Origin of the sequence: Paenibacillus oceani, from assembly GCF_014705615.1 — a bacterium.
Classification (GTDB): Bacteria; Bacillota; Bacilli; order Paenibacillales; family NBRC-103111; genus Paenibacillus_AB; species Paenibacillus_AB oceani.
In genome coordinates, this window is the sequence record NZ_JACXJA010000029.1 from 57,672 (window position 1) to 115,342 (window position 57,671).

Annotated in this window: 54 protein-coding genes and 1 riboswitch (2 of these 55 cut by a window edge); of the genes, 32 read left to right on the forward strand and 22 right to left on the reverse strand. The window is 55.4% G+C overall.

The annotated features are described in order from the left end of the window. Positions 1-499 carry the 3' end of a copper amine oxidase N-terminal domain-containing protein gene (locus tag IDH45_RS20675; RefSeq protein ID WP_190930036.1) on the forward strand. It extends 1,103 nt beyond the left edge of the window, so only the last 499 of its 1,602 coding nucleotides appear in the window; its start codon lies off the left edge, out of view; the stop codon is at positions 497-499. Positions 500-601: 102 nt separating this feature from the next. Here IDH45_RS20675 and thiD read toward each other — a convergent pair whose 3' ends face one another. Genes thiD through IDH45_RS20705 form a run of 6 tightly spaced genes read right to left on the reverse strand, consistent with a single transcriptional unit; the run spans position 602 to position 5,287 of the window. Then, positions 602-1,408: a bifunctional hydroxymethylpyrimidine kinase/phosphomethylpyrimidine kinase gene (gene thiD, locus IDH45_RS20680; RefSeq protein ID WP_190930037.1), complete on the reverse strand. Its 807-nt coding sequence runs from the start codon at positions 1,406-1,408 to the stop codon at positions 602-604. 38 nt (positions 1,409-1,446) lie between these two features. Then, positions 1,447-2,559: a glycine oxidase ThiO gene (thiO, locus tag IDH45_RS20685; RefSeq protein WP_190930038.1), complete on the reverse strand. Its 1,113-nt coding sequence runs from the start codon at positions 2,557-2,559 to the stop codon at positions 1,447-1,449. 29 nt (positions 2,560-2,588) lie between these two features. Next, positions 2,589-3,374, reverse strand: coding sequence for a thiazole synthase (locus IDH45_RS20690; RefSeq protein ID WP_190930039.1), 786 nt, complete (start codon positions 3,372-3,374; stop codon positions 2,589-2,591). A 7-nt stretch (positions 3,375-3,381) separates the two neighbouring features. Further along, positions 3,382-3,582 carry a sulfur carrier protein ThiS gene (gene thiS / locus IDH45_RS20695; protein ID WP_190930040.1) on the reverse strand — a complete coding sequence of 67 codons (201 nt, stop codon included), beginning with the start codon at positions 3,580-3,582 and terminating at the stop codon, positions 3,382-3,384. A gap of 18 nt (positions 3,583-3,600) precedes the next feature. Continuing rightward, complete coding sequence (gene thiE / locus IDH45_RS20700) at positions 3,601-4,236, reverse strand: thiamine phosphate synthase (RefSeq protein ID WP_190930041.1); 636 nt, start codon at positions 4,234-4,236, stop codon at positions 3,601-3,603. Positions 4,237-4,261: 25 nt separating this feature from the next. Then, positions 4,262-5,287, reverse strand: a complete 1,026-nt coding sequence (locus IDH45_RS20705) for a ThiF family adenylyltransferase (RefSeq protein WP_190930042.1) — start codon at positions 5,285-5,287, stop codon at positions 4,262-4,264. A gap of 192 nt (positions 5,288-5,479) precedes the next feature. Further along, positions 5,480-5,588: riboswitch (TPP riboswitch) on the reverse strand. Between the two features lie 167 nt (positions 5,589-5,755). On the opposite strand from IDH45_RS20705, the gene IDH45_RS20710 reads away from it, so the two are divergent. The 4 genes from IDH45_RS20710 to IDH45_RS20725 all read left to right on the forward strand — a co-directional run bounded on the left by IDH45_RS20710 (position 5,756) and on the right by IDH45_RS20725 (position 12,053). Beyond that, positions 5,756-6,079 (forward strand): metal-sensitive transcriptional regulator, encoded by a 324-nt coding sequence (locus tag IDH45_RS20710; protein WP_190930102.1) that lies wholly within the window; start codon positions 5,756-5,758, stop codon positions 6,077-6,079. Between the two features lie 167 nt (positions 6,080-6,246). After that, positions 6,247-8,046: an NHL repeat-containing protein gene (locus IDH45_RS20715; RefSeq protein ID WP_190930043.1), complete on the forward strand. Its 1,800-nt coding sequence runs from the start codon at positions 6,247-6,249 to the stop codon at positions 8,044-8,046. Between the two features lie 716 nt (positions 8,047-8,762). Beyond that, positions 8,763-9,812: a type I glyceraldehyde-3-phosphate dehydrogenase gene (locus IDH45_RS20720; protein ID WP_190930044.1), complete on the forward strand. Its 1,050-nt coding sequence runs from the start codon at positions 8,763-8,765 to the stop codon at positions 9,810-9,812. A gap of 618 nt (positions 9,813-10,430) precedes the next feature. Continuing rightward, a complete protein-coding gene (locus IDH45_RS20725) occupies positions 10,431-12,053 on the forward strand; it encodes a type 2 periplasmic-binding domain-containing protein (protein WP_190930045.1) in 1,623 nt (540 codons plus the stop codon). A gap of 147 nt (positions 12,054-12,200) precedes the next feature. Here the strand turns inward: IDH45_RS20725 and IDH45_RS20730 are convergent, their stop codons facing one another. Beyond that, positions 12,201-14,963: a DUF4838 domain-containing protein gene (locus tag IDH45_RS20730; RefSeq protein ID WP_190930046.1), complete on the reverse strand. Its 2,763-nt coding sequence runs from the start codon at positions 14,961-14,963 to the stop codon at positions 12,201-12,203. A gap of 382 nt (positions 14,964-15,345) precedes the next feature. On the opposite strand from IDH45_RS20730, the gene IDH45_RS20735 reads away from it, so the two are divergent. Beyond that, on the forward strand, positions 15,346-16,635 hold the full coding sequence (locus IDH45_RS20735) for a neutral/alkaline non-lysosomal ceramidase N-terminal domain-containing protein (protein WP_190930047.1): 1,290 nt from the start codon (positions 15,346-15,348) through the stop codon (positions 16,633-16,635). Between the two features lie 207 nt (positions 16,636-16,842). Beyond that, on the forward strand, positions 16,843-17,673 hold the full coding sequence (locus IDH45_RS20740) for an alpha/beta hydrolase (RefSeq protein ID WP_190930048.1): 831 nt from the start codon (positions 16,843-16,845) through the stop codon (positions 17,671-17,673). Positions 17,674-17,732: 59 nt separating this feature from the next. On the opposite strand, the gene IDH45_RS20745 is transcribed toward IDH45_RS20740, so the two are convergent. Beyond that, positions 17,733-18,236, reverse strand: a complete 504-nt coding sequence (locus IDH45_RS20745) for an Hsp20/alpha crystallin family protein (RefSeq protein WP_190930049.1) — start codon at positions 18,234-18,236, stop codon at positions 17,733-17,735. Positions 18,237-18,610: 374 nt separating this feature from the next. Between IDH45_RS20745 and IDH45_RS20750 the strand changes: the two genes are divergently transcribed. The 5 genes from IDH45_RS20750 (at position 18,611) to IDH45_RS20770 (ending at position 24,439) form a co-directional block, all read left to right on the forward strand. Then, a complete protein-coding gene (locus tag IDH45_RS20750) occupies positions 18,611-18,775 on the forward strand; it encodes a GapA-binding peptide SR1P (RefSeq protein WP_190930050.1) in 165 nt (54 codons plus the stop codon). Then, the gene (ppdK, locus tag IDH45_RS20755; RefSeq protein WP_190930051.1) at positions 18,768-21,491 is read left to right on the forward strand and encodes a pyruvate, phosphate dikinase; all 2,724 of its coding nucleotides are present in this window, start codon (positions 18,768-18,770) and stop codon (positions 21,489-21,491) included. The genes IDH45_RS20750 and ppdK overlap by 8 nt, the downstream gene beginning before the upstream one ends. Before the next feature lie 150 nt (positions 21,492-21,641). Beyond that, positions 21,642-22,283 carry a helix-turn-helix transcriptional regulator gene (locus IDH45_RS20760; RefSeq protein ID WP_223836834.1) on the forward strand — a complete coding sequence of 214 codons (642 nt, stop codon included), beginning with the start codon at positions 21,642-21,644 and terminating at the stop codon, positions 22,281-22,283. Between the two features lie 18 nt (positions 22,284-22,301). Beyond that, on the forward strand, positions 22,302-23,105 hold the full coding sequence (locus tag IDH45_RS20765) for a pyruvate, water dikinase regulatory protein (protein WP_190930052.1): 804 nt from the start codon (positions 22,302-22,304) through the stop codon (positions 23,103-23,105). Between the two features lie 275 nt (positions 23,106-23,380). Beyond that, positions 23,381-24,439 (forward strand): Gfo/Idh/MocA family protein, encoded by a 1,059-nt coding sequence (locus IDH45_RS20770; RefSeq protein ID WP_190930053.1) that lies wholly within the window; start codon positions 23,381-23,383, stop codon positions 24,437-24,439. A 232-nt stretch (positions 24,440-24,671) separates the two neighbouring features. Here the strand turns inward: IDH45_RS20770 and IDH45_RS20775 are convergent, their stop codons facing one another. The 3 genes from IDH45_RS20775 to IDH45_RS20785 all read right to left on the reverse strand — a co-directional run bounded on the left by IDH45_RS20775 (position 24,672) and on the right by IDH45_RS20785 (position 27,667). Next, complete coding sequence (locus tag IDH45_RS20775) at positions 24,672-25,493, reverse strand: ABC transporter ATP-binding protein (RefSeq protein ID WP_190930054.1); 822 nt, start codon at positions 25,491-25,493, stop codon at positions 24,672-24,674. 129 nt (positions 25,494-25,622) lie between these two features. Then, positions 25,623-26,660 carry a FecCD family ABC transporter permease gene (locus IDH45_RS20780; protein ID WP_190930055.1) on the reverse strand — a complete coding sequence of 346 codons (1,038 nt, stop codon included), beginning with the start codon at positions 26,658-26,660 and terminating at the stop codon, positions 25,623-25,625. Further along, on the reverse strand, positions 26,657-27,667 hold the full coding sequence (locus IDH45_RS20785) for a FecCD family ABC transporter permease (protein ID WP_190930056.1): 1,011 nt from the start codon (positions 27,665-27,667) through the stop codon (positions 26,657-26,659). The genes IDH45_RS20780 and IDH45_RS20785 overlap by 4 nt, the downstream gene beginning before the upstream one ends. Before the next feature lie 257 nt (positions 27,668-27,924). On the opposite strand from IDH45_RS20785, the gene IDH45_RS20790 reads away from it, so the two are divergent. The 7 genes from IDH45_RS20790 (at position 27,925) to IDH45_RS20820 (ending at position 34,867) form a co-directional block, all read left to right on the forward strand. Next, positions 27,925-28,911 (forward strand): ABC transporter substrate-binding protein, encoded by a 987-nt coding sequence (locus IDH45_RS20790; protein WP_190930057.1) that lies wholly within the window; start codon positions 27,925-27,927, stop codon positions 28,909-28,911. 193 nt (positions 28,912-29,104) lie between these two features. Beyond that, a complete protein-coding gene (gene yidD / locus IDH45_RS20795; RefSeq protein ID WP_190930104.1) occupies positions 29,105-29,344 on the forward strand; it encodes a membrane protein insertion efficiency factor YidD in 240 nt (79 codons plus the stop codon). A gap of 151 nt (positions 29,345-29,495) precedes the next feature. After that, positions 29,496-29,801, forward strand: a complete 306-nt coding sequence (locus tag IDH45_RS20800) for a hypothetical protein (protein ID WP_190930058.1) — start codon at positions 29,496-29,498, stop codon at positions 29,799-29,801. Between the two features lie 394 nt (positions 29,802-30,195). Further along, positions 30,196-32,109, forward strand: coding sequence for a right-handed parallel beta-helix repeat-containing protein (locus IDH45_RS20805; protein ID WP_190930059.1), 1,914 nt, complete (start codon positions 30,196-30,198; stop codon positions 32,107-32,109). An 81-nt stretch (positions 32,110-32,190) separates the two neighbouring features. Beyond that, the gene (locus IDH45_RS20810) at positions 32,191-33,471 is read left to right on the forward strand and encodes an ABC transporter substrate-binding protein (RefSeq protein WP_190930060.1); all 1,281 of its coding nucleotides are present in this window, start codon (positions 32,191-32,193) and stop codon (positions 33,469-33,471) included. Between the two features lie 75 nt (positions 33,472-33,546). Then, positions 33,547-34,635 (forward strand): DUF4838 domain-containing protein, encoded by a 1,089-nt coding sequence (locus tag IDH45_RS20815; RefSeq protein WP_190930061.1) that lies wholly within the window; start codon positions 33,547-33,549, stop codon positions 34,633-34,635. Next, positions 34,619-34,867 carry a hypothetical protein gene (locus tag IDH45_RS20820; RefSeq protein ID WP_190930062.1) on the forward strand — a complete coding sequence of 83 codons (249 nt, stop codon included), beginning with the start codon at positions 34,619-34,621 and terminating at the stop codon, positions 34,865-34,867. The genes IDH45_RS20815 and IDH45_RS20820 overlap by 17 nt, the downstream gene beginning before the upstream one ends. Before the next feature lie 154 nt (positions 34,868-35,021). Here IDH45_RS20820 and IDH45_RS20825 read toward each other — a convergent pair whose 3' ends face one another. Beyond that, entirely contained in the window at positions 35,022-36,068 is a 1,047-nt protein-coding gene (locus IDH45_RS20825) for a LacI family DNA-binding transcriptional regulator (RefSeq protein ID WP_190930063.1), read from the reverse strand. Positions 36,069-36,213: 145 nt separating this feature from the next. Here IDH45_RS20825 and IDH45_RS20830 point away from each other — a divergent pair, with 145 nt between their 5' ends. The 7 genes from IDH45_RS20830 (at position 36,214) to IDH45_RS20860 (ending at position 44,673) form a co-directional block, all read left to right on the forward strand. Continuing rightward, positions 36,214-37,767 carry an FAD-dependent oxidoreductase gene (locus IDH45_RS20830; RefSeq protein ID WP_190930064.1) on the forward strand — a complete coding sequence of 518 codons (1,554 nt, stop codon included), beginning with the start codon at positions 36,214-36,216 and terminating at the stop codon, positions 37,765-37,767. A 47-nt stretch (positions 37,768-37,814) separates the two neighbouring features. After that, positions 37,815-38,699: a helix-turn-helix domain-containing protein gene (locus IDH45_RS20835; RefSeq protein ID WP_190930065.1), complete on the forward strand. Its 885-nt coding sequence runs from the start codon at positions 37,815-37,817 to the stop codon at positions 38,697-38,699. 384 nt (positions 38,700-39,083) lie between these two features. Next, complete coding sequence (gene metG / locus IDH45_RS20840; RefSeq protein WP_190930066.1) at positions 39,084-41,093, forward strand: methionine--tRNA ligase; 2,010 nt, start codon at positions 39,084-39,086, stop codon at positions 41,091-41,093. Positions 41,094-41,302: 209 nt separating this feature from the next. After that, positions 41,303-42,277, forward strand: coding sequence for a metal ABC transporter substrate-binding protein (locus IDH45_RS20845; protein ID WP_190930067.1), 975 nt, complete (start codon positions 41,303-41,305; stop codon positions 42,275-42,277). A 35-nt stretch (positions 42,278-42,312) separates the two neighbouring features. Beyond that, positions 42,313-43,122 carry a metal ABC transporter ATP-binding protein gene (locus tag IDH45_RS20850; RefSeq protein WP_190930068.1) on the forward strand — a complete coding sequence of 270 codons (810 nt, stop codon included), beginning with the start codon at positions 42,313-42,315 and terminating at the stop codon, positions 43,120-43,122. A gap of 3 nt (positions 43,123-43,125) precedes the next feature. Continuing rightward, complete coding sequence (locus IDH45_RS20855; protein WP_190930069.1) at positions 43,126-43,932, forward strand: metal ABC transporter permease; 807 nt, start codon at positions 43,126-43,128, stop codon at positions 43,930-43,932. A gap of 27 nt (positions 43,933-43,959) precedes the next feature. Then, the gene (locus tag IDH45_RS20860; protein WP_190930070.1) at positions 43,960-44,673 is read left to right on the forward strand and encodes a cytochrome c biogenesis CcdA family protein; all 714 of its coding nucleotides are present in this window, start codon (positions 43,960-43,962) and stop codon (positions 44,671-44,673) included. Between the two features lie 91 nt (positions 44,674-44,764). Here IDH45_RS20860 and IDH45_RS20865 read toward each other — a convergent pair whose 3' ends face one another. The 4 genes from IDH45_RS20865 to splB all read right to left on the reverse strand — a co-directional run bounded on the left by IDH45_RS20865 (position 44,765) and on the right by splB (position 48,624). Next, entirely contained in the window at positions 44,765-45,376 is a 612-nt protein-coding gene (locus IDH45_RS20865) for a DedA family protein (protein ID WP_190930071.1), read from the reverse strand. Next, positions 45,373-45,954, reverse strand: coding sequence for a class I SAM-dependent methyltransferase (locus tag IDH45_RS20870; RefSeq protein ID WP_190930072.1), 582 nt, complete (start codon positions 45,952-45,954; stop codon positions 45,373-45,375). Before IDH45_RS20870 ends, IDH45_RS20865 begins: the two co-directional genes overlap by 4 nt. A gap of 28 nt (positions 45,955-45,982) precedes the next feature. Beyond that, positions 45,983-46,636 (reverse strand): phosphatase PAP2 family protein, encoded by a 654-nt coding sequence (locus IDH45_RS20875; protein ID WP_190930073.1) that lies wholly within the window; start codon positions 46,634-46,636, stop codon positions 45,983-45,985. A gap of 932 nt (positions 46,637-47,568) precedes the next feature. Beyond that, positions 47,569-48,624: a spore photoproduct lyase gene (gene splB / locus IDH45_RS20880; RefSeq protein ID WP_190930105.1), complete on the reverse strand. Its 1,056-nt coding sequence runs from the start codon at positions 48,622-48,624 to the stop codon at positions 47,569-47,571. Between the two features lie 190 nt (positions 48,625-48,814). Here splB and mntR point away from each other — a divergent pair, with 190 nt between their 5' ends. Both mntR and IDH45_RS20890 read left to right on the forward strand, forming a co-directional pair. After that, a complete protein-coding gene (gene mntR, locus IDH45_RS20885) occupies positions 48,815-49,237 on the forward strand; it encodes a transcriptional regulator MntR (RefSeq protein ID WP_190930074.1) in 423 nt (140 codons plus the stop codon). A gap of 207 nt (positions 49,238-49,444) precedes the next feature. After that, positions 49,445-50,434, forward strand: a complete 990-nt coding sequence (locus IDH45_RS20890; RefSeq protein WP_190930075.1) for a patatin-like phospholipase family protein — start codon at positions 49,445-49,447, stop codon at positions 50,432-50,434. 97 nt (positions 50,435-50,531) lie between these two features. Here the strand turns inward: IDH45_RS20890 and IDH45_RS20895 are convergent, their stop codons facing one another. Together IDH45_RS20895 and IDH45_RS20900 are read right to left on the reverse strand one after the other, a co-directional pair. After that, positions 50,532-50,831 carry an MraY family glycosyltransferase gene (locus tag IDH45_RS20895; RefSeq protein ID WP_190930076.1) on the reverse strand — a complete coding sequence of 100 codons (300 nt, stop codon included), beginning with the start codon at positions 50,829-50,831 and terminating at the stop codon, positions 50,532-50,534. Between the two features lie 31 nt (positions 50,832-50,862). Next, entirely contained in the window at positions 50,863-51,783 is a 921-nt protein-coding gene (locus tag IDH45_RS20900) for a DUF1385 domain-containing protein (RefSeq protein WP_397327098.1), read from the reverse strand. Positions 51,784-52,043: 260 nt separating this feature from the next. Here IDH45_RS20900 and IDH45_RS20905 point away from each other — a divergent pair, with 260 nt between their 5' ends. The 4 genes from IDH45_RS20905 (at position 52,044) to efp (ending at position 54,777) form a co-directional block, all read left to right on the forward strand. Continuing rightward, positions 52,044-52,544, forward strand: a complete 501-nt coding sequence (locus IDH45_RS20905; RefSeq protein ID WP_190930078.1) for a YqhR family membrane protein — start codon at positions 52,044-52,046, stop codon at positions 52,542-52,544. 93 nt (positions 52,545-52,637) lie between these two features. Further along, entirely contained in the window at positions 52,638-53,087 is a 450-nt protein-coding gene (aroQ, locus tag IDH45_RS20910; RefSeq protein ID WP_190930106.1) for a type II 3-dehydroquinate dehydratase, read from the forward strand. Further along, positions 53,081-54,154 (forward strand): M24 family metallopeptidase, encoded by a 1,074-nt coding sequence (locus IDH45_RS20915; RefSeq protein ID WP_317891248.1) that lies wholly within the window; start codon positions 53,081-53,083, stop codon positions 54,152-54,154. The genes aroQ and IDH45_RS20915 overlap by 7 nt, the downstream gene beginning before the upstream one ends. Positions 54,155-54,219: 65 nt before the next feature. Continuing rightward, on the forward strand, positions 54,220-54,777 hold the full coding sequence (gene efp / locus IDH45_RS20920) for an elongation factor P (RefSeq protein WP_190930080.1): 558 nt from the start codon (positions 54,220-54,222) through the stop codon (positions 54,775-54,777). A 122-nt stretch (positions 54,778-54,899) separates the two neighbouring features. Here efp and IDH45_RS20925 read toward each other — a convergent pair whose 3' ends face one another. From IDH45_RS20925 to IDH45_RS20940, 4 genes are all read right to left on the reverse strand, one after another. Further along, positions 54,900-56,258: an aspartate kinase gene (locus IDH45_RS20925; protein WP_190930081.1), complete on the reverse strand. Its 1,359-nt coding sequence runs from the start codon at positions 56,256-56,258 to the stop codon at positions 54,900-54,902. A gap of 77 nt (positions 56,259-56,335) precedes the next feature. Further along, the gene (locus IDH45_RS20930; RefSeq protein WP_190930082.1) at positions 56,336-56,800 is read right to left on the reverse strand and encodes a DUF441 domain-containing protein; all 465 of its coding nucleotides are present in this window, start codon (positions 56,798-56,800) and stop codon (positions 56,336-56,338) included. Positions 56,801-56,856: 56 nt separating this feature from the next. Continuing rightward, positions 56,857-57,564, reverse strand: a complete 708-nt coding sequence (locus IDH45_RS20935; protein ID WP_190930083.1) for a 2-phosphosulfolactate phosphatase — start codon at positions 57,562-57,564, stop codon at positions 56,857-56,859. Positions 57,565-57,592: 28 nt separating this feature from the next. Beyond that, on the reverse strand, positions 57,593-57,671 hold the end of the coding sequence (locus tag IDH45_RS20940) for a phosphosulfolactate synthase (protein ID WP_190930084.1). It continues 728 nt past the right edge of the window; the window shows 79 of its 807 coding nt (coding positions 729-807); its start codon lies off the right edge, out of view — the gene reads right to left on this strand; its stop codon occupies positions 57,593-57,595.

Sequence of the window (57,671 nt, forward strand, 5' to 3'; positions counted from 1 at the left end):
CAAACCGGTGAAGGCGGACGTTCTGGATGCCGGCAAGACGCCGTTCGTCATGGGAACAAGCCGCTCTCCGGCAGAATTGATGGAAGAGGTCGATCCGGAATCGCTGCTCGGCGAGCTGATCGCTCTCGAGATGAACAAGTATGAGCCGGCCACGGTATATATTCCATTGCAAATATCGGATGAATTCGGCCCATACGAGGCTTATTTGCACGAAGGCATCTCCTATATCGATTTGGAACTGCTGGCTGCCTACATGGGAGCGGACGTTTCCTATGAGGACGAAGCGATTACAGTGACCGGTATGTGGTTTACGACGATCGAGCTTGCCGCCGGCAGCTCGGAAGCGGTCGTGGATGACGAAGCGTACGAGATGGACGGTCCTGTCATCAAGCAAGGCGAGTCGTATTACGTTCCGCTTCGATTCATAGCCGAGCATCTGTACGGCGAGGTCGATTACGACGCTGAAAGCGGACTGATCGAGCTGGTGCTTCCGGAATAATTACACGTTAACAATAGGATAACGCACAAACAGACCGTCAGGGCATCGATTCCCGACGGTCTGTTTTGTTTTCAGCGGTACATTCGGAAACGCACAAGCCGCTTACTTCGCTGAACTCAGCCGGAGCGCCGCATGATGGGTCGGGCCGATGCCTTTGCCGATCTCCAGACCGGAGGCGATGGCGGCCGTGATGAACCGTTTGGCTTCGGAGACGGCGTCGGTTACCGCCAGCCCCTTGGCCAGTCCGGCCGCTATCGCCGAAGCGGTCGTGCAGCCGGTGCCGTGCGTATGCTTCGTGCGAATACGCGGCGAGCGGTACAGGATCGCCTCCGAGCCGTCGTACAACACGTCGACGGCTTCTTCTCCGTCAAGATGGCCGCCCTTCAGAAACACGTAACGCGGGCCCAGCTCATGAAGCCGCTTGGCCGCCTCGATCATCTGCTCGACGCTGCCGATCTCCTGCGAACCGAGGATCGCGCACGCTTCCGGCACGTTCGGCGTAAGAACCGTCGCGATCGGCAGAAGCTCGCGCCGCAGCGCTTCCACGGCTTCCTGCTGCAGCAGGGCCGCGCCGCCTTTGGCGATCATCACCGGGTCCAGGACGAGCGGATACGGCCCGTACCGGTTCAGCTTGTCCGCCACGAGCGAGATAATATTGGCCGAGAACAGCATCCCCGTCTTGACCGCATCCGTCCCGATATCGGAAAGGACCGAGTCGATCTGCTGGCCGATCGCTTCCAGCGGCAGCGGGTATACGCCTTGGACGCCGAGCGTATTTTGGGCGGTGATCGCGGTGATGGCGCTTGTTCCGAACACGCCAAGCTCCTGGAACGTCTTCAGATCGGCCTGGATGCCTGCGCCGCCTCCGGAGTCGGAGCCCGCGATCGTCATCGCCTTAGGGATAGTCATTCGGTTGCCTCCTCTAACGGACAAAGTTGGGGTCTAGCTTAAAAACGTTCGGGTGCGAATGCACCTAGCGGCAGACCGGTCGTCTCACGGCCTTCCATCAGGTCGGCGATCACATGAGCGGTAACCGGGCTGAGCAGGATGCCGTTGCGGTAATGGCCGGCGGCGAACAGTAGCGAATCGGAGCGGCTCGACGCTCCGAGCAGCGGAAAGCCGTCGTGGGTGGCGGGGCGAAGGCCGGCCCACTCATGGAAGGGCCGCATGCCGCCAAGAAACGGGAACAGCTTTCCGTTCCAGCTTTTCAGCCGGTCGATCCCCTTGCTCGTGACCGACGTCTCGAAGCCGGCTATATCTTCCGAAGCTCCGCAGACGAGCGAGCCGTTCCGTTTGCCGACCACATACCCTTGACTGCAAAAGACCATGTGCCGGACCGGCATATCCGGCGTCTCGTAAGCGCATATTTGCCCGCGGATCGGGTACACCGGGATGCGCATGTCAAGCGCCGCTTCCATCAGTCCCGCCCATGCGCCGCTGGCCACGACCAGCTTGTCGCTGCGGAACGTGCCGCCGGACAACGGGCAGCACACCTCGGCGCCGCCGCTCCAGCGCGTGACCTGGACTTCGCCGAGTCCGTCCCGGATCTCGACGCCGAGCTTCCGGCAAGCTTCTTCCAGCGCTTTCACGTACCCTGGAGCGTATACGTGCGATTCTCCGGGGTAATACAAGGCGCCCGCCGCCTCCGGGGCGATATGCGGCTCCAGCTCCCGCAGCCGCCGTCCGTCCAGCAGCTCGCTTGCCGCGCCGTAATCGTCCTGCCAGCTTTGGCGGGACCGCATGGCGAGTACGTCGGCTTCGTGGTAATGCACGTATAAGCTGCCGGTAGCGGAATATTCGAAGTCGAGGCCGGACACGTCCTTGACGGCCTGCTGCCAGTTCGGGTACAGGTTCAGGCTTTGCAGGCAAAGCTGGAAGAAAGGGTCCGGCTGCTCCGTATTTTCAGAGTAAGGGGCGAGCATCCCGGCTGCCGCTCCCGACGCTTGGCCGCCGCAGCGTCCCTGCTCCAGCACGGTGACGGGGAAGCCCCGGCGGCGCAATTCGAAGGCGCATGACAGACCGATCACGCCGCCGCCCAGCACCATTACATGTTGTGTCATTGCAAGACCAGCTTTCCGATATAGGGTTGTTAGTTAGGGGTAGAGATAAACTGCTCCAAGCCGCTGCTTGCCGAAGCGTAACGTTTCTTCGGAATCCGTCCGGCCAAGTACGAGAGGCGTCCGGCCTCGATCGCCAGCTTCATCGCCAGCGCCATCCGGACCGGGTCTTTCGCCTTGGCGACCGGCGTATTCATTAAGATTCCGTCCACGCCGAGCTCCATCGCCTGCACGACGTCCTGGGCCGAGCCGAGTCCGGCGTCCACGATGACCGGGACGCCGGACTCCTCGACGATCAGACCGATATTATACGGGTTCAGGATGCCGAGTCCGGTGCCGATCGGCGCTCCGCCGGGCATGACGGCTGCTGCGCCAGCCTCTTCGAGATGTTTGCACAGGATCGGGTCGTCCGATGTATAAGGAAGCACGACGAAACCTTCCGCGGCCAGGATCTCGGTTGCTTTTAACGTTTCGATCGGGTCGGGGAGCAGCGTTTTTTCGTTGGCGCTGATCTCGACCTTGATCCAGTTGCCGATGCCGGAAGCCCGGGCGAGCCTGGCGATCCGTACGGCTTCGTCAGCCGTGCGGGCTCCGGACGTATTCGGCAAATACGTGAACGATTTGCCTTCGAAATGTTGAAGGATCGCGTCATCGCCCGGCGCGTCCAGGTTGATGCGGCGGATGGCGAAGGTGAGTACCTGAGCTCCCGACTTTTCAATTGCGGCATTTTGCACGAACGGATTCGGATAACGGCCGGTGCCGAGAAAAAAACGCGAAGCCAGCTCCGTTCCGCCGATGAGAAGTGGATCTTGATGCATACCGGGTTCAGCCTCCTCCGACAAAATGTACGAGTTCGATTTTCATGCCCGGAGCCAGCCCGGCGGCGGTCCAGGTTTCCTTCGGTACGATCGCGCCGTCGATTTCGACGACGACCATCTTATGCTCCAGCCCGTAAGCACGCAGCAGGCCGATCACCGTTTCCCCGGCTTCTACTGTACGGGTTTGTCCGTTTACGATAACGTCCATAGTCTCCTCCGCTGACCGTCACTGCGGCGATGCCGCAGCTGAATTGATTTTATCCAGGAACGACCGGCAAGTGCCCTGAATGTCCGGGCTTCCTACGATCTCGCTGATCGCGCATATGCGGCGGGCTCCCGCCCCCAGCACCTGATCGACGTTGTGCAGCTTGATGCCCCCGATCGCCACGAACGGGATGGCGATTTCCGCTGCAACCTGCCGGACGTAAGAGGTAGTGACCGGAGCGACAACATCTTCCTTGCTCTTGGTCGGGAATATCGGTCCGACACCGATGTAATCCGCGCCGTCGCGCTCGGCCTGCCTCGCTTCCTCGATGGCGTGAGTGGATATGCCGATGATTTTGCCGCCGACGATCTTGCGGGCGTCCGCCAGCGGCAAATCGTCCTGCCCGAGATGAATGCCGTCGGCATCTACCGCGAGCGCGATATCGATATAATCGTTGACGATGAAGGTCACGCCGTAACGAAGCGTCAGCTCACGCAGCGCTTTGGCTTTCGCCAGCACCTCGCGGCGGGGGCTCTTTTTGTCCCGCAGCTGGATGATGTCGCATCCGCCCTTGATCGCTTCCTCCATCACTTCGATCATCGGCTTGCCCGGGTGGAATTCCTCTCCGGTGATGGCGTACAGCTTGAATGGTTTCATATCGCCTGCCTCCTTCTATAATCGATCAGAGCCCGATATAGCGGGCGTATAACGTTTTGGCTCGTACGGGGTCCTCGGTGCCTTGCACGAGCACGCGCCCGTCGGGAAACAGGACGAGGCGTTCGCCTTCCGGCAGCTCGGCCTTCAGCAGGAACGGGTTGGACTGGATTCGCGCGACGCGTTCCAGTTTTTCTTTCCAATAATCGAGATCGAAGCCGCTGCGGGCCCGGATCTGGATCGTCTCGCGGCCGCACAGCGAAGTCGCGTCATCGAGCCCAATCTCGTCAAGAGCAGGGTAGCGATGACCGCAACATACCGGGCAGTCCGACTTCGAAGAAGGGAGCTTCATCTCGTACGACTGATTGTGCCACGCGTCAAATGTGATCAGCGTGTTCCGGCGGGCAGCGGTATCGCCGACGAGATGCTTCAGCGCTTCGGTTGCCTGATACGAAGCGACGATATCGACGACGGGAGAGATGACCCCGATCATGTCGCATGTCTCCCCGGAGCTGTCTCCGGGCTCGATCAGGCACCGCAGGCAGCCGGTCTGTCCGGGGACGAAGATCGCGCTCATCCCCCGGGAGGCGACCGCGCCGCCGTATACGAACGGAATTTGGTTCTTGAAGCAGGCATCGTTTAATAAGTATCGGGTATGAAAGTTATCCGTCCCGTCCAGCACAAGGTCCATGCCTTCGATCAACTGATCGATATTGGCCGCGGTCGTATCGGCGACGATGGCTTCCAGCTTGACGCCGGAGTTGATCTTGGACAGTCTTTGCTTGGCCGCTATGGCTTTGGGAATGGAAGCCGCTGCATCTTCTTCGTCGTACAGCATTTGCCGCTGCAAATTACTCGCTTCGACGTAATCCCGGTCGACGAACCGGACGGTTCCGAGCCCCGAGCGGACCATATGGTTAGCCAGCACTGTACCGAGAGCGCCCATGCCTACGATCAGTACGGCACATTCGGAGAGTCGGCGTTGTCCGCCGGGGCCGATCGGTTTGAATAACATTTGCCGCGAATATCGGCTGGACGAATCGTTAGTGGTCATGATGGCGGGTGCGCCTCCTTGGAAATACATAAAAACGGATCTACCTCGGAAAGAACGCAGCTGAGCCTATTCCTGCCGCTCGCGGAGGCCGCGTCGGCCGCGGAAAAACGGGTCGCTAAGCCTTCCGCAACAGTAAAAAGGCCGCCTGCCAGGGCGGCCGCATATCGACGCTCGATTTGTTGAAAGAGTCAAGAATCGGTTGCGCCACTTCCCTACGCTGGTCTCGCTCCAGTTCAGGTTCAAAGGGTCCGAAGGTCGTATCTTCATCTCAGCCCAAGACTGGGCACCCCTAGTGATCTTGAAATATGAGGTTCATCTTTCACCTTACAACGATCGTGCCGGTTTGTCAACGGCGGCGGCATGCCGCGTTAGGGCACGTCCCGGCCGGTGCTTCCCGACTTGACTGCGCAACGGGGGGAGGCTACCATACGGATAAGGAGGTCGAATCCAGTGAAGGACGAATCGACATTGCAAGCCGAAGGCTCTGCATGCTGCAATACCGGCGGCGAGGAGGAACGCAAGAGCCACCATTCCGACAAATTAAAAAGCAATCTGATTACCCGGCTGAACCGGATCGAGGGACAAATCCGCGGTGTGAAGGGACTCATCGAGAAAGATACGTATTGCGACGACATCCTCAATCAGATCGCGGCGATTCAGGCAGCTCTGAACGGCGTCGGCAAACAGCTGCTGGAAGGTCATCTGAAGTCGTGTGTCGTGGAGCGAATCCGCGAGGGCGATCAGGATATCATTAACGAGCTGCTCGTCACGGTCAACAAGTTAATGAAATAACACAGCGGGACCGAATCCGGAAGCGGAAAGAACCAGGGTATGCGAACTGCCTGCTTTCCGCTTGCGGATTAATTTCATTTTATTAACAAAATTCTCATTGACTGCCCTACTACCCGAGCTATACTTTTATACAAGTCTTATACTTGTGGATAAGAGGAGTGATGGCGATGAGCCGGGAACAAGATCAGTTCGAATTAATCGGACGTCCTTGCCGCAATTTCAACATTCTTGCAACCGCAGTAATGACAGACCCGCTCGACGGACGGGAGAAGCTGGTGCTGTCCAACTTCGCGGCCGGACAGACCGGCAATCTGATCCTGATCGATACGCGCTCGATGGAAGCCGAGTCGATCGAACTTCCGGGGGATGAAGGAGCCTGGGGACTTGTTAACTGGCGCAATGAAAAGCTCGTGGTCGGGACGTGTCCGAACTATGCGTATATGCATGCCCTGGACTTGAAGACCCGGACTTGGGCGGAGCCGCTGCAGGCGGCAGACGAGAAATATTTCTGGGATATGGCGATCGGCTCCGACGGCAACGTATACGCGGGAACTTGGCCCGGCTGCTCCTTATACCGCTACGATCCGGCTCTGCATACGCTCGAGAAGCTCGGCAGGGCGTCGGACAACGGTAAAAATTTATACAGCCGCTACATTAACGGCAGCGCGCCCGGTTATATTTTGTTTACCGGAGGTTACGACGAGCCGTTTTTGAAAGCGTTTCATTTGGAGAGCGGGACGTTTCGCGATTTCGGAACGCCGGGATTTACCGTGCGCGAAGTAACCGACGAGTACATATGCACCGTACAAGGAGACCGCTTCGAATTTTATCATCCGCAAACGCTGGAGCCGCTCCCGGATACCGCAGGCTGGAAGGAAAAGCTGACTGTATTGGAAGCGGCGCTGCCGAACGGCAAAAGCTGCAGGGCGATCCCGCTGGCGGACGGGCGGTATGCGGGGGTGCGCGGTCAAGATCTGTTTATCGCGGACAGCCTGGACGAGGTGCCGGAACTGGTCCGCATTCCGACGGAGGCGCCGGCCACGCGCATCCATACGCTCGTATCGGACGAGGCGGGCGGGATATGGGGAGCGTGCGGCTTCGGCCAGACGATCTTCCATTACGATCCGTTGACCGGCTCCGCCTGGAACTCGTCCTCGGTATGTGATTCCGGCGGAGAAGTGTACGGGATGGTGTTTGTGGACGGTAAATTGTATTTGACGGCTTACGTCGGCGGAGATCACATCGTGTACGACCCGGCGAAGCCGTGGGATCAGCTGAACAACCGGAATCCGCAATCGCTTCGGGCGCTGAGACCGGATTATATCCGTCCGGAAGGACGAAGCGTGATCGGGCCGGACGGCGGGATCTGGACCGGGTGGTCGGCCAAATACGGCACGTATGCAGGGGCGCTGTCCAGAATCGACCCGGTTACGCTGGAGGTGGATTCCTGGAGCCATCCGATCGCAAACGATCAACAGGTGGCCGGAGTAGCCGCAGACGACCGGTATGTTTATTTTACGACGAACGGCGGTGCCAGCGGACTGCCCTATCGCGATGTGATCTGCCATTTCGGCGTATGGGAGCCTGGCAAAGGACTCGTGCACGAGACCCGGTTCGCCGCAGGCGAACGTCCCGGCTCCGCGATTGCGGCTATGTGCGCCAAAGTATTTGTCAAAGCGGGCAGCGCGATTCTCGTATTCGATCGGGCCCGGTTCCGATTCGAGCAATCGATCCCCGTCGAGGGGGGATGCAGCTGGATGACGGCCGCCGGTCCGGATTTGCTGGCCGCGTTTTGCGGCAGCAGGCTGCTCTTCATCGACCCGCACAGCGCTGTCGTTATCCGGACCGTCGAGCTGCCCGGCTCCGTCAGGGCGGCAACGTATACAGCGACATGCGATCTGGCGTTCGCCGTAGAAGAGGCTCTCTATCGCGTGCCGTCCGGATTTTTGCAGTCGGTTCGTTCTTGAGTGGAGCGACGATGGCTGGCCATGATTTGTTTACATTTCTGTATAGCGGTGCCCAATCTACCCCGTTTCCTTGGAGACGGGGTATTTGCCGTTTAGGGAGGTAAGTAAGATCAGATAGAACCGTGGTCATCATCGATCCACCAAGCACCGGGAGCAGCAGCGTGGTGTGCGCCGGAATCAATGCTCACCGATTATGTAGCGGAAGCGCGGTTTCCGTTATTCCCGTAACAGGCCTAATTGTTGGGCTATAACGGAAGTTTGGTTTCCGCTATTTCGGCTTATTAAGGTGAAATGGCCGGTTGCACTGGAAATAACGGAACAAATTGTTCCGCTAAACATCGATTTTCTGCTTCGCACAATAAATAACGGAAGTAAAACTTCCGATAAGAGGCGTCACAGACACCGTCTGGAGCCGTTTTTGCAGAGATATGCCTCAAATCGGCTGCACGACTGCGGATGCGAATGCGGATGGGGCGGCGGCTGGAGCAAAACAGCCGTATTCTTCGATGCATTCACCGGAATGTCGGCATACCCAATCATCGTCGGATGTTCTCTCCGGCTGCACGTTATAAGCGTTGTTCATCAGAAAGAGAGGGTTCAATATGCAATATTCTCAATAATTAGTATGTACTAATTAATAAATTACCTATTTAAAACGATATACTTTATGGTATAGTACGTATTATATAAATAACATTAGTAGGGGAGGAATCGGTATGACAGTGGGGATCGGAATTAACGGAATGGGAAGAATCGGGCGCCTGCTCGTCCGGCGGGCTTTTACGGAAGGGGAATTGAATATCCGGGCCATCAATGTGCTGCATCCGGCCGACTCGGTTGCGCATTTGCTCAAGTATGATTCCGTTCACGGCCGCTGGGATGCGGACATTCGTACGGAAGACGGCAATCTGGTGATCAATGGCCATACGGTGCGTCTTTTATCCGAGCGCGATCCGCAGCTTATTTCTTGGAACGACTGCGGGGTCGATCTGGTGCTGGATGCCACCGGCAAATTTAACGATGTCGCGGGGGCTGCGAAACATCTGGCGGGTGGGGCGCAAAACGTAATTGTTACCGCACCGGGTTCGGGACTCGATCTGACTGTCGTCATGGGAGTAAACGACCGCAGCTATGACCCGGACCGGCATAAGCTGATATCCGCCGCCTCCTGCACGACAAATTGCGTGGCGCCCGTGCTCCGGATCGTTGACGAATTGTTCGGCGTTAAACGTGCCTGGGTGACGACTGTTCATGCGTATACGAACGACCAGAATCATCTGGACAATCCGCACAAAGATTTGCGGCGCGCCCGTTCCTGTACGCAGTCGATCGTTCCGACGACGACGGGCATCGGCAAAGCGCTGGCCGGCGTATTGCCGCATCTGGCGCCGGTCGTTGAGGGCGTGTCGCTGCGCGTCCCGGTGCCGAACGTATCGTTGTGCGATATAACGCTGGATCTGGGAGAAGAGATAAGCACGGAGTACGCAACCGCCAGATTGCGTTCCGCTTGCATGAGTCCGCAATATTCCCGGTATGTAGGGTGGAGCGAGGAACCGCTGGTTTCCACCGATTACGTAGGGTGCGACAAATCGGCTACCATCGACGGATTATCGTTGTCTGCGGCCGGAAGGCAGCTCAAGCTGCTCGCCTGGTACGATAACGAATGGGGGTATGCATGCCGTGTAATCGACACAGCCAAGATGGTGGCGGATGCCGGGCTCAAACGGTTGAAGGAGAGGGAAGCTGCGGTTTTGGAAAATGTGTAGGTTAGCGCGTGCTCGTCCGTTCATTGGGCATGCGGTTATGGAGCCGCGGCCGATCCGTTGGTTGAATGAATTTATCATGTAACTGCATTACGTTACGTAGGTTATCCGCAGAGCGCCGGTTTCATACGATAAATAACGATTTACTGTCTGTCTACGGACGGAAGAAGATATTCCCTTATCCGCGCGATGAAGTTAGGATCGATCGATAACGGGTTGTTGCTTCTTCCGTCTTTTTTCGATAACAGAAATTTGTCCGCCGCTGCTCCGCTAGAGGTAGGAGATGTTAAGCTTTTTCCCATTAAAATGCGGATTTGGATGATGCGAAAGCTGACAACAACCTGACACGAGGCTGGGTGGAGGCACGGTATTGCATGTCGTTGGCGAAAAATCCAAACGGAAGTTGAAGCATATTTTTTTAGGCCCCCCTCTTCACAAACCGGTATTTTAGTTGTATTATGTACATGTATTATACAGATTCCAATGATGACGAAAGTACGAGTTGAAAGTCTGGGCCATTATTTTTTAAGCGGCTTGGAAGCGATTGCAGAAAGGGGTTTCACATTCGGCTTTACAAAGCATTGCACATTCACACTCGACATTACGGGAGGTCAACAGACATTGAAAAAACAACTTAGACAACTAGCGGCAATATCGATCGCGTCCGCACTTGTGCTGAGCGCTTGCGGCAAAACGGACAACAAACCGGCAGCCGATCCGGGTGCGACACCGGGGGGCGAGCAGAAGAAAGAAAAGCTTTCCTTGTACTGGATGACGGCGGCGCTGACAAACAACTCCAACTTGCCGTCCGGGGACAAAGACTTTATCAAGAAAACGATCGAAGAGAAGTTTAACGTTGAGCTGAAGCTTGATTATATGGCCATGGGCGAAGAATTCTCCAACAAGCTGAACCTGCTCCTGGCTGGCGGCAATGCTCCCGATATGTTCCATGCGGACGGCGCCAAATCGAACGGTTACATTATCGACGGTGCGGTTGCTGATTTGACCAAATATGTGACGCCGGAGAAGATGCCGAACTATTTTAAATGGATAACTCCGGAAGAATTAAAGCGCTATCAGGTTCAAAACGTATTTAAACGCGCTCCGGTTCCGTTCCCTAAAGATTATTACGGCGTCTACTATGTACGTAAAGACTGGATCGATGCGCTCAACAAAAAAGATCCGAACCTGAAGCTGAAAGTTCCGACCAACTACGACGAGATGATCGCCGTTATGAAGGCGTTCACATTCAACGATCCGGACGGTAACGGTAAAAACGATACGTACGGCTTCTCGACGGCGGGCAGCGGAACGACGATTCCGAACGACCTTCCGGAATGGTTCAAAAATGGCATGACCCCGGGTTTTTTTATCGACAAGGATAATAATTTCATCGATAGCGGAACGAACCTGAGAACAGCAAAAGTATTGGACGACATCCGCAAAACGCTTGATTTGAAAGTTATCGATCCGGACTGGTTCCTGAATAAGGGCGGCGATGTGACGAACAAAGTTCAGCAGGGCAAGGTCGGTATTTTCTTTAGCGGCGTCCGCGATATTGCATTCGACAACTCGAACAACAGCGTGCAGAAGAAAACCCAAGAGATTACGGGCAACAAAGACGCGAAGTTCGAAGCGTTCCATATCGCCGGCGACGTTCCGGTCTCGTATTCGCCGCTGCCGGGCGTTCCGTTCATGTTCAACGTAAAAACATCGGAAGCGAAAATTCAGCGTTCGATCGAGATTCTCGACTGGCTTGCGAGCCCGGAAGGGTGGCTGCTCGCTAACGTCGGTAAAGAAAATGTCCACTACAAAAAGAACGGCGGCAAAATCGAGCTGATTCCGGATGCGATCCAAAAAGACATTATCGCCAACGGTAACTTCACGGAAATTTGGGGCGGGGTATTCTCTTATAACGTGAAAAACCCGGCCGCAATCGGCCTTGAGATCATCGATCCGCGTGAAACGGATCATGACCGGGCGATTCTGGAAGTGTTCAAGAAACTCAAATTCTACACGCTCGGAACGAACGTCGCTCCTCCGACAGGTCTCGATATCGGCGCGTACCGCAAAGAAATGCGCGCACTGCAAGTGAAGCTGCTGTTCGAAGAGAAAGATTCGTCCAACTGGCCGAAATATCTCGACGAACTGTTGAACAAATATAAAGCGAAGGCGATCTTCGATTCATATGCCGAGCAAATAACGGCGGCACTCGGCAAAAAGGTTACGTTTAAATCCGACTGATAGGATTCGATTGGCAAGCGAACGGCTGCGGGACGAGGCAAGTGTCCCCGGCCGTTTTTTGCCGTTTCCGGGCGTGACGTACAAAGCAAAAGCTCCGCTAAAAGCGGAGCCTTGAATGATCCAGGATCAACTGATTTTTCAGACGGGTCAGGGCACTTCTTCGATCGAAACGTCGTCCAGCCAGGCGGGACCGTCGGTTTGCTGGTCCGACTTGAAATAGATCGACACGTAACGCGCCGTCGGAGCGGCCGTAAACGTTACTGTGTACGGCGTCCAGTCGGAAGACGGCAACGCGCCGGGGTGCCACGAATAACTGATGCTGCCGTTCGAAGCGTTGATCTGCCTGACACCGAGCGATACGTTGCCATTCGTCGAGTTGTTTTTGATCCAGCCTTTTACCTGATACTTCTGGCCCGGTACGACCGGAATCCATTTAGTAGCTCCGGTATAGATGACATGAAAGGCGTTTGCCGGTTCCGGGTTCAGCCGAATCGACCGGCTGCCGCCGTGCGCCGTGCCGGAGTCCCATACGCCTCCCGCCGTCTGCCAGCCGTCGGGGTACGGTCCGCCCGGGGCTATCGTCTCAAAGCCGGGATTGTACGCCGCAGGCGGCTTCTCCCGGACAGCGACGATACGGTCGACGTACAGGTTGTGAATGGCGCCGGAAGCGGCAGGCTGGAACCATAAATAGTGAACGGACAATTCGGGATTGAACTTATACACCCATGGCATCTCGATCGCGTGGTATTCACCGTCCGATACTTCGCCGAACGTTACGCCGACAGGCGCGGGCTGCGACGGATATAGGCCGAACCGGAAAGCTCCGGCTCCGGACGAGCCGCTGCCGGGGTCCACTCTCACATAGGCGTACAGCTTCCATCTGCCCTCGCGCGGGAGATTCGTGTGGTTCATCTGGATGCCCCAAGCCGTCGAGCTGCCGCTCAGACGGGCGGCAGCCTGATCGGACGCTTTCACATCCTGCACTACGGCCGCACCGGCATGCAGCCGGAAATCGTAATCTTGCAGCTCGATCCAATCCTCATCCGGCAAATTTTGCACGATATCCGGGATGGGGGACGAAGAACGCTCCACCTCCAACAGCTGATACAGCTGCGCAAGTTCGCCGTTTTCAATCCGAAAGCTCTGCATGTTTTGCGTGAGGCTTTTGAACCTTTGCAGTCTATTCGTGGTGTCGAGATTCCAGACGATATTGCGCTCGCCCGCTACTTGGGCAAATTCGGCGCGTCTGTGCAGGATGATCAGATCGACGCCGATTCGCATTCTCCGCACCCGATCCAGAAGGGCCGGATCTCCGGCAGCGGCGGCTTCCGCTTGCTCGAACAGTCCGTCCGCCTGGTGCATCGTATCGAAGGATAGATAGGGCGAAGAGATCGGTGTAGAGGTCGTCAGCGATGCGCCGCTATCCTCCAGCGACTGATGTATCGCCTCGATGTATTCACTGACAGACGAAGAAGCGGCGCCGTAGTAACCGTTTATAAATTCTTCGATTAATGCATTCACGTCCTCATCCGGGTTCCACAGCAATCTCGCTCCGACCCACGTGCGCAGCTCGTCGAACCCGACGCCGACCGGTCCGCGGGCGCCGCCGGTCTGTTGACCGAAATACCCTTTAACGGCAGGGGATAACGCGAGAAATTGGATCGTATCCGCCATGGCGTACAGATTCGGATAAGGCTGCAGGTAGCCGCCTCCGCTGAAGTTGGTCAAATAATCCCAAAAGACAAGTTGATCCGAAAGGGCAGCCCATTTTGCGATTTGTTGTCCGTCCCGTTCATTCCCGGCACCATCCAGCGATTTCCCGTGATCTTTGTCTATGGGGGCAAGCGTCACTACTACATTGTCCGGAAGTGTCAAGCCTGTCGGCGCGGGATAACTGAACTGATAAGCCAGCGTGCCGATGCGGGCATCGGGTATTTGCGTCTGGACCCGGCTCGCCACATCGCCCACCATATCCAGGATAGGAGCGGCCAGCGTGCCGCCGTGCGCGTCCGCAAACGATCGGCTCGCCGGATCGGGGACCCACGCCGCATCCTGCTGGCTGAAGCCGTAGGACGGGTCGAGTCCGTTCGCTTGCCGCTGTCCGATTCTCGATACTAAAGTTTGGGCGGCGATACGGCGCACCTCCTCGTCCATAGCCAGCAACTGTCCTCCAGAATGATAGACCGAATCCGTGACAAGCGCATGAAAATTATGAACCCCGGTCGGCACGTAATCGGACCAGCTGTTGAGACCGGCGGCGGATGGAGTCTGCGTGCGGTAATGCGACTTCCCGTTCAACAGATTGTGCGCCCGGAACTGCTCGTTATTGCCGTCGTTTACAAACATTTCACGGTATTGGAAACGTGGAATCTGCACGTCATAACCAACGGATACTTTCAATTTGGGCTTATCGGGAATGAACGTGTATGTCGGGGAAAACCACTTCACGCCGACATAGCGATCCAGAAAGTAATTGACACCGTTCATCGTCCCGCGCGAGCTGCTTCCGATAATTTGAATATAAGGTCCGGCTGATTGAATGATAAATCCGTCTTCTCCGAGCGGCTCGGCATGATTCCCCTGCAGCGCAAAGCTGTCCGCCGCGGGGTGTTGTCCCACGAGAAAGGCGGGGCCGATTGGGGTCCCGTCGCTGATCGTAAGATCGAACGGCGCTCCGGATACCTGTGTCAAATAATCCGCGAGCTCTTGCGCCGCATGCTTCACGATGGCGTCCGCCGACTCACTGACGTACACGCTGTACATCACATTGCCGTTATGGGCCAGCACCTTTTTTCCGTTGCCGTTCGTTTTGTTCAGCCAAGCGTTTCCTTCCGCCAATGCCAGGCTGTAAAAAAGGAACGACGCCGCAACTAGCATCAGTATACCTGCCGCAATCTTTCTCCTTGTCACCATGGTCACTCCCGTTCGAGACGAAATGATGGCCTTGCGACTTTCGGACTCCGCTCCAATCAACTTTCGTTTCACCTGATCGAAGAAAGCGAAGTTTCTTCAGTAGGGCTGCTCGGTCTTTGCTTTTGCTTCTGTTTTTGTTTAGCGCCTCCTTTCTTACTCCCGTAGATAGTAAAACAAGCCGTATATCGATCGTGCATCATCTACTATATAGAATCGAATGTAGGTGTGCCATTGCCGCGATGGACTTCCCCTTTGCCGATTCGGTCATGTCAGCAAAAAATGTCCAGCCGGTCTCCTCTGTTGGCATGCAGCAATACACCCGGCCTTATATTATAGAAATCGGGATTTAGGGAGCAGTTATTCAGAAAGGATGATCGGGATGATCGTAGAAGTCGGATGCGCCAAAGTGGATATTACGCCGGAGATGCCGGTGCCCCTCGCCGGTTTTGCCGTCAGAGGCAATGCGCCGTATGAAGGGATTCGAAGCCGGATTTATTTAAGAGCGGTTTATATGCGCCAGCCCGGGGAAGGCGGAGCTGTCCGCACGGCGCTTCTCGTATCGGCGGATTTGCTGTGGTGGGGCTCGGACCGGGTTCCCGGCTTGTTAGCAAAGCTTAAGGAAAGATGGGGACTCGAGAAGGAAACGGTCGTGCTGCACGGCACGCACAGCCATTCCGGCCCTCAGACCGGCTTCGGATTTCACCGTCTGCTCGGTGCGGCGGACGCCGGATATGTCGGGTATTTGGAGGATAAGCTGATGGAGGCGGTCGAAGCGGCTGCGGCGAACGTTGAACCGGTTACGATCGAGCGCGGAGCGGGCGAGTGCCGGATCGGCGTACAGCGGCGCCGTTATGCGGACGGCCAGGCGTTCGGCGGGGAATACCCGGACGGGCTGATGGACCCGGAGCTTTCCGTTATCCGTTTCCGGACACGGGCTGGCACGGATAAAGCCATAATCGTTCATTACGCCTGCCATCCGGTCACGGCGCATCAGAACTACGTATCTTCCGAGTTCACAGGGACAGCGGCGGAGGAGATGGAGAGACGTCTCGGGGACGGAGCGTTATGTCTCTACCTGCAGGGAGCTTGCGGGGATATCAATATATTCAAGTCAAGCGCTCCGGCGGCAATGACGGACGACTACGACCAGATCCGGTATTTCGGGATGAAGTTTGCGGACGCTGCAAGCGCGGTTCTGAACAGCCGGATGAGCGGGGTGAAGCCGGTTCTCCTGCAGGGATGTTCCTACAGCGTACCCTTACCGCTGAAGCCGCTCGAGTCCAAGGAGGAGCTGGAGGCGATTGCCGGGAAGCGACAGCAGCCATACGACGAATGGGCGGTTGAGATGCTGAGCCGGGGGGATACTAGGGCGACAGAACTCGTATTGGAAATGAACCGGCTCGACATTGCGGACGGATTCGCCATCCTCACGATGAATGCGGAAGTGGTCGTCGAGTACGGGTTGTATATTAAGGAAATATCGTCCGGCAGCGTATGGCCTGTCCCTTATTCGAACGGCATGATCGGGTATGTGCCGACGAGGGAACAGATCCGTTGCGGCGGATACGAGCCGTTGCAGTCGACTTATTATTTTTATATGCCCGGAAGGTTTGAGGAAAGCATTGAGGACACGCTGCGCGGCAAGCTTGACGAGATAGTCGGAGACTGAAACGCATCGGCGTATTTTATTGGTAATCGATTCGGTCCGGTTCGGTTCGGGAGCTTATCTTTCGAATGTTTTGCTTGACAGGTTCACAACCGGATGGTACGTTCTATAACATAGTAAACATATAGGAATTAAGAGAATTATACAAATATACAATAAAGCGGTAGACGAAGCGCAGTAGGGAACACCGCCAGAAGGAGACGATTTGCGATGGAACGGGCGATTACGATTCAATACGGTTCGATTGAGCTGAGGGCGACTTTGCACTACCCGGCTGCGGCCGGCGAGTCCAAGTGCTGCGAGGGCGGACAACGTCCGCTCATCGTCATCTGCCACGGCTTTATCGGCAGCAGAATCGGAGTCGACCGCCTGTTCGTGGGCGCTTCGCGCAAGTTCGCGGAGGCCGGCTATATGGTGCTCCGGTTCGATTATGCGGGATGCGGCGAAAGCACCGGCGAATACGGGGAGAACGGACTCGATTCGATGATCGATCAAACCCGCGTCGTCCTCGATTATGCGCTGGGCATCGATTATGTCGACGCGAACCGGGTCATTCTGCTCGGCCACAGTCTGGGAGGAGCGGCCGCCTTGCTTACGGCCGCTCTGGACCGGCGCGTCAAGACGCTGGTGATGTGGTCGGCAGTCGCTCATCCTTTCAACGATATATTGCGGATCGTCGGGCAGCAGTCGTATGACGACGCGGTCCGGTACGGATCGTCCGATCATATGGGCTACACGCTTCGTCCCGCCTTTTTCGAATCGTTGTCCGCCCAGCAGCCGTTCGCCCAAATCCGCAAATTTACCGGAGACGTCTTCCTGGCCCACGGTACATCCGACCAGACCATTCCGGCCGACTATTGCTCGTTATACCAGAAGCTGTTCTGGATGCGTTCGTACGGGCAATGCGATATGGAGCTGATCTTTCAGGCCGATCACACGTATTCGACCGGGGAAAGCAAGCGGGAGCTGTACGACAAGACGCTGCACTGGCTCACGTATAACGAAAAGCGGAAGCGGGAATGGCATAACTGGGAAATATGACGTACGGATACGGGTAATAAGCGTTCGTCCACTCGGTTAGCGGCGCTGGCGGTTCCGGCTTAGGGGTATTGAATGTACATTTCCCGGTAGGACGGAGTCAACCGTTTGCGCAGCCGGATCTGCACGATGCCGTTGTCGTAGGAAGCCTGCCCGGATTTTAACCCTACCATCGCAGGCAGTCGTATGATCTGTTTGTTGCCCATCGGGCCTTCGATTTTTAAATATTGTCCGTTCACGAACAATTGCAGCTTGCGGGCATCTACGTATTCCGGTATCCGAATCCGGACTTTTACGTATTTCCCCGTTTCGGTTATTTCGGTCCTCAGCAGGCCGGAGGATTGGGTTCGCGCCTCGGGCGGAACGGCCGCCTCCGGTTTTTTCGGATCGGGAACCGCCAGATCCACAACCCCCCGCACGAACCGTCCGATCCGGGAAGCCGTTTCCGTACCCATTCCCGGTATCGCGTTCGGGAACAAATCGTCGAACAGCCTCTCGAACTTTCTCCAGTCAAAGTCTTGGTCCCCGCTGCGGGACGGTCCTCGCCATTCTTTTTCTTTGTTCAAGCGTCCTCGCTCCCTTCTGATCTACACCCTTATATGTATAAATATGTGCGTTCGCCCTTAGAAGTTCTTCGCTCCTTGCCGTGAAAACGTCATCAAATATAATGTGACGTCATATATATTAGAGTCATTCGGAATGTGCAGATTCCGGACTGCCAGTTCCGGCTTCCTGTTCGACAAAATTAGGCGAATGCGTCTTGTTTCCTAGGTTTTTCGCCGATTTTTCGACCCGATGCCAAAGAAAGCCGGCGAAACATTTTTGGATTTTGCGCAAATATATATTGTGTCATAAATAATTTTATGGTATGTATTATATAAGGAATTCGCAAGTGGCATTTTAATAATGACGAATTATTCGAATATGGAGGCGATCCGGCATGAAACCGATCGGTCAAAGCGTTAAGTTAGGTCTTATCGTATGTCAGCATTGCGGCCGTTGGATTGACGAAGTGGAAACCGAAAAGGTGACGGTGCTGTACGGCTGCTGCCGCGAGGATTCTTGCCGGAACGGAAAGCGACAGGGGGATATCGAACATGATTAACGGAAACGGACTGGTACAATCGTTTGAGCAAGGACATGCGGGAATGAAGATGGAGCTGGGCGGCAAAGGAGCGAACTTGGCCGAGATGACCCGGGCCGGGCTTCCGGTGCCTCCCGGATTTACGATAACGACTCAAGCTTGCCGCGACTATTATGCTTCCGGCGAACAGCTGCCGGCCGGGCTGATGGACGAAGTGAACGTTGCCCTGCGCGAGCTGGAGAAGAAGCAGAATAAACAGTTCGGCGACGCTGCATGTCCGCTGCTCGTCTCGGTTCGATCCGGTTCCGTGTCGTCCATGCCCGGCATGATGGATACGATCCTTAATGTCGGTCTAAACGATGTTACGGTGCACGGAGTGGCGGAAGCGACACAAAATCCGCGCTTCGCGTACGATTGCTACCGCAGGCTAATCCAGATGTTCGGCAACGTGGTATTCGGCATCGAGCCGATCCGTTTCGAGAAGCTGCTGCATGAGATGAAAACGAGCTGCGGCGTGGAGCATGACCGGGACGTCAGCGCCGAAGGCTGGAAACAGCTGGTGGACCGCTACAAGGAGCTGATCGCTTCCAAAAGCGGCAAGCCGTTCCCGCAATCGGCCGACGAGCAGCTGCAGCTGGCTGTGGAAGCGGTATTCCGCTCGTGGAACAACTCCCGCGCACGCGTCTACCGCAAAGTGAACCGGATTCCCGACGAGCAGGGGACGGCGGTTAACATTCAGGCGATGGTATTCGGCAACAAAGGGGACGATTGCGGAACCGGCGTCGTTTTTACCCGCGATCCTTCTACGGGAGAGAAGCAGTTGTACGGCGAATACTTGACGAACGCGCAGGGCGAAGACGTCGTCGCGGGCGTCCGTACGCCGCTGCCGATCGCCGAATTGGAGCGGGATATGCCGGATGTATTCGCCAGTCTGAAGCATACTGCGGAGCGGCTGGAGCGGCATTACCGCGATATGCAGGACATCGAGTTTACGGTTGAGCACGGCACGTTGTACCTGCTGCAGACGCGCACGGGCAAACGTTCCGCGCAGGCGGCGATGAAGATCGGCGTCGATCTGGTCGATGAGGGGATCTTGACCAAGGAAGAAGCGATAGCCCGGATCGAGATCGGACATCTCGACCAGCTGCTTCATCCGGCAATACCGGCCGATGCCGTGCTCGACGTATTGGCTGTAGGGCTTCCAGCTTCGCCGGGAGCGGCGACGGGGGAAGCGGTATTCGATGCGGATACGGCGGAGGAGAAAGCCAAGGCCGGCCGCCGGGTTATTCTGATCCGGTCGGAGACGACCCCGGAAGATATTCACGGGGTGCTGGCAGCCGAAGGGGTACTTACGAGCCGCGGCGGGATGACGAGTCATGCCGCCGTTGTCGCCCGCGGTATGGGCAAGCCTTGCGTATGCGGTTGCGAGGAAGTCCGAATCGACGCGGATACGCGCGAGCTTCGCGCAGGAGAGACGATTATTCGCGAAGGCGATTCGATATCGATCGACGGCTCTACGGGACGCGTGATCCGCGGCGAGGTGCCGCTGCGGGCGGGAGAGATGTCGGCGGAGCTGTCCCGTCTGCTCGAATGGGCGGACGGCATCCGGACGCTTCGCGTCGCGGCGAATGCGGACAATCCTGCCGATGCGGCGAAAGCCCGCGAATTCGGTGCGGAAGGGATCGGCCTGTGCCGAACCGAGCATATGTTCCTGGCGCCGGAGCGGCTGCCGGCTGTCCGCGAGATGATTCTTGCGGAGACGAAGGAGGAGCGGGAAGCGGCGCTTGTGAAGCTGCTGCCGATGCAGCAGGAAGACTTCGAGGGGATGTTCCGCGTGATGGACGGCTTGCCGGTTACGATCCGGCTGCTCGATCCGCCGCTGCACGAGTTTCTGCCGAACGCTGATGAGCTTCGGGCGCGTGCCGCGGAACTGGCGGCCGACATCCGCAGCGGCGGCGATTCGTCCGGAGAGCTGCGCAGCCAGGCGGCGGAGCTGGAGACGATGCTCCGCAAGGTGAGGTCGCTGCACGAGGCGAACCCGATGCTCGGTCAGCGCGGCTGCCGGCTTGGCGTCTTGTTCCCGGAAATTTACGATATGCAGACGGAAGCGGTGTTCCGCGCCGCTGCGGTATGTATCCGGGAAGGCGTGCACGTATGGCCCGAAGTGATGGTTCCGCTTGTCGGCCATGTGAACGAGCTCCGGTTTTTGCGGGGGCGTATCGAACATACGGCGGAAAACGTACTGGGCGAGCTGTTAAGCCGCTGCCCGTACAAGGTAGGCACGATGATCGAAGTGCCCCGGGCCGCTCTGACCGCCGCGCAAATCGCCGAGTGTGCCGATTTCTTCTCGTTCGGAACGAACGATTTGACGCAGATGACTTACGGCTGCAGCCGGGACGACGCTGAAGGCAAGTTTTTGACCCACTACGTCGATCATAAGCTGCTCCCGGCCAACCCGTTCCAGACGCTCGACCGCGACGGCGTCGGCCAGTTGATCGAATGGGCGCTGGAACAAGGTAAAGCGGTACGCGGCGATTTGAAGACAGGAGTATGCGGAGAACATGGCGGCGATCCGGAGTCGATCTTTTTCTGCCATCAGGCGGGGCTCGATTATGTGAGCTGTTCGCCTTACCGGATTCCGCTCGCCCGCATCGCCGCCGCTCAGGCGCGGCTTGCTCTAGGGCCGGTGGAGCGACAGCCGGCGGCCGCGCGCGTAGCGGTTGCGGCGGGCAGATAAGAACGGAATGCTCGCCTTGATACGGGGGAGCTGCAAAAAGTTGCCGCACGACAGTGGCATTTGTCCCGATTCCAAGCTAACATAAGAGATAGGGATTTCGGATGAGCCGAAAGCTTGCGCTTTCGGCTTTCCGTTCGAAGGAGGGCTGTTATGCAATTATCTCAGCGCCAGATGGAGATTGTCCGGCTCGTGCGCCAGCACGCGCCGATTACCGGCGAGCAGATCGCCGAGATGCTCAAGCTGAGCCGGCCGACGATCCGTTCCGACCTGGCCCTTCTCGTCATGCTCGGGACGCTGGACGCGAAGCCGAAGGTCGGCTATTTCCCGGGACAAGCGTCCTCCCGCGAAGCGAGCGGAACGCCGGACGCCGCGGAGCTGAAAGTGAAGGACGTGCAGTCGCTGCCGGTCATCATCCGCGAATCAGCAACCGTGAACGATGCGGTCGTGACGTTATTTATGGAGAACGTGGGCTCTCTGATCGTCGCCGACGAATCGAGCGCGCTGCTCGGGGTAATCTCCAGAAAAGATTTGCTCAAAGTGACGCTTGGCAATCCGGGTGCTTCCACGATGCCGGTCAGTCTCGTGATGACGCGGCATCCGAACGTCGTGACCGCCTCTCCCGAGGAGACGGTCATCGAAGCCGGGCGTAAAATGATCGATCATCAGGTGGACAGCCTGCCTGTCGTCGTCCGCCATCCGGACGATGCCGGCAAATGGGAAGTAATCGGCCGCATCACGAAGACGACGATGACCAAGCTGCTGATCGGCTGGACCGGTACGGTGGAAACGTAACAGATAGGAGGAGCAGAGATGACCGGAGAACGCCAACAGGTCATATACATTTGCTCGGATGCGGTTGGTGAGACGGCGGAAGCGGTAGTGAGAGCGACGATTCGCCAGTTTGACGCGCACCAGGTAAAGATCAAGCGGGTAGGGCATATCCGCAACGAAGACGAGATTCGTCTTGTGATGGAGGAGGCGGCGGGCAGCGGCGGTTTCGTCGCCTTCACGCTCGTCCAGCCGGAGCTGCGCGAGATGATGAAGGAAGAATCGATCCGGCTCGGTGTGCGGGCCGTCGATATTATGGGACCGATGATGCAGGCGTTTATCGATACGTTCAACGATTCGCCGAAGCGGAAGCCGGGTCTGCTGCATGAGATGGACGACGCTTATTTCCGCCGGGTCGAAGCGATCGAGTTTGCCGTGAAGTGCGACGACGGCCGGGATTCGAACATGCTGCTGCAGGCGAATATCGTGCTGATCGGGGTGTCCAGAACGTCCAAGACGCCGCTCAGTATCTTTTTGGCTCATAAAGGCTATAAGGTGGGCAATTTCCCGCTCGTGCCGGAAGTGAAGCCGCCTCAGCAGCTGTTGCAGCTGCCCGGCAACCGGGTGGTCGGACTCACGATGGACGCCGAGCAGCTGCTCAAGATCCGCACCGAGCGGCTGCGCGCCGTCGGACTTCCGTACGGAGCCAAATACGCAACGCTGCAGCGCATATCGGAAGAACTCGAATACGCTCACGATATTATGAAACGGATCGGCTGCCCGATCATCGACGTCACGGATAAGGCGATCGAAGAGACGGCCGGAGTTATACTCGGTTACTTGTAATAACGGCGAAAATAAAGGTTGTCTATCCCGCCCCTCTCCTTTATCCTAGAAAAGGGTAAAAGTGCGAGTTCAAAAAGTCCGGTTTTCAGCACCGAGAAGATGGGATGAAGCAAGGAAATGAGTAGCGGAGCTAGCGAAAGCTACGCGAGCACCGGAAGTTCCGGCTGAGTTCCATATTCGATGTCGAGTACGCTTCCAGATCGGCTTCGTGATCAAAATCGGACTTTTTGAACAACCTCTAAAAGACAATCGGATAAAGCGAGGGATTTTTCGAGATGAGCAAGCTGAAAGTGGGCGTTATCGGCGCCGGATCGATCTCCGAACTGCATATGGGTTCTTACAAAAACAACCCGGACGTCGTGATGCACGCCGTATGTGATCTGAATGAGCAGCGGGCAAGAGCGTTGGCTGACAAATACGGGTTCGCCCGGGTCTACACGAATATTGCGGAGATGATGGCCGACACCGAGCTGGAAGCGGTCAGCATCTGTACCTGGAACAATACGCATGCCGATTTGGCCGTTGCGGCGCTGAATGCAGGCAAGCATGTGCTGGTGGAGAAACCGCTCAGCACGACGGTGGAGGAGGCTTTGCGCGTCCAGGAGGCGGTACGCCGTACGGGCAAGCAGGTTCAGGTCGGCTATGTCCGCCGCCATGGGGCCAATACGCAAATGCTGAAGCAGTTTATCGACAACGGCGACTTCGGCGAGATTTATTATGCGAAGGCGTCGTGCATCCGCCGTCTCGGCAATCCGGGCGGCTGGTTCGCGGACAAGTCCCGCTCCGGCGGCGGTCCGCTGATTGATCTCGGCGTGCATATGATCGACCTGTGCTGGTACTTGATGGGCCGTCCGAAAGTGAAGTCGGTCAGCGGCAATACGTACTACAAGCTCGGCAACCGCGCCAACGTCCAAAATTTGAATTTCTACAAGGCGGCCGATTACGATGCCAGCAAAAATACGGTCGAGGATATGGCGAACGCGATCGTACGGTTTGAGAACGGCGCTTCGCTGATGGTTGACGTCAGCTTCTCGCTGCACGCGAAGGAAAACGAAGTGTCGGTTCGTCTGTTCGGCGAGAAAGGCGGAGCCGAAATCGAGCCGGAGATCACGATCGTAACCGAGAAATACGATACGATCCTGAATGTGACCCCTCAAGTCAACTCGCTCAAGCTGAACGTAACCGAAGCGTTCCAAAATCAAATCAATCATTTCGTCTCTTGCTGCCTGAACGGCACGACGCCGGACAGCTCCGTCGACGATGGGGTCGAGATGATGAAAATTTTGTGCGGGATTTACGAATCCGCGGAGCAGGGCAAAGAGATTTATTTCTGATCTTGCGGCTCTGTGTCCGCGAATGGCTTCATTATGGAAGAATGAATGTGAGAAACGCCCCGATCTTTTTGTGAGATGGGGGCGTTTTTGCGTATTGGTTTATGAGGAAAAGCGATTTTGAGCTTTGAAAAGTACAGCGATGGCAGTCGCCAGAGGCTGGCAAAAGAGGCTCGGGTTCGTAAACCAGGACCAATTGCCGTACTGCCCATGAGCTTCGCGGGTCCGTCTGGCTTCAAGCGGTAGCGTGAGTCTTCTTGCGTTTTCCGATATCGCGTCCCCGGCCGAGCGGGATGCACATCGGCGTCCCGAACTCCGGGTCGGGCACGATCCGGCATTCCATCTCGAACACGTGGCGGATCAACTGTTCGTCGACGATCTCCTCCGGCTTGCCGCAGGCGTATACGGTCTTGTCTTTTACAGCCACGATATGATGCGCATAACGGCAGGCAAGATTAATATCGTGAAGCACCATGACGATCGTCCGGTTCTCCAGCTCGTTCAGCTCGAACAGCAGGTCGAGCACTTCAATCTGGTGGGTCAAATCGAGATACGTCGTCGGTTCGTCCAGCAGGATCGTCCTTGTCCCTTGGGCGAGCGTCATCGCGATCCACGCCCGCTGCCGCTGACCGCCTGACAGTGAATCCACCGCTCTTTCCGCCAGTTCCTCCGTACCTGTCGCCTTAAGCGCGCGCTTCACCATCCGCTCGTCTTCCTCGGACCATGTCTTCAGCCACGACTGATACGGATAGCGCCCTTGCTTCACGAGCTGGAGTACGGTCAACCCTTCCGGCGCCGAAGGTCCCTGCGGCAGTATCGACAGCTGCCGGGCCACTTCCTTGGTCGACATCGACGAGATATTCGCGCCGTCCAGCAGGACAGCTCCGGAATCCGGCTTTAAGAGCCGGGCCATCGAACGGAGCAGGGTCGATTTGCCAGAGCCGTTACCGCCGATGAGGACCGTAATTTGTCCTTTCGGAATCGTCAGGTCGAGATTTTCGATAATCGGCTGCTCGCCGTACGAGAGCGTTAACCGGTTCGTTTCGAGAGCTTTCATCGTATATCCTCCCGTTTGGTTGAGTAAGCAAGCTTAGTAACGGTTGCGAAATTCCCGCTTGGTGAATAGCTTGTCAGAGCCGGCAAGCATACGCTGCCAAATAGCAGGTACATGATTTCGCAGCCGTTTTTATGCGTTGCGGTTTTTGTACAACAGGTATAAGAAAAACGGCGCTCCGATCAAGGAGGTGAAGATGCCGACAGGCAAATCGAGCGGCGCAAATGCGGTTCGGCCGATCAGATCGGCGGCGGTCACGATGATCCCTCCGATCAAAGCGGACGCCGGCAGCAGTCCTCCGAACGAAGGGCCGACGAGCTTGCGCGCGATATGCGGCGCCAGCAGGGCGACGAAACCGATCGCTCCGCCGACGGCAACGGCCGCTCCGGCCGTTCCTACGCACAGGGCGAGCAGGAGCAGACGATCGCGTCCGACCCGACTGCCGACGCCGGAAGCCGTATCATCCCCAAGCTGCATCACATTCAGCGTTCGTCCCATCGCAAAGGCGAGCGGCAATAATACTGCGGACCAGATTAGCAGCGTCCAGACGTTGCCCCAGCCGGAGCCGTATACGGTACCGGTCAGCCAGGTGAGCGCTTTGCTCGACGAGTAAAACGGGCTTTTGACGATTAGCAGCGTCGTTAACGCCTTCATGCTTGCTTCGATCCCGATGCCTACCAGAACGAGCCGCATGGCGGATACGCCTTTTTTCCAGGCGAGGATATAAATGATCACAGTTGCCGCTACAGCCCCGAGCATAGCGGTGAAAGGCAAGTACACGATGCTGGCCGCTGGCAGTAGCGTAATGAACAGCACGGCCGCTGCCGACGCTCCGCCGGTAATGCCCATAATATCGGGGGACGCGAGCGGATTGCGGATCATTCCTTGCAGGATGGCTCCGGCTGCGGCAAGCAGCATGCCTACGAGCAGGGCGGTTAATATTCTTGGAAGCCGAAATTCGAGGACGACGGTCGCTTCCGCTTCATCGCCCATTCCGAGAAAAATTTGTACGACCGACCACGGGTTTATTTTAAGCGAGCCGATCGCCGAGCTGACAATAACGACGGCGAAGGCCAGCACAAGCAGAACAGTCGTAACGAGCAAAGCTCTCTTATCCAGCAGCCCCGAAGCGCGGAGCTTTTTGCTGCGAAATGTGACGTATTTGCTCATCGCTTCGACCACCCCTTACGCGCCGCATAGACGAAAAACGGCGTTCCGACCAGAGCGGTCATGACACCGATCGGCATCTCGCCCGGCATGGCGATGAACCGTCCGGCGATATCGGCCGCGATCAGCAGAATCGCTCCGACAAAGGCGGAATAAGGAATGATCCAGCGAATATCGTTTCCTATTAAGGTCCGGCAAATATGAGGAGTCACGAGCCCGATGAAGGCGATCGGACCGGCTACGGCGACCGAGGCGGCGCACAAGGTCATAATGATCAGGCCGGCAGCGGCTTTCACAAGCAGCGTACGCTGTCCGAGCCCTTTGGCGACGTCGTCGCCGAGCAGCAGCGTATGCACGGGACCGGATACGATAATTGCACCGATCCAGGCGGCGGCCATAAAAGGCAGCACGTCCAGCAGCAGCTCCAGCTTGCGGCCTTGAACGGACCCGGCGAGCCAGAACAGAACTTCTTCCATATTGCGTTTATCGATCAGGAGCAGCGCATGGATCATCGACGAAGCAAGTGCGGTGACGGCGGCCCCGGCCAGCGTAACCTTAAGCGGGGACAAACCGTCCTTGCCCGCCGAGCCGAGGACGTATACGACGATTCCGCTTGCGACCGATCCGAGGAAAGCGATCCAGGTGTAGTCGCTTAACGAGCTGACGGAGAAAAAGGTAACGCCGCATACGATCGCCAGCCCCGCTCCCGAGTTGATGCCCATCAGGCCCAGGTCGGCCAGCGGATTTTTCGTCAGCGCCTGCAGCAGCGCCCCGGCTATCCCGAGACTCGCTCCTACGGCAGCGGCGATAAGCGCGCGCGGGACGCGATGCTCCTTGATGACGATATGTTCGTTGGAGCCATTAAAATGAAAGTAAGCGTCGACAGCCGTCCGCCAGTTTGTGCTGATTACTCCGTATACGATGCTTGCGTACACTGCTAGAGCAAGCAAGACAAGAGCAACCGCAATCCCGAACAGCTTGCCGATAACGCTTCTGATTAGCGATGACATAGATGGCCTCTTTCTAGTAGGAAAAACCGCATAAAGTCTACATCGTTCAGTGTAGGGGATACCGGGTGTTCTGTCAATGAATTTGATATTCATTCTCACCGGTTAGGGCAACTAAATTTCTCTGATATCCGATAAAAAGGAAACATTTTTAGTTGACAAGCCAAGGGTCGGAGTGTATTATAAATTTTTGTTAATGATAATCATTATCACTATAGGGTCGGTATTGTACATATCGATATATGTGGAGGGAAAAAGGTATGGTTCATCATAAAAAACGGCTCGGCAGCCTCGTACTGACAGCTGTCATCGGCGCCGCTGTCGCACTCGCAGGTTGTTCGGATAAAAAAGCGCCGGACCTGGCGGGAACCGGCTCAGCACCAAGCGGAGGAGCAGCATTGGCCGGTTATACGGTCAAGCACGCGATGGGAGAAACTCCGATTCCGGATACGCCGAAAAAAGTCGTCATCTTGACCAACGAAGGTACGGAAGCTTTGCTGGCGCTTGGCGTCAAACCTGTCGGAGCGGTGAAATCGTGGGTTGGCGAACCCTGGTACGATCATATCAAATCCGAGATGGAGGGCGTCAAAAACGTCGGCACCGAAAGCCAGCCGAACATTGAGGAGATCGCCGCTTTGAAGCCGGATCTGATCATCGGCAACAAAATGCGGATCGAGAAAATATATGACCAGCTGAGCAAAATCGCTCCTACCGTTTATTCCACCGATCTGCGAGGCAGCTGGAAAAATAACTTCATGTTGTACGCCGAGGCGGTGAACAAAAAAGCCGAAGGCGAAAAAGTGATCGCCGACTTCGACAAGCGCGTCGAGGATCTGAAGAAAAAAGCGGGAGACAAGCTGAAGCAGCAAGTGTCGCTCGTCCGCTTCATGCCGGCGACCGCCCGCATCTATTACAATGATACGTTTGCCGGCATCATCTTCAAGCAGATCGGCATTGCCCGTCCGGAGAAGCAAAATAAAGAAACGTTTGCGGACGATGTTACAAAAGAACGCATTCCGGACATGGAAGGCGACGTGCTGTTCTACTTCACTTATGAGACGGGAGACGGCAAAGCTTCCAAAATGGAAGAAGAATGGATCAAAGACCCGCTCTGGAACAACTTAAATGTCGTCAAAAACAAAAAGGCTTTTAAGGTGAGCGATACGATCTGGAATACGGCCGGTGGCGTCAAGGCGGCCAACCTGCTGCTTGACGACTTGTACAAATTTTACGAAGTGCAAAAATAAGGCTGGAAACGAAGGGCGGTTCCCGGTACGAATCCGGGTTGACCGTCCTTTGCCGTTTCGTTGACCGCCATCTTCGTTGACCGCCATCCGTTTTTCGGGCATTATTAGGTTACGAAGCAAGACCGGAGAGGAGACGGGGACATTGAGCGCGGATCAGAACCAACATCGGACGGAGAGCAGACGGCGTCTCGTGATGCGCAAATCGCTCCAGCTGCCGATCCGGTTTTACCGGAGATGGATATCGCCGCTGAAGCCTCCGACGTGCCGGTTTTACCCGTCCTGCTCCGCCTACGCGCTGGAAGCGATTGAGGTGCACGGACCGGCCAAAGGCAGCTGGCTGGCAGTCAAACGCATTTGCAAATGCCATCCGTTTCATCCCGGAGGAGTGGATCATGTGCCTCCGCGGGCGGACAGTGGAATAAAACGTTCCTGAAATGTCAGGGGCGCCAAGAAGGAGTCGGCCATCTTGCCGCTCCTTTTTTTGTTAGATCGGCGGAATGTTTAAGTTTTTCGCCGTACCAAAGGGAGCAAGGGGCAGCCCCCCTTGTCGAGTCGGCATATTCAGAAATTGCCGCAGGTGCCGCATGTTGGAAGTGTTGGAAGTGCTGGAAGTGCTGGAAGTGCCGGAAGTGCTGGAAGTGCTGCAAGTGCTGCAAGTGCTGCAAGTGCTGCAAGTGCTGCAAGTGCTGGAAGTGCCAGAAGTGCTGCAAGTGCTGGAAATACTCATTGTGGGTGGCCGCTCGACCAGTTGCCCTGATTTTAGCTGGGGGAACCGAGTAAGAGTGGTTTGTACCTCTTATTTTGCCCGAAAACCTGCTTGGAGTCGAAATAAGAGCGGTTTGGAGCTACTAAAATCCGAGAAAAGGGTGCTGAGCCCATTCGTTGGTTGAAATAAGAGGTACAAACCGCCTCTATTCGTCGCGGTCATCCGAATATGCCGAAAATAGAGGTTTCCAGAGACTCTTATTGGAGTTATGAAGAGTACTACTTTTGCGATTTTGGCCAAAACCCGCAAACCTGCAAACCTGCAAACCTGCAAGCTCGTAAGCCCGTAAGCCCGTAAGCCCGTAAGCCCAAAAGCCCAAAAGCCCAAAAGCCCGAGGGCCCGCAAGCCCGAAGCGCCTGAAACAAGCGGCAGATACGGTTTTACATTTGGGCGGATTTGGAATTTCGGGATAAAGAACAAAAACACCGTTCTAAAAAACAAAGAAATGGAAAACGGGGCTTGTTATAATGGCTGTAATACCGCGTTATTCGATCATTCGTATAAGGGAGGATTGGAACATGACGGATAATGGGAACGGAAACCAAAACCAAAACCAAAACCAAAACCAAAACCAAAACCAAAACCAAAACCAAAACCAAAACCAAAACCAAAACCAAAACCAAAACCAGGTACACGCCGACGAAAGTGTAGGGAACAAACTGGCGAAGTCGAAGGCGAAGGCGGAGACCGAAACCAAACCCGGTTGGAGCCGCAGAAGGCTGCTCGCCTCGATCGGGGCGGCGGGTGCAACTTTCGCTGCGGCGGGACTGCTTGGAAGGAGCGGTGTCGCATACGGCAATAGCCCCAGCGTAACCGATAGCGTATACGAAATTAGCGGCAGGCGGCGTGTACCCGACTTGTTGAGCATGAATCTCCTAGTTGCCGTCACGATAGCCGAGTTAAGAGTGATGAGCTCCCCCGAACCGGACGTTGTGTATTACGTGAGCGATTCCGGGAAAGAGGGACACTTTCATTACGACCCCGCGGATTCCGCAACCCCGGACAATACGGGAACCGTGATCGTCACCTCTAGCGGGGCAAGGTTGAAACGAATCCTGGAAGCAGGGACGGTGAATGTCGCCTGGTTCGGTGCCGCAGGGGACGGGATTACAGACGATGCGCCGGCGATTCAGGCCGCCCTCGATGCGATCCCGCCGGGAGGAGGCACGCTGCTGCTTCCTACAACCGGGTCGTTTTACGCGCTCGCAAGCCAAGGGCTGACGATCGAAAACCGGAATCATCTGGCCCTCTGCTCATCCGGAGCAACCCTAAAATTCAAGGACGGCACACCCGACATCAAAAACAGGGATATGAAGCAAAGCAACATTTTATTAAAAAATTGCCGCCATATTCGCTTGGAAGGGCTCATCTTGCACGGCAATGTATCCGGGAGGGTGGCCAATTCGGGATCGGAAAGCTTCCATTCCTGCTTAAGCATCATCAAGTGCGAAGATGTCCGAATCAGCCACTGCACCTTTACGGAGGGGATGACTGACGGGATCTACATCGGCGGTATTTATACCGGACCGGCTTCGACCGGCACCGCTGCCGTCAGCAAACACATCTCCATCGATTTCTGCATCGTCAGCCTGTGCCGGAGAAACAACATCTCGATTGTGGCGGCGGACGGCGTAACGGTGTCGAACTGCCTGATCAGCGAAGCCGGCAAAATTCAAGGAACCGCTCCCAGAGCGGGCATCGACGTGGAGCCGAATAAAGGATGGTACGGGACCAGCAAAAACATCGTGCTGCAAAATAATACGGTGGAATACAGCGAAGGCACCTACGGCGTAACCGTCGGAGGGAGCGGCAACGAAAACGTGGTGATCGACGGCAACCGGATTACAGGCAACAAAACGGGATTAAATTTCAACAACAATGCCGATGCTCCAGACAATCGAAATGTGCAGGTCATCAACAATACGGTTACCCGGAATATGACGGGAATGCGGATGGTGAGCAAAAACGTGGATACGATCTGCGGCAACCTGTTTGCAGATAATGAAAGCGTCGGTCTGGTCTTGTTCCATAAAACCGACGGGCTAAAAATCATCTCGAACAAATTTACCCGCAACGCCAGCTACGGAATTAGCGGAGGGTATCCTTCCGCCAACACCGAAAACAATGTGATTTCCGTTTTCATTTCCGAAAACGAGTTCCAGGACAATACGTCCGAGGCGACAGCATCGTCCGGCGGCGCATCGGTCAGGCTTTATATGCGCGATGCATCTTCCAAAGTAATCTTCAATAACAACGCTCAATTTAATTCCGAGGATGCCCTGTACAAAATGAAAGGGGTCTGGGTCGACCAGGATTGCATCGCCCGGGCGAACGGCAATACGGCCTGGAACTTGTACGATAATAATAAACCGCACGAACGCTTTGCCGGCGCTGGCAACTATTCCGCGGATGCCGCCGTGCCGGAATTATAGGTAATCGATTACTACTCATTATCACAGTTTAAAATGAAACGTCTGAAAAGCAATATCAAAAAGGGGAGCTGAATTTTAAACATGAGAAAAAAATGGATAGCGTCAACCGCCGCGCTTATACTGCTGTCGGCCTGCTCGGGCCCTAATGAGAGCGCTGTCAACGATCCGGACGCCCGGCCTGCAGCCGAGCCGCCCAAGCCGGTAACGCTAAACGTGTTCACCGACGCTTCGGCGGCCATCGATATCGAACAGGAGCTGGTGCAGAAAAAATTTCCTCATATTACGCTTAATGTGATCAAAAACGGCAAGGACACGCGGATCGAAAACGTTGTCGGAAGCGGGCAGCGTCTCGATCTGATCAACCACAGCATGGGCTCGATCTGGAAGCTGCTCGATCTTCAGCTGCTGTCCGACTTGACCCCATATATCGAGAAGTCCAAATTTGATCTGGGCCGGTACGTCCCCGGTGTCGTCGAATCGATGAGAAGCTATTCGACCAAAGGGGAGCTGATCGCGCTTCCTTACGAGCTGAACAGCAGCGTGCTGTTTTACAACAAATCGATATTCAACAAATTCGGCGTTCCGTATCCGAAAGACGGCATAACGTGGGACGAAGTGTACGATCTGGCCAAAAGGCTGACGAAACAGGACGGCGGGGTACAGTATAAAGGTTTTCAGTTCCAGCATCAGAACCTGACTTGGAAAAATCAGCTCGGCCTTCCGGTCGTTGATGCGGCGACGAACAAGGCGCTCGTCAACACCGACGGGTGGAAACGTTTTTTGGAGACGATGGGCCGGTTTTATATGATCCCCGGCAACGAATATACGGACTCGGACACCAACAATTTTTTAGTTAAACAAGTATTGGCGATGCGGGTAGGTCCGAACATTTTGTCCTCGATACCGGAAGCCGTTAAGACAGGACTGGACTGGGATGTCGCGGCGGTACCGTTGTTCGCGGGGAATACGAGCGGCGGTTCGCAGCTGATCGCGCCGTTTTATTCCATCCCGGTCGGCGGCGCGAACAGAGAAACGGCGTTTCAGGTGATGGAGTTTCTGCTGTCGCCTGAGGTGCAGCTCCTGAAATCCAGAAGCGGCAAAATGCCGATCGTCAACGATCCGGCCGCCATAGAGGCGTTCGCTGCGGACATCGACGGAATTCAAGGGAAAAACATGGGGGCGTTTTTCAAGGAAACGATCGGCAAGCCGATTAAAGCGACGAGGTTCGACGCGATCGCCAAGGACGAGATTTGGGGCAAAGCGCTAAAAGCTTATTATGAGCAAAGCAAAGACCTGAATACGGTGCTTCGCGAAGCGGAGGAAGCGGTTAACAAAAAAATTGCGGAGCAGCTGCAAATGTAAGCCGGTCTCCCTATGATCCGCAAACGGGGCGTGAAGAAACGAGTGTTCGGAGTGCGGAGTAAAACGAGCAAACGGATGTCAACTAAAGGTTGGGGGATCGCGCTTGCGGTTTTTCTGGCTGCAACGGCGGGAGTGGGTTGGATGGTAACCGAGTTTTTGTCTGGAAAGGACAGCGATCTGTATTATTTGGTGAAGGAAGGGCAGGCCCAGGCAGTCGTCGTTCGGCCCGTCGACGGTTATGGGCAGGAGGCGCTCAAGGAATTTCAATCCGCTGTGCTTCGGGCGACAGGGATATCCTTGCCGATTGTCGGCGAGGAGGAGCTCCGGAATGTGCCCGAAGAGGTTGTACGCGTACAGATCGGTCCCGGGCCGCTACCAGATAATACCGGCAAGGAAGCGGAGATAACGGATCAGGAGACGTATCGGGTCATGGCGGAAGGGAATCGCCTATTGTTTACGGGCGGTTCCAACCATGCGATTTTGTGGGCGGTCGTTTATTACCTCGACCGGTACATGGGCGTCCGTTGGCTGTGGCCGGGCGAAACGGGCACGTATGTGCCCCGCGCAGCCACCATTGCACTCCCGGAGCTCGATATAACGGCTCGACCGAGTCTGGAAATGCGCGAGCTGCGCGTCCGGAAGTCAGCCCCCGCGGAAGGCCGGCTTTGGCTTCGCATTCACGGGATGGGGAGCCGGACGACGTACAAGTTCGGCCATTCGTTTACGAAATGGTGGGACAAATACGGGAAGACGCATCCCGACTATTTCGCCGTTCCACCCGAAGGGCAGCAGCAGGTCCGGCCGGACCGGATCAAGCTCGATATTTCCAACGAAGCGGTCGACGAAGCGATTATCCGGGAATGGATCGAAGCCGGCAAGCCCTCCAACTGGAATGTAGGGCCGAACGACGGAAGCGGCTTCTGTGTCAGCGAAGGCTGTCTGGCTATGGACGAACCGGCCGGTCAGCTGATCATGTCCATATGGAGAGCGGAAGGCAAACTGACGGCGCGTTACGTCAAGTTTTGGAACCGGCTGCTTCATAAAATGCGGGAGATTCGTCCCGACGTCACGTTGTCGACTTACGCGTACAGCTCCTACAAAGAGCCCCCTCCACCCGGCATCGCGCTTCGTTCTGACCCGGGAAGTGGTGAGGCTCGGCTATGAGAAAAGCAGGCCGCCAGGTACGACGAAGGAAGCGTATATCCGTCTGCATGAACAGCTGGATGCGTTCCGGAAAGAGCTGTCCGCCCGTCATGTCATCTGGATCGGCACTTTAAACGAGATGGAGGAACTGCGAGGGATTCCGACCCATGAAGGCCGCACGACCGGCTGGGAAGCGGGCGGGGTGAAGGGACTGGGCGGCAAAGCGATGGACGAACAAGTGCTTGGTATGTAACGCACACACTCTGAATGCTAGTCGGCTCCAGATAAAAAAAGAGATTGCAAGCCGGGTTGCCCGGATGCAGTCTCTTTATTGTTGCGCCAGGCAACATATGCAGCTTTTTCCCGGTCGATAACATTGCCTGTCGTCACTTACGGAGCATGGGACGCTAAGCTTTCAACGGCTTTACCGTATCTCCTTCGAAAAACGTCCCCTGCAGCATGATGTGTTCATACGGCAAATTCGGATTGGCCAAACGCCACAGCATTCGTTCCGCTCCGCGTACACCGGTTTCCCGGATGGCCAGAGAGGGCCGCGAAAGCTGGGGCAAAAATTCGTCGCGCTCGTGCTGCAAGCTGATCAGGGAGTAATCTTCAGGAATCCGTTTGCCGAGCGTGCTGCACGCATGGTAAATCCAGGCGAGGTTGTTATGTACCCCGTTCAGGATCGCTGTGGCGCGAAGCGAGACCAGACTGTCCTGCACGCTGGCGATCCAAGCCTCTTTTTCGGAGATAGCCTTGGTAATATGAAGTTCCGGATTCGCGTCCAGTCCCGCCTCCCGCATCGAGTCCACGAAAGACTGCCAACGCAGCCGGAACCCCCGTTGATTGTGGATATTGCCTATATACAAAATGCTGCGGTGCCCGTTCGCGATCAGATGACGCACCGATAGGCGGACGGCGGTGCCGACATCCCAGATGACGCTGTCCACTTCGGCCGCAGGCGGCGGGAAGTTAAACAGAATGCGTGGAAGGGGCAGCTTCAGGAGCAGCTCCTCCTTGATCGGATCGGTCATCGGAGGAATGAAGATGCCGTCGGAGTACATCAAGCTGTTCTGGTCCGCCCAGCTGTCGAACGATTCACCCTTGTCGAAGGAGGAGGGGATCATCAACATGTCGATCGTGTGGCCGTATTCGGCCAGCTTGTCCTGCAGCCCTTCCAGCAAAATTTGATTCAAACGCGAATAAACCGAGTTTCCCGTAAACATCAGCTTGAATCGGCGCTTGCGGTTCGGAAACAGCGGGATATGCTCGACGGCGAGACTGTGCTCCTGGTCTTTCGTCCGGTACCCGAGCCTTCTTGCGGCCGACAGCACTTCGTGGCGGGTTTCCTCGGACATGCCCGGCATTCCCCGCAGCGCCCTGGACACCGTATGGATGGACAGGCCGAGCTCCGAGGCGAGGGTTTGCAGCGTCACACTTTTTCTTCTGGGCATTGGCGCCTCCGGTAATTAAGGTGAAAGTTACAATTATCTTATTTTAGCTGAAACAAAAATGCAACTAAATTTAAATTTAAAGTGGAAGTATAATGGAGTTGGTTGGAGCTGAAAGTTCACATCCAAATAAAGGAGATACGCATTTATGACCAAGTTTCATACCATAAGCTATTACAAACCGGCAGCGGTATCCGGCAATCCGCAAAACGTCCGGGCGGACGTATGCATCTACGGAGCGTCTTCCGCCGGAGTGGCGGCGGCGGTTCAAGCGTCCCGCATGGGCCTGAAGGCCGTTATCGTAGAATTCGGCTCGCACATCGGCGGCTTGACGACCGGCGGATTGGGAGCTACGGATATCGGCAACAAAGCGGCGATCGGCGGCATTTCACGCGAATTTTACCGGGCAGTAGGCGATTATTACGGGTCCGACGAAAACGGCGGCACCCACTGGCTGTTCGAACCGGGCTTAGCGTCCCGCATCTATAAGGAGTGGCTGGAAAACGCGCAAATCGACGTTTATACCGAGCGGCATCTGCAGCGTGTCGAGAAAACCGGCGGGCGTATCACCCGGATCGTGATGGAGAATGGCGATACGTTCGAGGCCGGGATGTTCATCGACGCTACCTACGAAGGCGATCTGATGGCGATGGCGGGCGTATCGTATCATGTCGGCAGGGAGTCGAACTCCGTCTACAAGGAGACGCTGAACGGAATTCATTTCGGCCATCCGAACCATAACTTCAAAACCTGGGTCGATCCGTATGTCGTGCCGGGCAAACCGGACAGCGGACTGCTGAACGGAGTAACCGACGCCGCCCCTGGGGCACAGGGCCAAGGCGACAGTTCCGTTCAGGCGTACAATTTCAGAATATGCCTGACGGACGATCCGGCGAGCCGGCTGCCGTTCCCTAAGCCGCCGGCTTATAATCCGGACGACTACACACTGCTGGCGCGGTACATCGAGTCCGGGATCTGGGATGCGCTGAAGCTGCACAAACGGATGAGTCCGACCCGCAAAACCGATTTGAACAATTTCGGCGCCGTTTCCACCGATTTCATCGGCCGCAACTATGAATGGCCGGACGGCGATTACGCGACCCGGGAGCGGCTGTTCCAGGAGCATTACAACTATAATTTGGGATTGCTTTACTTTTTGTGCAACGACGAGAGGGTGCCGCTTTCCGTCCGTCAGGAAGCGGGGACGTGGGGGCTTCCGGCCGACGAATACGTCCATACCGGACACTGGACTCCGCAGCTGTATATACGGGAAGCCCGGCGGATGGTAGCGGGCGTTGTCATGACGGAGAAACATTGCCGCGGTTATGAGGTTGTCCCGGACTCCGTCGGACTTGCCGCTTATACGATGGATTCCCATAATTGCCGCCGGCTGGTCATAGAAGGGCGATGCATCAACGAAGGCAATGTGGAAACCGCCCTGTCGACGCCGTATCCGATCTCTTACCGGTCTATCGTACCTTTGGGTGAACAATGCACCAATCTGCTCGTGCCGGTCTGTTTGTCCTCCTCGCATATTGCGTTCGGGTCGATCCGGATGGAACCGGTGTTTATGATTTTGGGACAGTCCGCCGCTACGGCCGCCGCCTTGGCGCTCGAAGCGCAGTGTGCGGTACAGGATGTCGATTACGGGAAGCTGAGCAGCCGACTGCAGCAGGACGGACAAATTTTAAGCTGGACTTGACACCGGAACCGTGCCGACGGTTGAAAACCGAAGAGAGGAGAAAGCGAATGGAATCGTCGATGATGAGGGTGGACCGTCTTATTGAAATTGGTACCATTGTTGCCTTCCATTACCGGGAGCTTCCGAAGCAGTTTTCGTGCAAGCGGCAGACATACCCGTATTGGGAGATGGTGTATGTCGACAAGGGCGAGTATGCGGCCGTTTCGGATCGGGGTACGGTGCGGCTTACGCAGGGGGACCTTTTCTTTTATCCTCCAGGCGAACGGCAAGAAGGGACGGCGAACGTGCAAACCCCGCCCAATTTGTTAATCGTCGGCTTTGATTGTGTTTCGGATGCGATGTGCGATTTGCAGCAGGGACCGTTTCGTCTCGGAGACTCCGAACGGCGATTGCTTACCGATATCGTTCGGGAAGGCGCTTTCTCCCTCGATCCGGTCGTACCGTTTCGGCGGGAGGAGCGGGCCGCCCGGAGCAGCATCTCGTCGATCGGACGGGAGCAGGTCGTCAAAAATCAGCTGGAGATTTTGTGCATTCAGCTGCTGCGCCAAACAACGTCGCTGAAAGAAGGCGGCAAGCTTTCATCTTTGCAGAAGGAGCATCAGGAAACCGGCATCGCTCAAAACATTATCGATTTTATTGAGCGATCGGACATATCCGAGCTTTGTCTGGACCGGATCTGCCGCAAGTTTGCGCTAAGCCGGACCCATCTGGGCGACATATTCAAACGTTCGACCGGCTGCAGCGTCATGGAGTACGTCCGCAAACTGAAAATCGCCAAGGCGAAAGCGCTTATTCGTGAAGAAGCGTACAATTATACGGAAATCGCCGAGCTGCTTGGCTACGGCAGCATCCATTACTTTTCGAAGGATTTCAAAAAATGGACCGGAACGGCGCCGTCGGAATACGCCAAATCGGTAAAAGCGCGTATTTGAGACCGCGTTCGTACAGCCGGATGCCGCAAACTTGACACGAGGGACGCCGTTTTCGTATGATGGGGGTAACTTGATCGACTTCCATTGAACGGATGAGTACGAAGTGACGTCTATCGCAGAGAGCCGGGACAGGTGGGAGCCGGCATAGACAGCTTCCGAACATGGTCCTGGAGGAATCGCAGTCGAGCCGGACGTACGCTCTGCCGGTAAGATTGAGACGCATGCCAGCGTTACGGGCAAGGTCCGGAAGAGGACCTGACTTAAGCCCCGCGTAAGAAGGCCAGCGGGGGAATTTGGGTGGTACCGCGTGAGCATCGGCTCTCGTCCCATGTGGACGGGAGTCTTTTTGTTGTAAATCCATAATTCCACGGAGGATGTTAACCCATGAGCGACAGCAGAAAAACGTATTATTTAACGACGCCGATTTATTACCCGAGCGACAAGCTGCATATCGGACACGCCTATACGACGGTGGCCGGGGACGCGATGGCCCGCTACAAAAGGTTGCGGGGCTACGATGTGGTGTACTTGACAGGAACGGACGAGCACGGGCAAAAGATCGAACGCAAAGCCGAGGAGAAAGGGGTGTCCCCGCTAACGTTCGTCGACGGGATCGTCACGGGCATCAAGGCGCTGTGGAACAAGCTGGACATCTCCTACGACGATTTCATCCGCACGACGGAGGACCGCCATAAGACGGTCGTCCAGAAGATTTTCCAGCAGCTGCTCGAACAGGGGGACATTTACCTCGGCGAATACGAAGGCTGGTATTGTACGCCGTGCGAGTCTTACGTGCTGGAGCGCCAGCTGGTCGACGGCAACTGCCCGGACTGCGGACGCCCGGTCGAGAAGGTGAAGGAGCAAAACTACTTCTTGCGGTTAAGCAAATACGCGGACCGGCTCCTGGCCTATTATGAGGAGCATCCGGAATTTATCCAGCCGGAGACGCGCCGCAACGAAATGGTCAATTTCGTGAAGATGGGGCTTGAAGATTTGGCCGTCTCGCGGAATACGTTCAAGTGGGGCATTCAAGTTCCGGGCACGCCGGAGCATGTCATCTACGTATGGATCGATGCGCTTTCCAACTATATTACCGCTCTTGGCTACAAATCGGATAACGGGAAATTCGAACGTTTCTGGCCGGCCGACGTGCATCTCGTAGGCAAAGATATCGTCCGTTTCCATACGATTTATTGGCCGATTATGCTGATGGCGCTTGATCTGCCGCTTCCGAAGCAAGTGTTTGCTCACGGCTGGTTTTTGACGAAAGAAGGCAAGATGTCCAAATCCAAAGGGAATGTCATCGATCCGGTCGTACTGATCGAGCGATACGGCCTCGATTCGCTGCGTTACTTCCTGCTTCGCGACGTGCCGTTCGGCCAGGACGGCGTATTCACTCCGGAAGGCTTTGTAGAACGGATCAATTTCGATCTCGCGAACGATCTTGGCAATCTGCTGAACCGTACGGTCGTGATGATCGATAAATACTTCGATGGAGAGATTCAGCCGCTGCTTGCGGATGCGACCGAGTTCGACGCGTCCCTGCAGGAGACAGTACGCCAGTCGGTGACGAAGACCGAGGAAGCGATGGAGAAGCTGGAGTTCTCGATCGCGCTCACGGCGATTTGGCAGCTGATCGGACGCACGAACAAATATATCGACGAGACGCAGCCGTGGGCGCTGGTCAAGGATGAAGCGGCCCGGCCGAAGCTGGGCTCGGTGCTGTACCATCTGGCGGAATCGCTGCGGATCGTCTCGGTGCTGCTGCAGCCGTTCATGACCCGCACTCCGCTCAAAATATGGGAGCAGCTCGGCATTGCCGGTGACGGCCAGTTGACCGGGTGGGACAGCGTCCATACGTTCGGGCTGCTGCCTGCCGGCACGAAGGTGAATAAAGGCGATACGTTGTTCCCGAGACTGGAAGTCGCACCGGAAATCGCTTATTTGATCGAATCGATGGGCGGAACGGTTCCGACCGCGGACGAGGCAAAAGCCGGTTCCGCCGAGAGCGTGAAGTCGAAGCCGGAAACCGCGGCAGCTCCAACGTCAGCGCCTGCGGCGTCCGAAGCGGAAGAGATCGGCATCGACGACTTCCTTAAAGTGGAGCTGCGCGTAGCGCAAGTGCTCAGCGCTGAGCCGGTCAAGGGCGCCGACAAGCTGCTCAAGCTGCAGCTGGACCTCGGCTACGAGAAACGCCAGGTCGTATCAGGGATTGCCAAACATTACACGCCCGACGCCCTGATCGGACGTAAGGTCATCGTCGTAGCGAACCTGAAGCCGGTTAAGCTGCGGGGCGAGCTGTCCCAAGGGATGATCCTCGCCGCCTCCGAAGGCGACAAGCTGACACTTGCCACCGTAGCGGAAGATATTCCGGTCGGAGCTTTGGTGAAATAACACGATACGATGGAAAGCGAACGCCTCCGCGCCCTTTGACAAGGGAACGGAGGCGTTTTGTATGGATACGAAGCACAAGCGATGCTTAATCGGTAAAATTACGGTTGACACAGTCCGGGTCGGGAGCCTATAATCCTATTTGTAAATAGAAACATTTACGATTTACACCCAATCCATTTTTCCTGCAAGCGGAAGGAGCATGTACCCGAATGAAAGTCCCTAAACGTATCCTCACAGCTCTAATAAGTATGCTTATTGTGGCAGCCGTCATGACAGGCTGCGGCACATCGAATGTAACTTTATCCGCGGATAAAGTCAATGTAATGACAACTTTTTATACGCTGTATGATTTTGCCGGCCGGATCGGCGGCGATAAGGTGAACGTGATTAACCTCGTGCCGGCTGGGGTCGAACCTCACGACTGGTCGCCGAAGAGCCGCGATTTGAACCATATGAGCAAGTCGCAGCTGTTTATTTATAACGGCGCCGGTTTTGAAGGCTGGGTCGGCGATTTTCTCGGCAGTCTGAAGAAAGATTCCGGCCTGACCGTCATCGAGGCGAGCAAAGGAATCGAGCTGCTGCACGCCGGGCATGAAGACGATCATGGTCTCGATGAAGGCAAGTCGAACGAAAAGGACGATCACGGTCATGAACACGATTCGGACGTCGATCCTCACGTATGGGTCAGCCCGAAGTCGGCGCTGAAGATGGCCGAGAACATTAAGGACGGCATCGTGCAGGCCGATCCGGCCAACAAAGCTTATTACGAATCCAACTACGAGACGCTGAAAAAGCAATTGACCGAGCTGGACGACAAGTTCTCCCGCACGCTCTCCAAGACGGCGAAAAAGGAAATTGTCGTCTCTCACCAGGCTTTCGGGTATTTGGCCCGCGATTACGGGCTGACGCTGAAGCCGATCATGGGGCTATCGCCCGGCGCGGAGCCTACGGCGCAAGATTTGAAGGAAATTAACAAGTTCGTCCGGGATCATCAGGTGAAGTACATTTTCTTCGAGGAGCTCGTATCCGATAAGATGGCGAAGACGCTGGCCAAGGACGCGGGAATCGAGACGCTGGTGCTGAATCCGCTGGAGGGGCTTACCCATGAGCAGGTTAACGCCGGTGAACATTATGTGTCGGTGATGGAGAACAATTTGCAAAATTTATTGAAAGCATTACAATGAGAGTAAACGGCCAGTTCGCGAATGGGGAGCCATGCATGCAGCAATCGACCCGACCGGCGGGAGAGCGTTGTCACCTGCCGGTCGTTTCTATGGAGAACGTCTCGTTCCAATACGAGCAGCGCAATGTAATCGAAGAGCTGAATTTTCAAATTTTGCAGCGCGATTTCGTCGGCCTCATCGGCTCGAACGGAGCCGGCAAAACGACGCTGCTGCGGATGATCGTCGGGCTGCTGAAGCCGGACCGGGGCGAGGTGCGCCTGTTCGGAACGCCGCTCGGGCAATTCCACGACTGGGAGCGGATCGGCTATGTGCCGCAGAAAAATGCGTTTAATCCGCTGTTCCCCGCTACCGTCAGAGAGGTCGTGCTGTCCGGGTTGTACGGCCGCAAGAAGCTGTTCAAGCGGATGAACCGCGACGACTACAAGAAGTGCGAAGACGCGATGCATGCGCTGCGCATCGAAGAGCTGGCCGACCGCCGAATCGGGCGTCTGTCCGGCGGGCAGCAGCAGCGGGTATTTCTGGCCCGGGCGCTCGTGAACAATCCGGAGCTGCTCATTCTGGACGAACCGACGGTGGGCATCGATTCGGAGTCGCAGGAAAATTTTTTTCATATGATCCGGCATATGCACCAGCGGCATAACATCACCTTTTTGATGGTATCTCACGATATCGAGATGATGCACGCTTACCTTGGGTATGAGCCGGCCCATACGAGCGGAAAGATCAAGTTTTTCGTCAAGCACACGCATGAGCTGGATAATTGTGCGGAAACGAATCTGGCCCACAGTCTCCGCGGCATTCGGCTGGCGGAAGAGTCGCTCGAAGCCGTGAATAGAGGAGAGTAACGCGTGGATATTTTTGCCGAATACTTTTTTCAACGGGCTTTGATCGGAGGCGTTCTGATCGGGCTGATGGCGCCTCTGCTCGGCGTTTTTCTCGTTCTAAGACGTCTGTCGATGATCGGGGATACGCTGGCTCACGTCTCGATCGCCGGGGTGGCGCTCGGGTTTCTGCTCGGGATATACCCGCTTGCCGTCGGACTCGTTTTTTCGATTCTTGCTTCTTTCGCCATCGAACGGCTGCGCAGAGCGTACAAGACGTATGCGGAGCTGTCCATCGCGATCATCATGTCGGGCGGGGTAGCGCTCGCGACTTTTCTGTTTACATTGGGCAAAGGCTTTAATATGGACGTAACGAGCTATTTGTTCGGAAGCATCTATACGCTCAGTTGGACCGATCTGTGGCTCGTGTTTGGCGTTACGCTTGTCGTGCTTGTCATGCTGTTCGTGTTCTTCAAAGAAATGTTTCTGATCATGTTCGATGAGGATGCGGCGGCCGTAAGCGGAATCCCGCTTCGTTTCCTGAACCTGCTGACCACGGTGCTGACGGCGCTCGTCATCGGAGTCGCGATCAAAATCGTCGGGGCGCTGCTCGTATCGGCTCTGCTGACGGTGCCGGTCGCTTGCAGCCTGGCCGTAGCCAAAAGTTTTCGTCATTCGGTCTGGATCGGCGTGCTTTATTCCGAAGTGGCGGTCGTAGGCGGCCTCGTCGCAGCGGGAGTATGGAACTGGGCGCCGGGAGCGACGGTTGTTCTTATGCTGATCACGCTGCTGATCGTCACCCTGCTTGCTCGGGGGCGCAGAGCGAGCGTATAGTTTTGCCCCGGAAAGGAAGGTATCGCTTTGGATCAAGTGAATATTTGGATCGCGCTGTTCGCCGGTTTTGCCTCTTTTATTTCTCCGTGCTGCTTGCCCTTGTACCCTTCTTACTTGTCCTACATAACCGGTATTTCAGTGCAGCGACTGAAGGAGGAACGGACGAAAAAAGAAATCCGGCTTGCCACAACGATGCATACGCTGTTTTTCATTCTCGGGTTTTCGATTATTTTTTATTCGCTCGGCTTTGGCGTTGGTATGGTGGCCGATTGGTTTAACGAATACCGCAACCTGATCCGCCAATTGTCCGCCATCTTAATTTTTGTGATGGGACTGTTTTTGATCGGCGTGTTCCAGCCGCAATGGCTGATGCGCGAGCGGAAGCTGCAGATCAATTCGAAGCCGGCCGGTTATTTGGGCTCGGTCGTGGTCGGGATGGGCTTCGCGGCCGGATGGTCGCCTTGCGTCGGACCGATTCTGTCTTCGATTTTGCTGCTGGCCGCAACGGAGCCGGGCACCTGGTTCCAACTGACGACCGCTTATTCGGTCGGTTTCGCCGTTCCGTTTTTCATCCTCGCTTTCTTTATCGGCTCGACCAAGTGGATTGTCCGTTATTCCGGCATTCTGATGAAAGTGGGCGGCGGGCTGATGATTGTGATGGCGCTGCTGCTGTACTTCGACAAGATGATTCTGATTACGATCTGGCTGCAGGAGCGTACGCCCAGTTGGCTGATCTTCTAAATCCGGCGGCTGCCGGACGACCCTAAAAAACCTCCATTGCCGCTAACGGTAATGGAGGTTTCGTATGTTTGGAGCCGATTGTACGATTCGTTTATTCCACCCGCTTCGGCCGATTAGCCAGAACAAACCGGTAGAACAGCCATAATGCCAAGGCCGCCAAAGGAATAATAATCAGCAGCTTCACGCCGTAAGCGTAAATCATCGAGCCGACGAACTGCGCCTGATCCCCGACAAACCCTCCGAGTGCAAAAAAAGCGAGCGTCCATACAAAGCCGATCGAGTAGGAGATGAGACTGTAACGCCAGAACGGCATCTTGTTCATTCCGACCAGGTAAGGGACGACATGCCTGACGACCGGAAAAAAATAGCTGATCACCAGCGACATGCTGCCGTATTTGTTAATCAGCCTCTCGGAGACACCTATATAATAACCCATATTTTTTTTGCGACGCAGCTTGCTTAACGCGGGAGTTCCCACATATCGCCCGATCACGTATCCGAGCGACAGGCCCGAGATCACGCCCAGATAGGTCAGGATAAAGGCGGGGACCGTCTGGAGAATGCCGCTGGCTGCGACGGCCCCACCGGTCATGACGATCACCTCGTCCGGAATCGGCATGCCGACGATCCCGAGCCAGAGGGCAAAGAATAAAGCGGCATAGCCGAAATGCTCGATCATGCCCATCAACGATTCGTAGTTCATCCCGCTCCGCCTTCCCCTTTACGGCATACATAGACGAATGCCGGCGGAATATTCAACGGTACGAAATCGATCCGTTCGATCACAAAGTGGCTCTCCAGCAATTTTTTCATTTGCAGCGAATATTGGAAGGCGATGAACAATCCGCCCGGCTTCAGCGTCTCGTAAGCCTGGTCAATAATCTCGTTCCTTAGCGACTGCGGAAAGTTGGCGAACGGGAGTCCGCTCAGAATGTAATCGAACTTCCGGCCGTCGCGGACCGCGTCTATCATATTCCGGGCTTCGGCGTAGTACGAAGCTTGCGCTTCGTATTTGAGCTGCAGCGATTCCCGGAGAGAATCGTCCTTTTCGAACAGGAACAGCTCGGAACTTTCGGGCATTGTTTTAAGAATATATTTTGTAATTGCCCCGGTCCCCGCACCCAGCTCGGCAATTTTCAAAGCCGGGCCGCCGGGTTTGGGGGGGAACATTTTTCGGGCGAGAAAAGAGGAGCTGGGAGCGATGCTGCCCACTTGCTGCGGAAATCGGATGAATTTGTTTATAAATACGAAGTGCTCGGCAATTGCTGAAAATAGTTTCATTTTCTCCACCCAAACGATTTATTTGAACTTACTCCGAGGACGCACCGAACGCTTTCCCCGGATTGCGGCTGCGGCTTCTGGCCCATGCCGGTACGAGGCCGATTACGAAATAAGTGATTTCGGCTACGGCAATTCCGCCTGCTATATCGAGCAGCACGTGCTGTTTGACGAATACGGTGGATAAGATGATCGACCAGGCCAACAGATGGATCGCCCATCGGAGTCCGGCGTGCGGGAACGCTTGCTTGGACGACTTGATCATGAGATACGTAGTCAGCACATGAATGCTCGGGAAGCAGTTGTAAGGCGCGTCGTTATGGTAGACGAACTGGACGAGACTGTACAGGAAGCCTTCCCCGAGCTGCGGCCGCGTAATGCCCGACTGATAAAAATAAAAGAAAATATAGCTGATAACCAGACCGAGACATAGTGCGAACAAAGTACGGTAGTACGTAGCCCGGTTGCGATAAAACAACGTTACCAGACATGCGGCGATAAAAGGATACCAGATCAGGTAGGGGATGACAAATACGGGCAGAAAGGGCAGTATCTCATCAACCCGGGTCGACAAATCGTAGGTTCTCATCCCGGGACGATTCAAAATCCCGTAAAAAATATTCAAAATCGGTATTGCCAGCATCCATAGCAATGGATAATATTGCCGCAGCTTGCCTTGGCTCATGTCAGTATATAACCCCTTTCATCCGGGTACGTCGTATGCCAAAGCGCGAATCCGATTGCCGAGTTTCCGGCTTGGCCGATCGTAGGTAATATTAGTATTATATTCATGTTGAAGCTGGGCGCACCCTCCCAAAAGTGGCGATGTTCTGATCATAACAGAAAAGTCAAAAGATCAAAGTATCTAAATTCTAAAGTTTTTCTGAAGTTGCATCAATATTTTTTTTACAATTGACGTTATTTTGTATGTAAGGGCTTTACATAACCTTCACACTTGCTGTACACGAAGGACTGCTGAACGCAATCTGCATCGCAATTAAGCCCATAGGCATAGGTAACGACGATCGTCTGGAAGTCCGGAAGTCGAAGTTCAGAAGTCGAAGTCCGGAATTGAATCTCGGAAACTGAAATCCAGAAAATTGAATACCAGAAATTGAGTTCTATACAGCCCATTTGATGGCGCATTGCGGCTGTTGGCTCGCAAAAAAGGAGTATCGCACCGAGTCCCGAAGATTAGGTTACCCAACCCGGAAACGAGAACGGAGTACTCCTATGTGACATATTCGACAAGAGGAGCTGTTTTCCTTCGAGCCCATTACCTTAATTTGGCGGCGGGGATACTTAGGGGTTATCTTCTTGTCGTTAGAGCAAATGTCTCGAGTCGCCATCCTCGTGGGTGGCCGTTTGGACCCTCTGCCCTGCTTCAAGGGGTGAAGCACCGCACCCAATACGAAGGATTACGAGCGGTTTGTACCCTTTATTTCCCCAAAAATCCGCTTGGAGGGTGAAATAGAAGCGGTTTGAGACTGCAAAAATCCGCGAAAAGGGAGCATCCCCCACCAGTGGGTTGAAATAAGGGGTACGTACAGATTGCACGCAAAAGGACCGTCCAGACCATCACTGGACGGTTTCCTTAATAATGTCCCACCACACCTCCTAAGTAAAATATTCGATCGTGGCCGTCGGAAACCGGAGGAAGATCTGTTCAGTAATAAACTCCCGGAGCGCGTTCGCCTGCTCGTCGGGGTATACGTATTTCCCTTGACCCCAGCGCCCCCACTTGTATTTGCGCTTCGCTTCATCCATCTCCAGCTTCGTTTTCGGATACCGCTGCCCGATTACGGTTTTGGCCGTCTTCGTAAACCGGTGCTGGATCAGCTCGAACGTAAGATCCACAGCGGCTTCCGCCTGCACCGTCTCACCCAGCTTGCGCAACAATTCGGCGTAGCCGTCCTCCCATCCGTCGTGCCAGATGATCGGAGCGATAATAAAGCCGAGCGGGTAGCCCGCCCTGGCAACCTTGCCGGCCGCTTCGATTCGTTCCGCAAACGTGGAGGTCGCCGGTTCGAAATTACGTATGACGTAATCGGCGTTCACACTGAACCGGAAGCGGGTATGGCCGTTATGCTCCGCATCAAGCAGCGAATCGACGTGATGGAATTTGGTGACGAATCGAAGCCGTCCGAGCGGTTGTCTGCCCATAAATTCGATGACTTCCTTCAGGGAGCCGGTAATCGGCTCGAGCCCAACCGGATCGGATGTACATGCCGCTTCGAAACGGGTAATGTCGGGAGCTCTCTCGGCGATATAACCGGCGGCCGCCTCCAGGATATCGTCCATATTGACATAAACGCGAATGTACGGCTTGGCGCCAAGCGTCGTCTGCAAGTAACAATAATGGCAGTGGCCCATGCAGCCGGTTGCGATCGGAAGCGCGTATTCGGCGGATGGCTTCGAAGTATCGAACTTCAGCGTCTTGCGCACTCCGACGACAAGGGTTCGCTTGGCGATTTTGTACTTCTCCAGCTCGCTCTCTCCGGGAAACCCGGTTATCCGGTTATGCGAGCTCGTCATCCGGATCGGAAGCTGCTGCGATTCGGCCCATTCCATCAGACGCCGGCCTTTCGGATATTCCAGTGCATCGGGTTCGAAATAGACCAGCTCCGGAACGAATTGCAGCGTATTTTTTCCTTTAGTTTGGCGTTCCAGCATCGTTGTCGCCACCTGTACATCGGCTCCTTTCCGTTCAGCATTCCCCTGAGATAGGTTTCCCGGATCGGGATGGTTTCAGCTTCTTTTGGAACCGACAGTTTTTGCCGTGCCTTCGAGGCAAACTTGCTTTGTGTCCGTGAACGGTGTATCATTAGTTAGGTTTGGGAATACGAGAGCAGGGAGGGGTCTTATGGCGGCGACACCAAGCATGGAGGACTATCTGGAGAAAATTTACAAGCTGATCGACGAGAAAGGCTATGCCAGAGTGTCCGATATCGCCGAAGGGCTAGAAGTGCATCCCTCGTCCGTGACGAAAATGATTCAGAAGCTGGACAAGGACAATTATTTGATCTATGAGCGTTACCGCGGTCTCGTTTTGACCTCCAAAGGCAAAAAGATGGGGAAACGGCTTGTTGAACGGCACCACCTGCTGGAGAGCTTTTTGAAGCTGATCGGCGTGCAGGAAGAAAACATTTATAAGGATGTCGAAGGAATCGAGCACCATTTGAGTTGGGATTCGATTACGTGCATCGAAGTGCTGGTCCAATTTTTCGAGCGGCACCCGGAGCGCGTTACGGAATTAATGAACATCCGCGGCGAATTGGAATCGTAATGATCGATTGACCATAATAGACGCTTCGTAAGCCTTGCCGGAGGCTTGCGGGGCGTTTTCGCTATTTTCAGGCTGCTTCCCGGCATGCATACGTACAAACTACTGTCGCATACGTATTAACGGATACCGATATGAGATCGATTTCGGTCTATCGCCCGTAGTAGCGATAACGCGTGTCACTAACGCGCGGGAAGGTGTGACGGCAGCATGAAAGTGAACGGGGTATTTGAAGGAGGAGGCGTCAAAGCGATTGCGCTGGTAGGGGCGATCAAAGCCGCGGAGGAGCAAAATGTCCGGTTTCATCAAGTGGCTGGCACCTCCTCGGGAGCGATCGTAGCTTCGTTGCTGGCAGCGGGGTATACGGCGGACGAGTTGAAGAAAATGATGCTGGAGACACCCTTTACCGACTTCCTGGTCAAATCGTGGCTTCATCAAATCCGTCTGGTCGGCCCCGCCATTCGTCTGTTCGTTAAAAAAGGGCTGTATTCCGGTCAAAAGCTGGAGCAATGGGTGTCGCAAAAGCTTGCCGCGAAAGGTATCAAAACGTTCGCGGACCTGCCGCGCGACAAGCTGAGAATTATCGCTTCCGATATATCAAGGGGCAGACTGCTCGTGCTGCCGCATGATATCCGGCAATACGGAATCGAGCCCGACCGGCTTCCGGTCTCCTACGCGATTCGGATGAGCACGAGCATCCCGTATTTTTTCGATCCGGTCGTCATTCGCAAGTCGGCGAAAGTGCGTCCCAAAGGCGAGATGTTTTCCGATCAATTCATTTATATTGTCGACGGCGGGCTGCTCAGCAATTTTCCGCTCTGGATCTACGACCAGCAAAACAGTAAAATTCCGGAAAACGAGCAAATTCCGACGGTGGGCTTCCATCTCGTCGGCCGGCAGGCGAACACGGCGCGTTCCATCCTAGGGCCGCTGTCGATGTTTCAGGCATTGTTCGCCACCATGATGGAAGCGCACGACGAGCGGTACATCGAGGAATGGAACCGGTTCAGGACGATCAAAATCCCGACGCTGGGCGTGCGGGTAACGGACTTTGATATTACACCGGACAAAAGCATGGAATTGTATTATTCCGGCTATAGCGCCGCAAGCCAATATTTTAAGAAATGGTCGCATGAGCATTATGTCACTTGTTTCAATCAATTCATTCGCGACCGGACCGACAACGGACTGCTCGCTTAAGCCGAAAATGCAGCCATAACGGGATGCGCCTGCAAGCGGAAAACGTGCCAAAAAGCCCCCGCCTAGTCGGCAAGGGCTTTTTTTGGCAGTTGTACCCTTAATGGTACGTATGCGGCTTGTCGGTATCGTCGTCGTCCCGCTTATTGCCTTGAATGACGCGGAACGGGACATGCTTCTTTTTGGTTTTCGGTTTCGAGCGGGAAGAGGAGGGCGGCGCAGGTTTCCGGGATTGTGATTTTCTCCAGCGGGCCGGCGGAAATTTATAGAGAAGAAATACGCCTCCGAAGATGATTGCCGCCACCACCAAATTAAACGGATTGTCCTTTAACGAATAGATGATGCCGACGGCCATCAACACGATCAGGACGATGAAGAGCGGGTCCATGCGCCTTTTCAAGGAAACTCCCCCTTTTCGGATAATGCTGTCCTTATACCGCTTTGCCGGAATCGCGTCCCACGTTAGTCAGCAAAGCCTGATCCAGTTCCAGCATGCGGTTGAACGAAGCGATCGATACTTCGACCTGCGAATCGTCGGGTTCCTTGGTTGTCAGCTTCTGAAGCCACAACCCCGGATATCCGAGCACGCGAAGCACCGGTATATCCCGCATCGAATTCGTAATGCGAAGCACTTCATAGGACAGCCCGATGACGAGCGGCAGCAGAGCGATCCGCAGCCATAACCTTTCCCATAAGCTATCGTATTCGAAAAACGAATAAACGATCACACCGACAATAACGGTAAATACGATAAAGCTGCTGCCGCACCGGTAATGAAGCGTGTTGAACTTCTGTACGTTGGCTACAGTCAATTCCTTGCCGGCTTCGTAAGCGCTAATTACTTTATGTTCGGCGCCGTGATACTGGAACAACCGTTTGATGAGCGGGGTAAGCGAAATGAAATAAATGTAGCCGATCAGCAGCATAATTTTGATGACGCCTTCCAGCAAGTTGTGCAAAATCTGGTTTTCGAACAAGTTCTGAAACAATAGCTGCTCGATAAAGGCCGGCACCAGCGTAAAGACGAATTTGCCGAATAAGAACGAAATTACACCAACGACTGCTACTCCGAGGATCAGCGTAAGATTGCCCATTCCGCCGGACTTCTTTTCTTCCGTCGCTTCTTCCCCTGTCTCATCCTCCGCGTATTTCTCGGCCGAGAAGTTCAAATGCTGCGCCCCTTTGGCGCTGGATTCGATAATACCGACGATGCCGCGCAGCAGCGGGATTTTTTTGAGTTTGTTGACCCATGCGACTTCTTGACGGGGCACCTCATAAAAATCGATTTGTTTGTCTTTTCTCCGGACGGCCGTAACGTTAACCGTTTTGCCGGCGAACATGACGCCTTCCATAACCGCTTGGCCGCCGTAGATAGCTCTCTGATTTTGTGACAATGAAGCCGCCCTCCTTTTCGGGAATACCTGATCGGTCATAGGATCGCCAAATCTGCCGTTCGATTGAACAGGAACAGCAGACCGGCCGATTGTTCCCTGTGCGTTTGTTGTGAATCCTTTCTCTACATTGTAACGAATTCCGGCGTCGAACGCCACCCGATTACTTTGCTTTCTCCTGTGCATAATAAGGAGAGATTGCCGGAAAGGAACGGGATGACATGTCGCATCGTCCGCAAATTGAGGAACAGACGAATGTATGGTCGTTCGCTCTGCAGATCGGCTTCTTCGCCGGACTGATCTGGGGCGGAGTTAAAGCTGTCGAATATTATTTCAAATTTACGAAAATACCTCCCTGGTTTTTGGCCAAGCCGTTTTTTGCAGCTTCCTTTATGAATACACCGGCGGGTTTCTGGATGGGGTGGCTGACGTTTATCGTCTTCTCCTTGCTGGCCTCGCTGCTCTATGCCGCGCTGCTGCGCAAAGTCAGAGGGCCGTGGGCGGGGATCGGATACGGGGCGGCATGGTGGGCGCTTCTCTACTTGCTGGTCGGACCTTCTACGGGGATGATGAGATGGATATACCGGTACGACTGGAATACGATCTTGACGGAAATTAGCCTGTGGCTGGTATGGGGGCTGTTCATCGGGTTTTCGATCGCCTTCGAATTTACGGACGAGAGGGAGAGAGAGCCGACGCTGCCGGGCAAATCAAGCGGCTGACAGGCGAATCGCGGCCAAAAAAAGGTTCTCAAAGCGGGGAAACTTATGGTAAAATGGCTTCGGTTCGATTCTTCCGATCGGGTGGTGAATAGCTTGTACAACATATTGGTTCTGCACGGCCCGAACTTGAATATGCTGGGCATACGCGAGCCGGGCGTATACGGGACGTCGACGCTGGCCTCGATCGAGGAGAGATTATCCAATCTGGCGCAGGCGCTCGGCATCCGGCTCGAATTCCTTCAGTCCAACCATGAAGGGGTGCTGATTGACCGGATTCACGAGGCGTTCGGGACGAAGGACGGCATATTGATGAATCCGGGTGCCTTTACCCACTACAGCTATGCGCTGCGCGACGCCATTTCTTCCGTTCAGCTGCCGGTTGTGGAAGTTCATTTATCGAATATTCATAAACGGGAGACGTTTCGTCATACGTCGGTGATCGCGCCCGTCGCGGTCGGCCAGATCGCCGGATTCGGCGCACAGAGCTATGAGCTTGGGCTGCTGGCGCTTCATCGTTTTCTTGAGGAAAGGGGCGAATCTTGATGGATCGTCTGGCCCGTCTGCGAGCGTTGATGCAGGAGCGCAGGCTGGAAGCGCTGTTCGTGACCGGATCGCATAACCGTCACTATTTATCGGGATTTACCGGATCTTCCGGCTATTTGCTTATTACGGCCGACAAAGCCTACTTACTTACCGATTTCCGCTATATGACGCAGGCAGCCGATCAGGCCAAAGGGTTTGAGATCGTAGAGCATGCGCCGAAGGTCGGAGAGACAGTCCGTCAGTTGCTCGATAGTCTGCGCATTCAGGAGGTCGGGTTCGAGCAGCAGCATGTGACCTACGCTTCCTATACCGTGTATGCGGCGGATCTCGGACCGATCAAGCTGGTGCCCGCCGAGCCGCTCGTCGAACTTCTGCGGATGGTGAAGGATCAGTCGGAGCTTGCGGTGATGCAGGAAGCTGCCGAACTCGCGGACAAGACGTTCGAGCACGTTCTGACGACCTTGAAGCCGGGCATTACGGAAAACGACGTTGCGCTGACGATCGAATTTTATATGCGCCAGCACGGCGCGGCATCCGTTTCGTTCGAGACGATCGTCGCTTCGGGCGAACGCTCCGCCCTGCCTCACGGCAAAGCAAGCGGCCGGGTTCTACGCTCCGGCGAGTTCGTGAAGATGGACTTCGGCGCTTATTATAAAGGGTACTGCTCCGATATTACCCGCACCGTAATGCTGGGCAAACCGACCGAGAAGCACCGGGAGCTGTACGATATCGTGCTGGAAGCCCAGATGCATACGCTGGAGCACATCCGTCCCGGGATGACCGGAAAAGCGGCGGACGCGCTGGCACGCGACGTCATCCGCAAGTGCGGGTACGGCGACCATTTCGGGCACGGCACCGGGCATGGCCTAGGGATGGAAGTTCACGAAGCGCCCCGACTGTCCATGCTGAGCGATACCGTACTGAAACCGGGAATGACCGTCACCGTCGAGCCTGGTATCTACTTGCCCGGATTCGGCGGAGTACGCATCGAGGACGACGTTGTCGTCACCGACAGCGGGGTCCGCAGATTGACACAGTCGACAAAAGACTTTATTATCATCGATTAGTGAACCTTTTTTTGCAGATGGACACGCAGAAGACACGACTATCCACATTTTAGGAGGAACCGATTTTGATTTCTGTTAACGATTTCCGCACTGGCTTGACGATCGAAGTAGACGGCGACATTTTTACCGTACTTGATTTCCAGCACGTTAAACCGGGTAAAGGCGCAGCCTTCGTTCGCTCGAAGCTAAAAAACTTGCGCAACGGCAACACGGTGGAGCGGACGTTCCGCGCCGGCGAAGACGTAGGCCGCGCGCACGTCGAAAACCGTGCGATGCAATATTTGTATGCGAGCGGTCAAGAACATACGTTCATGGATAACGAAACCTACGACCAGATTACGCTTCCTGCTTCGCAGCTCGAATGGGAGCTGAACTTCCTCAAGGAAAATATGACGATCAGCATCGTCAGCTACCACGGCGAGATTCTCGGCATTAACCTGCCGAACAGCGTCGAGCTGAAGGTGGTGGAGTCGGAGCCTGGAATCAAAGGCAATACCGCTCAAGGCGCCACCAAAAATGCGAAGATGGAAACCGGCCTGAACGTTCAAGTACCGCTGTTCATCAACGAAGGCGACGTTCTTCTGATCGGCACGGGCGACGGCAAATACATTTCCCGTGCTTAGCAGCATACTCTCAACGTGTCCCAAAGCAGCATCCTGTCACGAATTATCGTGGGGATGCTTTTTTGGTTTGGAGAGCAATAGAAAAAGAGGGGCTTGATGGCCCCTCCGGAATAAGTTCAATATCAGGAATTAAAAAATGCGCCGTGCAAAGCGACAATCGCCTTGTTCATATCGCTGTTCTGAATGCCGAACATAATGCTGCTTTCGGATGCGCCCTGGTTGATCATCTCCAGGTTTACCCGGGCGTCGGCCAGTGCTCCGGTAGCGCGCTTGGCCACGCCGATCTGCTTGCTCATCCCGTCGCCGACGATCATAATCAGCGCAATCCCGCGCTGGACGATCAGCTTGTCCGGCTGCAGCTCCGCACGAATTCTCTGCAGCACTTGCTGTTCGACTTCGCTCGTAAACGTAGATTCCTTAATAATGACCGAGATGTGATCGATGCCCGACGGCGTATGCTCGTAGGACAGGTCGGCATCCTCGATAATTTGTAGCAGGCGCCGGCCGAATCCTTTCTCGCGGTTCATCAAATATTTGCTTAAGAAGATGGAGCAGAAGTCCGACGATCCGGCTACGCCGACAACCGGCAGCTCGTGATTGTGACGCTCCAGCGAAATAAGCGTGCCGCGCGACTCGGGGTTGTTCGTGTTCCGGATATGAACCGGAATTTTCGCGTTGAAGGCCGGCTGCAGCGCCTCGTCGTGAAGGACCGAGAACCCGGCGTAGGACAACTCCCGCATCTCCGCATACGTCATCTCGTGGATGGCCGCCGGATTGTCCACGATCCGCGGGTCTGCGGCAAAAACGTTGTCGACGTCGGTGAAGTTCTCATAAACGTCCGCCTGAACAGCCGCTGCGAGAATCGCACCCGTAATGTCCGAGCCTCCGCGTGGGAAGGCGACGAGGTTGCCGTTTTTGGCGTATCCGTAAAAGCCGGGGAAAATGATGCGGTGCGCGTTGTCCCGCAGCGAACGAAGCAGCTCGTACGATTCCGGCAGCACTTGAGCGTTCCCCGGCTCGTCGCTGAGTACAAGACCGGCTTCCTTCGGATCTACATATATAAAATCATGCCCCTCCTTGTGCAGGAAAGCGGCAAGCAATCTGGCACTGAATTCTTCACCCAATGCTTTGATCGAATCGGTATAGCGCGCACGATGGCTGCGGTCGCCTTCACCTCTGGACTTCAGCAGCCCGGCGATCTGCTCGAACTCTTCCCGGGGCAGCTCCAATCCTTCGATAATGCCGGCGAACCGGTCGAGAATCGTCTGCGCTACCTGTTCCACTCCCGTACCGTTCAGCTTGGCTTCGGCATAGGCGATCAGCAAATCGGTCACCTTCGTGTCCGGTTTATCTCTCTTTCCGGGTGCGGATACTACTACAATTTTTCTGTCAGCGTCGGCCAGCGCAATAGCGGCCACTTTGCGGAACTGATCGGCGGAAGCAAGCGATGTGCCGCCGAACTTGCACACTTTTAAAGCCATGACGTCTCCTCCTATACGGACTCTTCTGATACACTACCACAAAGAGTGCAGTGGATTCAACGGCAATTCACGCCGGTTTACTGAATTTTTCCGAACAGAAAGCTGGCAATTTTAAGCAGCAAAGCGGTAATTCCTGCGGCCATCAGGGGTCCGACCGGTATCCCTCTCATAAAGATGATCCCGAAGATCGAACCGATGACAAGCCCGACGATCAACTGCGGGTCCACCTTAAGCAGATCGAGTCCTTTGCCGTTCATATAAGTGGCTATGGCGCCGCCGAGCAGGGCGATTACACCCGGCCAGGACGTGAAGACGGCCGTAATGTCCTTGGTCGAGATCCGCTCGCTGGCAAACGGCACCAGCACCCCCATGGTCAAAAACAAGAGGCCCAATTCCAGGCCTCTTCGTTCGATAGACGGCAGAAAACGTTCCAGGTGAATCAGCTTCACGATAAGCAGGATGCAGGCAGCGGTCGTAATGATCGGCGAACGGCCGATCATCCCTACGATAATTAACAGCAATAGCAGCAGTTCGCCGTTCATAGAATGGCCCCTTGTCCTTCTGGATTCTCGTACTAGTGTATGAGAGGAAGGGGGGATTAGAACACAATCATTCTTTGATCCTGGAATACGGGGACCAGATCGAACCGGTTCATTTGGGCGCAATACAGCACATCGTCCTTTTGCGCGAGCTTGATCAGCTTTTTGCCGCTGGCGCAGGCAAGCAGAATCTGCTCGATCTGCCCGCTTGCCGATTCGAAAGCCAGCTTCATCGCCAGGCCCAGATCGTTCATCCCGGTGCGCTCGCCGAGCCGCTCCAGATGATGAAGGAGCAGGCCGGCGCACAAGCCGTCCTCCAGACAGAAGTCGTCCTGCGTTCCGGCGCAAAGAATCGCGATATCGCGGTTTAGAGCGAATGCGGTTTTGGCGCAGGCTTCGGCGTTCAGCATACTTCCCGCCAGCACCCGGCTTGCTTTCTGCGATTTCTGGATCGCCCTGGTGCCGTTCGTCGTCGTCAGGATGACGCGCCTCCCCGAACATTCGGAGCCCGTATATTCAAATGGAGAATTGCCGTAATCGAAGCCTGCGATTTTTTTGCAGTACCGTTCGCCGCCGAGCAGATCGCCAGGCTCCTGCAGCTGCTTCGCCTGATGGACCGTCTCGACGGGAACGACGGCGGAACAGCCATGGGCCAGCGCGGTTACGATCGTGCTGGTTGCCCGCAGCACGTCGACGACGATAACCGTCTTATGAATGAAGTCATCCGAACGGGCTTCGTTCACACTCGCGATGACGTCCACAAACATGTTCGATCCCTCGCTTCTTCCATTAATCTTATCTTTCCGGCTGTGGATGCAGAAACGTATCGGAACGCAGCCCTCTGCGCAGCGATTCCAGCGAATAGACGTCCTGC

Coding starts and splice junctions, on each gene's coding strand:
- IDH45_RS20705 (WP_190930042.1), bottom strand. CDS start 5,287: ATGACCACTAACGATTCGTCCAGCCGATATTCGCGGCAAATGTTATTC.
- IDH45_RS20805 (WP_190930059.1), top strand. CDS start 30,196: ATGACGGATAATGGGAACGGAAACCAAAACCAAAACCAAAACCAAAAC.
- IDH45_RS20815 (WP_190930061.1), top strand. CDS start 33,547: ATGTCAACTAAAGGTTGGGGGATCGCGCTTGCGGTTTTTCTGGCTGCA.
- IDH45_RS20845 (WP_190930067.1), top strand. CDS start 41,303: ATGAAAGTCCCTAAACGTATCCTCACAGCTCTAATAAGTATGCTTATT.
- thiO (WP_190930038.1), bottom strand. CDS start 2,559: ATGACACAACATGTAATGGTGCTGGGCGGCGGCGTGATCGGTCTGTCA.
- thiD (WP_190930037.1), bottom strand. CDS start 1,408: ATGACTATCCCTAAGGCGATGACGATCGCGGGCTCCGACTCCGGAGGC.
- IDH45_RS20850 (WP_190930068.1), top strand. CDS start 42,313: ATGCAGCAATCGACCCGACCGGCGGGAGAGCGTTGTCACCTGCCGGTC.
- splB (WP_190930105.1), bottom strand. CDS start 48,624: ATGCTGGAACGCCAAACTAAAGGAAAAAATACGCTGCAATTCGTTCCG.
- IDH45_RS20935 (WP_190930083.1), bottom strand. CDS start 57,564: ATGTTTGTGGACGTCATCGCGAGTGTGAACGAAGCCCGTTCGGATGAC.
- IDH45_RS20770 (WP_190930053.1), top strand. CDS start 23,381: ATGAGCAAGCTGAAAGTGGGCGTTATCGGCGCCGGATCGATCTCCGAA.
- IDH45_RS20715 (WP_190930043.1), top strand. CDS start 6,247: ATGAGCCGGGAACAAGATCAGTTCGAATTAATCGGACGTCCTTGCCGC.
- IDH45_RS20740 (WP_190930048.1), top strand. CDS start 16,843: ATGGAACGGGCGATTACGATTCAATACGGTTCGATTGAGCTGAGGGCG.
- IDH45_RS20780 (WP_190930055.1), bottom strand. CDS start 26,660: ATGAGCAAATACGTCACATTTCGCAGCAAAAAGCTCCGCGCTTCGGGG.
- thiS (WP_190930040.1), bottom strand. CDS start 3,582: ATGGACGTTATCGTAAACGGACAAACCCGTACAGTAGAAGCCGGGGAA.
- mntR (WP_190930074.1), top strand. CDS start 48,815: ATGGCGGCGACACCAAGCATGGAGGACTATCTGGAGAAAATTTACAAG.
- IDH45_RS20785 (WP_190930056.1), bottom strand. CDS start 27,667: ATGTCATCGCTAATCAGAAGCGTTATCGGCAAGCTGTTCGGGATTGCG.
- metG (WP_190930066.1), top strand. CDS start 39,084: ATGAGCGACAGCAGAAAAACGTATTATTTAACGACGCCGATTTATTAC.
- IDH45_RS20900 (WP_397327098.1), bottom strand. CDS start 51,783: ATGGAAGGCGTCATGTTCGCCGGCAAAACGGTTAACGTTACGGCCGTC.
- IDH45_RS20735 (WP_190930047.1), top strand. CDS start 15,346: ATGATCGTAGAAGTCGGATGCGCCAAAGTGGATATTACGCCGGAGATG.
- IDH45_RS20690 (WP_190930039.1), bottom strand. CDS start 3,374: ATGCATCAAGATCCACTTCTCATCGGCGGAACGGAGCTGGCTTCGCGT.
- IDH45_RS20865 (WP_190930071.1), bottom strand. CDS start 45,376: ATGAACTACGAATCGTTGATGGGCATGATCGAGCATTTCGGCTATGCC.
- IDH45_RS20790 (WP_190930057.1), top strand. CDS start 27,925: ATGGTTCATCATAAAAAACGGCTCGGCAGCCTCGTACTGACAGCTGTC.
- IDH45_RS20890 (WP_190930075.1), top strand. CDS start 49,445: ATGAAAGTGAACGGGGTATTTGAAGGAGGAGGCGTCAAAGCGATTGCG.
- ppdK (WP_190930051.1), top strand. CDS start 18,768: ATGATTAACGGAAACGGACTGGTACAATCGTTTGAGCAAGGACATGCG.
- IDH45_RS20835 (WP_190930065.1), top strand. CDS start 37,815: ATGGAATCGTCGATGATGAGGGTGGACCGTCTTATTGAAATTGGTACC.
- IDH45_RS20870 (WP_190930072.1), bottom strand. CDS start 45,954: ATGAAACTATTTTCAGCAATTGCCGAGCACTTCGTATTTATAAACAAA.
- IDH45_RS20905 (WP_190930078.1), top strand. CDS start 52,044: ATGTCGCATCGTCCGCAAATTGAGGAACAGACGAATGTATGGTCGTTC.
- IDH45_RS20760 (WP_223836834.1), top strand. CDS start 21,642: ATGCAATTATCTCAGCGCCAGATGGAGATTGTCCGGCTCGTGCGCCAG.
- IDH45_RS20800 (WP_190930058.1), top strand. CDS start 29,496: ATGTTGGAAGTGTTGGAAGTGCTGGAAGTGCTGGAAGTGCCGGAAGTG.
- IDH45_RS20720 (WP_190930044.1), top strand. CDS start 8,763: ATGACAGTGGGGATCGGAATTAACGGAATGGGAAGAATCGGGCGCCTG.
- IDH45_RS20765 (WP_190930052.1), top strand. CDS start 22,302: ATGACCGGAGAACGCCAACAGGTCATATACATTTGCTCGGATGCGGTT.
- thiE (WP_190930041.1), bottom strand. CDS start 4,236: ATGAAACCATTCAAGCTGTACGCCATCACCGGAGAGGAATTCCACCCG.
- IDH45_RS20775 (WP_190930054.1), bottom strand. CDS start 25,493: ATGAAAGCTCTCGAAACGAACCGGTTAACGCTCTCGTACGGCGAGCAG.
- yidD (WP_190930104.1), top strand. CDS start 29,105: ATGCGCAAATCGCTCCAGCTGCCGATCCGGTTTTACCGGAGATGGATA.
- IDH45_RS20810 (WP_190930060.1), top strand. CDS start 32,191: ATGAGAAAAAAATGGATAGCGTCAACCGCCGCGCTTATACTGCTGTCG.
- IDH45_RS20875 (WP_190930073.1), bottom strand. CDS start 46,636: ATGAGCCAAGGCAAGCTGCGGCAATATTATCCATTGCTATGGATGCTG.
- IDH45_RS20825 (WP_190930063.1), bottom strand. CDS start 36,068: ATGCCCAGAAGAAAAAGTGTGACGCTGCAAACCCTCGCCTCGGAGCTC.
- IDH45_RS20930 (WP_190930082.1), bottom strand. CDS start 56,800: ATGAACGGCGAACTGCTGCTATTGCTGTTAATTATCGTAGGGATGATC.
- IDH45_RS20925 (WP_190930081.1), bottom strand. CDS start 56,258: ATGGCTTTAAAAGTGTGCAAGTTCGGCGGCACATCGCTTGCTTCCGCC.
- IDH45_RS20830 (WP_190930064.1), top strand. CDS start 36,214: ATGACCAAGTTTCATACCATAAGCTATTACAAACCGGCAGCGGTATCC.
- IDH45_RS20750 (WP_190930050.1), top strand. CDS start 18,611: ATGAAACCGATCGGTCAAAGCGTTAAGTTAGGTCTTATCGTATGTCAG.